Source organism: Cupriavidus necator (assembly GCF_040578825.1).
In the GTDB taxonomy this organism is placed as follows: Bacteria; Pseudomonadota; Gammaproteobacteria; order Burkholderiales; family Burkholderiaceae; genus Cupriavidus; species Cupriavidus necator_E.
Genome location: NZ_JBEFLI010000063.1, coordinates 1 through 43,950 on the forward strand (window position 1 = coordinate 1; position 43,950 = coordinate 43,950).

Here is a 43,950-nt window from a genome sequence, read left to right on the forward strand (position 1 = left end):
ATCCGGACGGGCTCGATCAACCCAGGATGCTGTCGATCGGCATGCACTGCCGGTTGCTGGGCCGCCCCGGCCGCTTCCGCGCGCTGCAGCGCTTCCTTGACTATGTGCAGCAGCACGACAAGGTGTGGATCTGCCGCCGTGTCGATATCGCGCGGCACTGGGCGCAGGTGCATCCGTACCAGGCCGCGGATAGCGGCACAGCCGTTGGCCAACCGCACGAGGCAGCCGCGCCGGCCTGACACGTGCCGTCCGCGTCGCCATATTTGTGTACGATAGAGCCATATTTCGTCGCCAGTTCCGGCGACAGGCTGAATGTCCGTACCCTGATATGGCAACCACATCGAAGAAAGCGGCGCCCGCCGCGGCAGTGAAAACGCCGCGCCGGCCCGCGTCCAAAGCGGCACCAAAGCCGGCACTGAAGCCAGCACCGAAGGCCGCGCCCGAAGAATCCGCCGGGGCTGAATCCGCGGCCAGCGAGGCTTCCGCCACCGAGGCCATCTACCTCGGCCTGCTGACCGCCATCATGGAGCACCGCCTGCTGGCCGGCACCAAGCTGGTGGAAGAACGCCTGTGCGAAGTCACGGGCGCCAGCCGCGCGCGCATCCGGCAGGTATTCGCACGTCTGGCGCACGAGAAGCTGGTCACGCTGGTGCCCAACCGCGGCGCCTTTGTCTCCAGCCCCACCGTCGACGAAGCGCGCGAGGTGTTCCAGGCGCGCCGCGTGGTGGAGCCCGCGCTCGCCGCGGAACTGGCGCAGCGCGCCACGCCGGCCAAGGTGCGCAGCCTGCGCCGCCATGCGATGGAAGAAGACAACGCGCGCGGCCGCGGCGACCGCGCCGCGATGATCCGCCTGTCCGGCGAATTCCATATCGTGCTGGCCGATATGGCCGGCAATGCCATCCTGGAAAAGCTGATCCGCGAAATGGTGTCGCTGACCTGCCTGATCATTACGCTGTACGACCGCCCCGGGGCACCGGCCTGCGCCGAGCACGAGCACCGGCAACTGATCGACGCCATCGAACAGCGCGATGCCGCGCGTGCCAGCGCGCTGATGGCCGAGCACCTGCAACACATCGAAGCCTCGCTGGACCTCAGCATGCCCGACAGCGGCGCGCCGGACTTCTACAGCATCTTCAGCAAGGCCTGATCGGGACTAGACCATCGCCAACCGGAGACGCGCCATGGATGCTGCCGAACCCGCTGCTTCGCCCCGCCCTGCGCCGCAAGTGGTGCCCACCGGCTATCGCCAGGGCATCATCACGGCGATCACCGTGCTGCTGGGTTTCTCGCTGGCGTTCTGGCGCTTCTGGGGCTTCGAAAGCCCCGGCCACTGGAGCCTGCGCGCGCTGTTCGCGGCGGTGTCGCTGCTGGCCGCGGTATCGCTGCAGATCGTCGCGCTGTTCCGCGCGCTGCGCATCGAGGACGATGCGGTGGATGAGTACCGCAAGACGGTGCGGTGGTTTATCGCCTCGGCCGTTGCGCTGCTGATCGGCCTGGCCGTCGCCATGGTCGACGCCGCGCTCAGCCCCTGAGCCTCGGGGCGCCTGTCAGGCGATGCGTCCTGGCAGAGCCCCTGCGCCGGCCTCCGCCTGCCGGTGCAGGTACCGCACCTGCAACACCGCGCCAGCCAGGAACACCAGGAACAGCACGCCGACAATGGCCTTCAGCGCCGGCGCATCGGCATTGGCGAACACCGGATCGCCGATCGGAAACCGCGTGCCGGTCTCGGTCAGGCCCGGAATAAAGTGGAAGAACACCGTCAGCGACAACGCCACCACCTCGATATAGCGCCCTGCGCGCCCGAACGACCCGCGCGCTGCATACGCCGCCACGGCCAGCACCAGCAGCGTGACGATGCCAAGCACATGCGGCTTGCCAACGCCGCCATGCTGGAAGATGCCGAAGCCGGTCAGGCAGCTCAGCGTGGTGCCGATCACGTAGCTGAAGCCCAGCGCACTGCGCACGCGGATCACGCCGGTGCGCCATAGCGACACCAGCCCGCATGCGAGGGCCGCGATGCTGATCAGGGTATGGACGAAGCCAAGCTGCGTGAGTCCGAGCATGATGGTGCCTCCGGCCGGGTGGCGTTGCGATGCGGTGGATCGGGCACGGCGTGGCGGCTCGCGGCGTGAAGAGAAGGCGCCGGTGGGTGGCGGGCCGCTGCAAGAAAGCTTCATGAAAGGCGATGCCGCGCCGAAATGCAAGGACAGCAATGGCGATGTCAGAGGCTGCATGCCACTTGCGCTGCGATGGTGCCGAACCGTGCTTGCCCGAGGAGCGAACGACGGTGGCCGGGCCCGATCTCAGCGCACAGAGGCGCCGGCGCTTGCAGGATGCGCCATGGTTTCGGCTGCGGTCGACGCATCGTATCGCCACGTCGACGCGTACCTCCCGGACTTTCGCGGGCACGCAGCGTGGCGAGCCGTTTTGCAGAGGAATATGCCGCCCTGCGCGGCGGCATCGTGCATCTCAGGTGGGAAGGATCTCGATGCTGTCGACGCGGTCCGGGTAGAAGGCCAGATGCGATGCGATCGCGCCGACCGCGTCGTAAGGCCGTTCGTAGCTCCACACCGCGTTGCGCGCGCGCTCGCCGCCGGCGGGAATCGAGTAGTAGCTGCAGTCGCCCTTGTACGGGCAATACGTCGCATGCGTGGTGCGTTCCAGCTTGTCCATGTCGACGTGCTCGCGCGGGATGTACTGCACCGGCGCATAGTCCGCTTCTTGCAGCGTCAGCGCGGCATCGCTGTTGGCCACGGTGATGCCGGCCACCTTGACCACGACCCTGCCTGCGGTCGGTGTGATGGTGATCGGGTGGTCGGGGCCCGGGATCTTCACTGGCTTGTCTGGCATCGTCGCTCTCCTGCGTGGCGCCGCGGCGATCCGGCGGATGCCGCGACGAGTGGATGCAGACGATTCTAGGCGCGCTGCGGGCTGGCTGCAGGGCCGCGGGCGGGTGGCTCAAAAGATATGCCGGATGCCCATCACCACGCCGGTGTGGTCGTGGTTCTTATGTGGCCGCGCCTGCCGTTCAGCCGATCTTTTGCAGCGCCACCTTGTACTGCGCCGCGCGCCGGACATAGTCCTCGGCATTGGCGCGCAGGTTCTTCACTTCGTCGTCGGTGAGTTCGCGCACGGCCTTGGCCGGCGAGCCCAGGATCAGCGAGCGCGGCGGGAACTGCTTGCCCTCTGTCACCAGTGCGCCGGCGGCCACCAGCGATTCGGCGCCGATCGATGCGTGGTTCAGGATCACCGCCTGGATGCCGATCAATGCGCCGTCGCCGACGGTGCAGCCATGCAGCATGGCCTGGTGACCGACGGTCACGCCAGTGCCCAGCGTCAGCGGGCAGCCGGGATCGGTGTGCAGCACCGCGCCTTCCTGCACGTTGCTGCCGGCACCGATGGTCACCGGCTCGTTGTCGGCACGGATCACCGCGCCGGGCCAGACCGAAACGTGCTCGGCCAGTTCGGCGCGGCCGATGAGGGTGGCTTCGGCGGCGACAAACGCGCTGCCGGCGATGGCGGGCGTCAGTTCGCCAAGCTTGTAGAGAGTCATGGATAGAGGATGGTGTGGGGAGGCGCGCGCGGCGCGCGCGTGGTCCAGACGTGATGCGCGTTATTCGACCTTGACGTTGGCCTTCTTCACCAGCGCGGCGTAGCGCGTGGCCTCGCTGCGGAAGAAGCTGGCCGCGGCTTCGGGCGTGCCGGGATCGATCACCGTGCCCTGCTTCTTCATCGCATCGAGCACTTCCGGCGAGGTAAAAGCCCTGGCAAACGCGTCATGCACGCGCTTCACTTCCGCCGGCGGCATGCCGGCCGGGCCGACCACCGCGAACCAGCCGGCGACGTTGTACTGCGGCAGGCCCTGTTCGGCGATGGTGGGGATATCCGGCGCGGCGGCCGAGCGCTTGTCGCCGCACATGCCGATCGCGCGCAGCGTGCCGGCCTTCAGATGCGGCGCCACGGCGTTGAGCGCGACCACGCCCATCTCGACCTGCCCGGCGAGAAGGTCGTTCAGCATCGGGCCGGTGCCCTTGTATGGCACATGGCGCGCGCTGACGCCCGCCTCGTCCAGGAACATCTCGCCCGCGAGGTGGATGATGGTGCCGTTGCCTGACGAGGCATAGTTGTAGCCGTCCGGCCTCGCCTTGAGCAGCGCCACCAGCTCCTTGACGTTCTTCGCCGGCACCTTCGGGTTGACCACCAGCACCAGCGGCGTCGCGCCGATCACGCTGATCGGCGTGATGTCGCGGATGGCGTCGAACGGCATCGAGCGGAATACGCTGGGGTTGATCACATGGTTGTTCGAGACCAGCCCGAGCGTGCTGCCGTCCGGCTGCGCCTTGACCACCGCCGCGGCACCGGTGATGCCGCCGGCGCCGGGCAGGTTCTCGATCACCACCGGCTGGCCGAACGCCTTGCCCAGCGCCGGGCCGGCCGCGCGGGCAATGGTATCGACGCCCGAGCCGGCGCTGATCGGCAGGATCAGGCGCACCGGCTTGCCTGAAGCCCCCTGGGCGAGGGCATCAAAGGCAGGTACGGCCAGTGTGGCGGCCGCGGCTGTGGCCAGCGCCATGGCCGACTTGAGAAGGGTACGGCGTTGCATGGTGTTGTCTCCGTATCGTTATGGTGGTGTCGTCGCGGGCTGCCGCAGTGGCGCGGCATGTCCCGCTGTCGTTCAGTTCAGCCGGTGCAGTTCAACTGGTGCGCGCCTTGCCAAGCTGCGACAGGATCTCTTCGTTGTGCTCGCCAGCCCCGGGCAGCGCCCGACGCACGCCGGGCCTGCGCCCGCCCATCAGCAGCGGCAGCAGCACCGTGGGCGTGGTCGAGCCGTCGTCGGCCTGCATCGGCACCAGTCCCCCGCTGGCCAGCAGGTGCGGATCGTCGAGTAGCTGGTCCGGGCGTACGATCGGCGCATAGGGGATGCCGGCGGCTTCGAGCTTCGGCCCGAGCTCGGCGGAACGATGGTGGCGCAGGATCGCGGCGAGTTCGTCGAGCAGTTGCGGGCGCACCGACACGCGCGAAGCATTGCTGGCGTATTCCGGCCGTTGCGTGAGTTCAGGATGCTCCAGCACCTTGCACAGCGTGACGAACTGCTTGTCGCTGACCGCGCCGATAAAGAGCTGCTCGTCGCCGGCCAGCGTGAACACGTCATACACGCTCCACGCCGAGACGCGCGACGGCATCGGCGGCGGCGCCTCGCCGGTCATCGCGAACTGCTGCATATGCTGCGAGGCCAGGAACACGCAGTTCTCGAACAGCGCGCTCTGGATCTCCTGCCCGCGGCCGGTGCGGTCGCGTTCGCGCAGCGCGGCCAGCACGCCGATGGCGCCGAACATGCCGCCCATGATGTCGTTGACCGAGGTCCCCGCGCGCAGCGGCCGCCCGCTGGGCCCGGTCATGTAGGACAGGCCGCCCATCATCTGCACCACTTCATCGAGCGCCAGCCGGTTCTCGTACGGGCCGGGCAGGAAGCCCTTGTGCGAGACATAGATCAGGTGCGGGTAGTCGCGCGACAGCGTGGCGTAGTCGAGCCCGAGCTTCTGCATCAGGCCGGGGCGGAAGTTCTCCAGCAGCACGTCGCTCTGGCCGGCGAGCTCGGCGGCAGCGGCACGGCCTTCCTCGGTGGTGATATCGAGCACCACGCTCTTCTTGTTGCGGTTGAAGGCGCGGAAAAAGCCGATGCCGAGGCCCGGCAGGTTGCGGGTCTTGTCGCCGCCGGGCGGCTCGACCTTGATCACTTCGGCGCCGAGGTCGGCCAGGATCATGCCGCAGGTGGGGCCCATCACCATATGCGTGAATTCGACCACGCGGATGCCGGCGAGCGGGAGGGTATTGCTGTCGTGGGTCATGTCGTGTCTCAGATTGCGGCGCCAACGTGGCGGGCCGGGAAAGTCTTGGGCAGGCCGGCGCGCCACAGCGTGCCGTGCAGGGTTTCGTCCTTGAGCCAGCCGGCGACGTCTGCGCGCAGCGCCAGCAGCCGTTCGATATCGACACCGGTGTCGATGCCCAAGCTGCCGAGCATGTAGGCCAGGTCTTCGGTAGCGACATTGCCGCTGGCGCCGGGCGCATGCGGGCACCCGCCGATGCCGGCCAGGCACGCATCGAAACGCGTCACGCCGGCTTGCAGCGCGGCGTAGACATTGGCGAGGCCGAGCCCGCGGGTGTCGTGGAAGTGGCCGCACCAGAAGCGCTCGCCGGCGATCGCGACGGCGCGCGTGAACAGTTCGCGCACCATGCCGGGATCGGCATAGCCAACGGTATCGGCCAGGCTGACGCGGTCGGCCCCGGCATCGAGCAGCGCCTGCATCAGCCGCAGCACTTCATCGGGTTCGACATGGCCCTGCAGCGTGCAGCCAAAGGCGGTGCCGACGCCACCTTCGATCAGCGTCGTCGAGCCACTGGCGTCGCGGGCGGCGCGGATGCGCGCCACTTCGGCCACCACTTCATCGGGGGTCTTGCGCAGGTTGGCGAGGCTGTGCGCATGGCTGGCCGACAGCGGCACGATCATCAGGTCGGCACCACTGGCCAGTGCATCCTGCGCGCCACGCAGGTTGGGCACCAGCACCGAGACGAACAGGCCCGGCAGCGTGCGGGCAAACGCCACCAGTTCCGCGGTATCGGCCAGTTGCGGCAGCAGCCGCGCCGGCACGAACGAGCCGACTTCGAGTTCGCGCAGGCCGGCGGCGTGGGCGCCACGGATCCAGGCCTGCTTGCTGGCGGTAGGCATGGTGGTGCGCAGGCTCTGCAAGCCATCGCGCAGGCCGACTTCGCGGATCACGGCATGCCTCGGAAACTGGGCGGGGAAGGCGGTCATGTTGGGGGCATCTCTCATGCAAACCCCGCGACGGGGGCGACGGCAGAACTCTATGGGTTTCTGTCGGCAAGCTGAAGCGTTGATTTACGGAGGCTATGCTTCCGGAACGGAAAGTCTCGCAGACGCCATTCCCACGCCTCGGAATTCCCGAATGGCGCCATATAGCGCGCATATCGCGGCTACCATTCCATTACGGAAACCCCCACCCTCCCCCATGCGAGACCTCGACCTCACCACGCTACGCCTGTTCGTCGCCGTCTGCGAAACCCGCAATATGGCGCGTGCGGGCGAGCAGGAACACATCGTCGCTTCCGCCATCAGCAAGCGCCTGGCGCAGCTCGAAGAATCCGTTGGCGCCACGCTGCTGGAGCGCCGCCGCCGCGGCGTCATCCCCACGCCCGCCGGTGAGATCGTGCTCGCGCATGCGCGCGCGATGCTGGCCGCGGCGGACCGGGTCACGCGCGATATGGCGGACTACGGCGCCGGCATCCGCGGGCAGGTGCGGCTGCTGGCCACGGTGTCGTCGATGGCGGAATCGCTGCCGGACGATATCGCCGCCTTCCTGCAGCAGCCCGAACACCGCGATGTGCGCGTCACCGTCGAAGAAAGCCTGAGCAGCGACGTGGTGCGTGCGTTGCGCGAGGGCGCGGCGCCGCTGGGCATCTGCTGGGATGCGGCCGACCTGGAAGGCTTCGAGACCCGGCCCTACCGCGCCGACCAGCTTGCCGCGGTGGTGCATGCCGCGCACCCGCTGGCCTGCAAGGACGATTGCCTGTTCGAAGACACGCTGGATTTCGACCATATCGGCATGCCGGCACAGACCGCGGTGCAGACCATGCTGACGCGCTATGCCGCCATCCTGGGGCGGCGCATCGGCTACCGCGCGGTGGTGTCGACCTTCGACGCGGCGCTGCGCTGCGTGCGCGCGGAGCTGGGCATCGCCATCATCCCGGCCGAGATCGCGGCGCCGATCGCGCCGACCTTCGGGCTGCGGGTGATCCCGTTGCGCAATGACTGGGCGCGGCGGCGCTTTGCGATCTGCTTCCGCGACCTGGAGCTGCTGTCGCCGGCGGCGCGGCTGCTGGTGGCGTTCCTCGAACGGACCGCGGCAAGTGAAGCGCCGGTGGCTGCACCATCGGCGCCGCCGCACAAGCGCCCACGGCGGCGCAGGTCGTGAGCGCGCGCAACTTCCTGTGCGTTTCGAGGGTTAGCCCGAGCGATTTTCGCAAGCATATGTTGGCCGGCGTTGCGTAGACTGGCTTGCGATTTTTTGATTCGGACAATGCGCGCCGCCATGGCGCAGGAGAGGGCAAATGAACTTCAACGGCAAGAACGTACTGATCACCGGCGCCGGCGGCAACCTGGGCCGCGCAGTGGCGCAGGCCTTCGCACTGGTGGGCGCACGCGTGGTGTTGCTGGACCGGCATGCGGCCCCGCTGCCGGAGACCGGCAAGGACCACCTCGCGCTGCGGGCGGACCTGCTCGATGCGGACCAGCTCGGCCAGGCCGTGCAGCAGGCCATCCAGGCGTGCGGCCGCATCGACGTGGTCTGCAACCTGGCCGGCGGCTTCGCCATGGGGCCGGCCGTGCATGAGACCGACGCCGACGCGTGGGACCACCTGTTCGACATGAACGTGCGCACCGTACTGAACATGGCGCGTACGGTGGTGCCCCATATGATCGAGAACGGCGGCGGCAGCATCGTCAACGTCGGCGCCAATTCCGCCGCGCGCGGGCTGGCGCAGATGGGCGCCTATTGCGCTTCGAAGGATGCGCTGGCGCGCGTGACCGAGTCGATGTCGGCCGAGCTGCGCGACCGTGGCATCCGCGTCAATGCGGTGCTGCCCAGCATCCTCGACACGCCGGAGAACCGCAAGGCCATGCCGGATGCCGACCACGCGCGCTGGGTCGGGCTGGATGCGCTGGCCGATGTGATCCTCTTCCTCGCCTCCGACGCCGCGCGTGCGGTGCACGGCGCGCTGCTGCCGGTGGTCAACCGCGCCTGACGCGGGGCTTGCGCGCCGTGCCCGTGGCAACGGGCTGCTGCGCGCTGGCCACTTCCTGGAGCTGCTGGCGCAGCCAGCGCCGCAGCCGGTCGGCATCGGTGCGGGCGTGCCAGATCTGCATCATGTCGACCTGTGCGTTCGTCGCTTCATTCGCATGCGCAAGGCCGCGATGCGCAGTGGTTTGACTCACTGCGGCACCAACTCCAACCTCTCCCTGCTCGCCTTCTCCACCGCCTTGCGCGTATAAACCAGCGGGAAATACTCCCCCCTGGCCCACAGCGGCGCCAGATCACGATAATGCGGGCTGGCCGGATTGCCCGACTGCCCCGGCGTATTGACCACGCGCGAAGCATCCCAGTTGCCCACATCCAGCACCATGCGGAACGACGCCCCCGCAGTCAGCCGGAAATCGGTATTGCGATAGCTGGTATTCATCGGCGTAAACGCCGACCCGCCGATCGGCCCGGCATTCACGTTGAACTGCTGCCGCTCGGCATCGCTCAGGATCGGCTCCATCGGATGCGTGAACACCGCGGTGTGCAGCTTGCCCCATTGCCACGCGCGCGGATCGGGACCGAGCTTGCCCTCGACTTCGGCCATCGCCGCCTTCAGCGATTCGAGCATCACGGCATTGCGCCGCTGCACCGGCATCCACGGCCCGGGCTGTTCCAGCACCGCCAGCACGCGCGCGGCATCGCCCGCACCCACCAGCCGGGCCGCTTCGGGCGCCAGCGACGCGCGCACCACCGCAGGCCGCAGGTGCTTGCTGAACCAGACCTCGAACAGCCCCGCCGCCGCGCTGTCGGCGCGCGCGTTGCCATCCCAGCCGCGCAGCAGCGCCAGCCCGCGCGCCAGTTGCGCGTCGTCGCTGCGCACATCGCGCAGCAGCGCCACCACGCGCTGCGCCGGGATCGACACCGTGTCGGTCTGCCACGCGATCGAGTCCTGCACCGAGCTGCGCGCATTGGCGCCCACCACCGCCTTGAGCCGCCGCGCGCGCGAGCTGTCGCTCCACTCGTAGCCTACGCCCAGCTTCGCGGCGGGGTGCTCGGCCGGGATGTTGTTCTCGTTGGCGGTGACGATATAGCCCGGCGCCGGGTTATAGGCCCACGGCAGCTCGTCCATATTGCGGTAGCCCGCCCACTCATAGCGCCCGTCGCCCGGCACCGGCGTCAGGCCGTCCCAGTTGGGCCGCTTGACGGTGAGTCCGCCCGGGATCCAGCCGATATTGCCGCTGGTGTCGGCATAGACCTGGTTCTCGCCCGGCGCGCCCCAGCGGTTCATGGCGCCGCGAAACTGGTCCCAGTTGCGTGCGCGCATATAGTCCATCGAGCCGAAATACGGCGCCATGCCGTAGTCGAGCCACGCGGCGCGCAGCGCCCAAGCTCGCGCGGCATCGGCGAAAAGCACCGGGCCGTGGCGGGTGAAGTCGATATTGACCTTGCGCGGCGCGGGCTCGCCCTTGACCGCGATCTCTTCGGTGACGGTCTCGATCGGTTCCCAGCGGCCCTTGTACTGGTATTCGCGCGGATTGGCCGGATTCAGCTCGTAGCCGTACAAGTCTTCCTGGTCCATGTAGAAGCGCGTCAGGCCGAAGGCAATGGTGCCGTTGTGCCCGATCGAGATGCCCGGCAGGAACGGTTCGCCCGCGCCGATCACCGACATCCCCGGCGCGTTCAGGTGGCTGATATAGCGCAGGCTGGGGGCGCCGTGCGAGCGGTGCGGGTCGTTGGCGAGTATCGGGCGGCCGGTGGTGGTGCGCTTGCCGCCGATAACCCAGTTGTTCGAGCCGAGGCTGCGGCCGGTGTCGCTGTTGGGATCGACCAGCGCGTAGAGCTGCTCGAGCGGGATGCTGTGCGCGCGGGCCGAGGTCCACGCCTCTTTGGGGAAGCGCGCGGCGGCGGTGGCAAGTTCGTAGGCGCGCCGCAGTTCGGCGGCAGGTACCGTACACGGATCGAGCCCCGGGCTGAGCTTCGGCTCGACTGGCGGATCGAGTTCGCGCCGCAGCCAGTCGGCGCGCGCCGCCTCGTTCTTCGCCTGGCAGTAGAGCTGCGCGCGCTCGACCTCGCCGGTGAAGTTGAGCGTCAGGCCGTGGTGGCGGATGCGCACGATATCGTCGGCGCGCCAGCGCGCGGGCTTGTAGTTGAGCTTGCGGAATTCCGGCGGCAGCAGCTCCGGCTTCTGCTCGGTCAGCGCCACGTAGGCGTTGACGCCCGCGACGAAGGCCTCGGCCACGCGCTTGGCGTCGGAGCCATAGGCCAGCCATTCGCGGTACATGTCGCCGCGGAACAGCACCGCGCGCGCCATGCGGTCGCCGTCGGCATAGGCGGGGCCGAAGTCCTTCGCCATCTCGCCCAGCCCGCGCTTGCGCCACAGGTCGATCTGCCACAGCCGGTCGCGGGCGGCCATAAAGCCCTGCACGTAGAAAGCGTCATAGAGCGTACCGGCGTAGATATGCGGCACGCCCCAGCGGTCGACCAGCACGCTGGCGGGTTTTTCCAGTCCGGGCAGGGCCAGGCGTTCGGCGCGGGCGGGTGCCTGCGCGATGGCGGCGGGCATGGCGGCAAGCAGCGCCAGCGCGGCGGCCAGGCGGCGGGGGGTGCGTAACATCAGGTCTCCTCGGTATTGTTGTTGGCTGCGGATGCTGTGCAGTCCACACCGAAGATAGTGCAAGTACGGGCCCGGTGCGAGCCGCGCGGCCGATCTCCGCACGGCGCTTGCTCAAGCTACGAAAGCTAGTAGCCGTCTGCCTGGCGACTCAGTCAGTCAGCCCAGCCATGCACCGGCCGCCCACCCCGCCACGCCGCTGGCAACCACCACCAGCCACGGCGGCAGCTTCCACACCATCAGCGCGAGCAGCGCCAGCGCGACCAGCACGATATCGAGCGGCCCCTGCACCGCGCTGGTCCACACCGGGTCCCACAGCGCCGCCAGCAGCAACCCGACCACGCCGGCATTGACGCCGGCCAGCGCCGCCTGCGCGCGCTGGTTGCGGCGCAGGCTTTCCCAGAACGGCAGCGCGCCGATCACCAGCAGCGCGCCGGGCAGGAAGATGGCCAGCGTGCATAGCAGGCCGCCGGCGAAGCCCGTTGGCGGCATCTGCATGGACGCGCCCAGGAAGGCGGCAAACGTGAACAGCGGGCCCGGCATCGCCTGCGCCGCGCCGTAGCCGGCGAGGAAGGTTTCCTTGCCGACCCAGCCGGGGCCCACCACCTCGGCATCGAGCAGCGGCAGCACGACGTGGCCGCCACCGAACACCAGTGCGCCGGCGCGATAGAAGGCATCGAACACGCGCACGGCGGGATCCGCGACGGCCTGCGCCAGCAGCGGCAGGCCGGCCAGCAGCACGGCGCACACCAGCAACGCCAGCGCGCCGGCACGGTGGGTGACCGGCAGCCCGAGCGGTTCATGCGCGGCGGCGAGCGCCGGCCGCAACAGCGCGATACCGGCCAGCGCCGCGACCGCCATCACCGCCACCTGGGTCCACGGACCCGGCAGCGCCAGCACCGCGACCGCGGCCAGCGCCATGATGCCGATGCGCGCCGGCCCCCTGCACAGGCTGCGCGCCATGCCCCACACCGCCTGCGCCACCACCGCCACCGCCACCAGCTTCAGGCCGTGCAGCAAGCCGGGCGCCGCCGCCATGCCGTAGTGCGACACACCCAACGCGAACAGGATCATGCCGAGCGCGGACGGCAGCGTGAAGCCGATCCACGCCGCCAGCGCGCCCCCATAGCCGGCGCGCGCCAGCCCCAGCGCGATGCCGGTCTGGCTGCTGGCCGGCCCCGGCAGGCACTGGCACAGCGCGATCACGTCGGCGTAGGCGGACTCGCTGAGCCACCGGCGCCGGCGCACCAGCTCCTCGCGGAAATACGCGAGATGCGCCACCGGCCCGCCGAACGAAGTCAGCCCCAGCCGCAGGAAGACCAGGAACACCGCAAGCGGCCCGTCGTGGCGGCGGGTGTCATCGGAGGGGCTGGGCAAGGTGGCCATATCGCCTTTGCGAGAAATAAATCGATTCAAGACAAACACGCGCGATTCTGACCGATGCGCGCGCTGGCGCGAAGCCCGAATCACCTTTGCTTTACATAAAGCGCTGCCAGCAGCACATCTATGGCCAATGTATTAAAGACAATCAACCACACTGCCTCCATGGGCGGTTTTACCCCAATCAAGTTAGTTTGCGCCGCCGCCGTTATGCCGCAGACGCACACCCATATGCCACTGGCCCGGCCTCACCAGCCAGTGTCGCCGACAACCGTCACCAATGAATGACGGCGCGATGAGTGTCAGCCCCGGGTCGCCCTGTATCACCGATAAGCCATGCGCAGAAGCGCCGAAGAAGGAGGAATAGAAGCAATGCTGGACAACCTGAGCCTGAAGAAGAAGCTGCTGTTGCCGCTGGTGCTGAGCTGGGTCTGCCTGCTCGGCATCACGCTGTGGAATGCCTGGCACATACGTGAACTGCGCATGGAAGAGCGCCGGCTCGACCTGGCCCACGTGACCGACACCGCGTATTCCGTAGTGGCCGAGTACGAGGCGCTGGCCAGGGCCGGCAAGCTGTCGCAGGAAGAGGCCAGGCAGCAGGCCATCGAGCGCGTGCGGGCGATGCGCTTTGGCGCCGACGGCTATTTCACGCTGATGCGCTCCGACACCGTAGTGGTCATGCACCCGTTCAAGACCGAGATGAACGGCAAGAACATGTCGGACATGAAAGACCCGAACGGCACCTACCTGTTCCGCGATATCGCCGAGATCGGCAAGGGCGCGGGGAAGGGCTTCGTCCACTACCTGTGGCCCAAGCCGGGCGCGCAGGCGCCGCAGCCCAAGCTCAGCTACGTGGCCAACTTCCGCCCGTGGGACTGGAACTTTATCGCCGGGCTGTACCTGGATGACATCGACGCCGCGTTCCGCGCCGAGCTGATGAAGGCGCTCGGCATCCTGCTGGCCGTCGGCGCGCTGATGACGCTGGTGATGGTGCGCGTCTCCGCCAGCCTGCAGAAGCAGCTTGGCGGCGAGCCCGCCACCACCGCGCATATTGCCGGGCGCATCGCCGAAGGCGACCTCGCCAGCCGCGTCGAAGTCCGCGCCGGCGACGAACGCAGCATCCTCTATGCGATGCAGCGCATGCAGTCGCGCCTGACCGGCGCCATCGGCACCATCCGCGGCTCGGCCGATTCGATCGCGGGTGCGGCCAAGCAGATCGCCGCCGGCAACGCCGACCTGTCGCGCCGCAGCGAGGAACAGGCCGCGTCGCTGCAGGAAACCGCCGCCAGCATGGAGCAGCTCACCAGCACCGTGCGCCAGAGCGCTGAGAACGCGCGCCAGGCCAGCCGGCTTGCAGAAGGCGCCTCCGATATCGCCGTGCGCGGCGGCACCATCGTCAGCCAGGTGGTGGACACCATGGGCGAGATCAAGAACGCCTCGGGCAAGGTGGTCGACATCATCGCCGTGATCGAGGGCATTGCCTTCCAGACCAATATCCTGGCGCTGAACGCCGCGGTGGAAGCCGCGCGCGCCGGCGAGCAGGGCCGCGGCTTCGCGGTGGTGGCCGGCGAGGTGCGCACGCTGGCGCAGCGCAGCGCCACCGCGGCCAAGGAGATCAAGGCGCTGATCGGCAACTCGGCGCAGCGCGTCGAGGACGGCGCGGTGCTGGTGGAAAGCGCGGGCAAGGCGATGGACGAGATCGTCGACGCGGTCAAGCGCGTGACCGACCTGATGGGCGAGATGCGCGCGGCCACCGAGGAGCAGACCGGCGGCATCGAGCAGGTCAACCAGGCGGTGTCGCAGATGGACCAGATGGCGCAGCAGAATGCCGCGCTGGTGGAAGAAGCCGCCGCCGCCGCGGCATCGCTGGAAGACCAGGCCGATGCGCTGCACCGCGCCGTGGGCCAGTTCCGGCTGGCGGGAGCCTGAGCCGCGGCGGCGCTGGTGGACGCGCTGCGGGCGGTGCGGGCCGTGCGGGCGGCCGCGCTTTGTCACATGCCCGTCATCCGCGGCGCGTCGCTGCGTGTATCATGAAGCGCAGCAGGCCGCACCAGTTGCGGCCTGCGCCGATCCAGACCACCACCGGGAGCGCATCATGATGGCATTCATTGGCACCGTTGTCGTTGGCCTTATCGTCGGACTGATCGCGCGCGCGATCAAGCCCGGCCACGACAAGATGGGTTGGATCATGACCATCATCCTGGGGATACTGGGCTCGGTGGTCGCCGGCTATGTCGGCCGCGCGCTGGGCTGGTACCAGCCGGGCGAGCCGGCCGGCTGGGTCGCATCGGTGCTCGGCGCGATCGTGTTGCTGCTGATCTACGGCATGGTGCGCCGCAAGGCCTGACTGGCCTTGCGCACGGCGACCGCGTCGTTGGCGTCAGCCAGGCTCGGCGCCTCGGGCTTGGACGGCGCCGGCGGCGCAGGCTGGACCTGCGCCACTTCGGTGTGGGCCGGCACTTCCAGTCCTTGCGCCAGCGGCGCACCAGGCAGCGCCTCGCTCGGGGCGGCCATGGTCGGCAGGCGCGGCGTGCGCAATCCCGGCGCGGCATCGCGGCAACGCAGCAACGCCCGGTCGCCGCCCGGCGCCATCGCCGACACCTGCGGCGCCACCGCCCGCAGCACCCGTACCGCCAGCGCGCTGGTAAAGCTGTAGCGCGCCGCATAGGGTTCCCTGACGTTGACCACCACCGTGCCGAAGAAGCGCTCGCCCAGCGTGAACACGAAGGTCGCCGAGCGGTTGACCGAGCGCGACGAGATCAGCCGCCCGCCCGGCCCATAGACCTGGAAGCGCTGGTCGCCGGTACCGGTCTTGCCCGCCACCGTCAGCACGGTGCCATCGCGCCCCGGCACCGTGAACGCGCCGCGGATCGACTTGGCGGTGCCGCGTTCCACCACATCCAGCATCGAACGCCGCGCCAGCTCGGCCACTTCGGCCGGCAACACGCGCTTGCCCGGGCCCGGCTGCAGCACGTAGCGCGTCGCGTACGGCGTGCCGTCGGCAAAAGCAAGGCTGCGCACCGCGGCGTTCTGCGTGACCACGCCGCCCGCCAGCAGGATGCCGGCGAACTCCGCCAGCGCGGCGGGACGGTCGCCGGCGGCGCCGATGGCGCTGGCGTATGACGGTGTCAGCGAATCGAACGGATAGCCCAGCCGCTGCCAGCGCCGCGCGATGCGGGTGAAGGCGTCCTGCTCCAGCAGCGTGCGGATGCGGTTGTCCTGGCCGGCCTTGCTGCGCGTGCGGAACAGCCACTTGTACACTTCCTGCCGCTCGGCCGTGCTGGCGCGCAGCACCTCGGTCAGCGTGGCGTTGGGGTGCTGGTCCAGGTACTCCACCATCCACAGTTCCAGCGGATGCACCCGTGACAGGTAGCCGCGGTCGTTCAGGTTGAACTTGCCCTTGCCGTACTTGCGGTACAGCGCCGGCAGGTCTTCCCTGGCCAGCTGCTTGTCGCCCAGGCGCGCGCGCATGATGTGGATATAGCTGGCCTCATCCAGGTACGGCCGTGCGCTCAGCAGCGTCACCGTCATACGCACCGCGTTCAGGTGCGGAATGGTCATGCGCACCCGGCCCAGCAGCGTGTCCAGGCGCTGCGCCGAATCCTTGCCGCGGTAGCGCTGGTAGAAGCTGGCCATGTAGGCGCTGCCTTCCTGGTCGGCAAAGCGCTCCAGGTACTCGCGCCGGCCCGGCGCATAGCGGTCTTCGAACAGGTCGCCGATGTCCGGGTTGGCGTGGAAGGTCTCATAGCGCACGATGTCGCGCATCATGCGGATGAACACCAGGTTGACCGAGTGCTGGAACGCGATCCGCACCGTCATATTGCGCTCGCCCGACTGGCGCTCGAAGTTGGTGAAGCTCTGCAGGCCGCCGCCGGTGTAGAAGCCTTCGCCGGCGCTGCCGGAGTACTTGCGCTCCATCGCGGCCTCGAGCATCGCCATCAGCTCGCGCTCCTCGGGCTTGCGCGCCTTGATCAGGTAGTCCACCGCCCAGCGGCTGAGCGCGTCCTGCCGCGCCAGCGGCACCGCGGCCAGTTCGGCGCGGCCCATGCCGGCATAGCGCGCGTGCAGCTCGCTGATGATCTCCAGGTAGGTCACCAGCGTGCGCAGCTTGGCCGTCGATCCCAGGTTCAGCCGCGCGCCGCTGTTGATATCGAAGGGCTGGTCGATGTTGTCGGCCTGCACCCGCACCACGCTGGCGTTGCCGACGCGCTCGAACAGCGTGAAGCTCGCCATCAGCCTGGACGGATCGTCGTGGTCGCGCAGCAGGTTGTGGCCATACAGCCCCATGGCGCGCGCATCTTCCTTGTTGCGCACACGCAAGAGTGTCTCGGTGACGATGCGCTGCGCCTCGCGGTTGATGGTGCTGTCCACGGTCAGGTCGAGCCGGTCCATGTCGTAGCGGCTCTCGACGCCGGTCAGCCGGGAGATGTCGGCGCGCACGCGGTTCACGGCCTTGCGCGTCACGAACGGTTCCAGCGGCGGGCGCTGCGGCGGGGCGGCCTTCTCCAGCGGCTGCGCCAGCGCCACGTCGCGCAGCTCGTCGGTGATGATGTTGTTGGCCGCCAGCAGCCGCAGGTAGCTGCCGGTCAGCGCATCAAGATTGGTGTCGTCGCGGCGCAGGTGGTAGGACGGACGGCGCTGCGAGATGATCAGCGACAGCGCGCGCTTGAACGCCTGCGCCTGGCGCGGCTCGGGCGCACGCTGGTCCATCTCCTTCAGCAGCCGGTTGATCTCGCCGAAGTCCTCGCCGTACCAGACCCACAGCGCATCGCCGATGCCGTTGATCTCGCCGAAGCCTTCGCGCGCCGACAGCGGCACGGTGTTGAGGTAGTCGACCACGATGCGCTCGCGCGCGCGCTGCGTGTCGGGGCCGTCCAGGTAGGCGCGCAATGACGCCGACGCCATCTGGCGGAACTTCTCCGGGATCGACGCGGTGCGCCCTTCGGGCGAGTGCCGGTATTTCTCGATCTGCGTGGCCAGCGTGCTGCCGCCCGGCGCGTCGTGCGACTTGTCGGCCAGCCGGATCACCTGGTCCAGCACCGCGCGCGACAGCCGGCGCCAGTCCAGCGCCGGGTTCATATTGGGGTATTCGGGATTGAGCAGGCCCTGGTTCTCGACATACAGCAGCGTGCTGATCAGCAGCGGCGGCACCGCGCCGAAATCCGGGTACTGGCGCTGCGGATAGCGCTCGAACGCCAGCGTCAGACCGTTGCAGTCGCGCAGGGCGAGGCCCGCCTGGTTTTTCTCGCGATACGGCGCGAACAAACCCTGGTCCATCAGCCGCACCATGTCGGGCGACATGCGCGCCTGCTCGGCCGGCACATAGCCGCGCTGCTCCAGCCGCTTCGCGAAATGCGGCAGCATGCCGTAGCCCATGCGGGCATCGTATGGACCGGAATGCGGAAAGCGGATGCTGTCGCTGGCGCCCGGCTGGATCTCGAACGTCAGCCGCTGGCCGAGGCTGCCGATCAACCGCGCCTGCAAGTGCGAGTTGCGCACTTCGCTTGCGACAAAGCTATATACGACGTAGGCGCCCCCACCGAGGGCGACCGCCAAGCCAGCGAAAATCCAGCCACGACGCGACACGTTTGGGCTTCCCTGTTGGGCCGGCGCTGGGACCAATGCAGCGCGCAGGCGTGTCCGCGCACCGGCTCGAAGCGCAATATTCTCACGGCGCACGCAGTGCGTGCGCCGCCTGTAATGATATTAGTAGGAGTAAAGCCAGCGTGCAGCAAGCGTGCGAAAGGTCGCCGCGCCGTTGTGAACATGCGTCATGCGGGGCAGCGCTTGCGCCACATCCCGGGCGCGATGGCAGCACTGTCCCGCAGGTGCTATCGACGTCCGCAGAGTGGCTGTCAGGCGCCCTGCGCGCGCTCCACCGGTCGTCCGCGGAACGGATAGCCCGGATCGTTGTAGCCGTGGGTCGACGTGTGCCCCGGCGACACCAGCGCATCCACCATCGACTCTTCGTCGGGCGAAATCGCGACGTTCAGCGCGCCGAAGTAGTCCTCGAACTGCTCCAGCGTGCGCGGACCGGCGATGACCGACGAGATGATCGGGTTGGCCAGCACCCAGGCGGTGGCGAACTGGCCCGGCGTCAGCCCGCGCGACTCGGCATGGGTCTTGAGTTGCTGCGCGATCACCAGCGATTCCTCGCGGAACTCGGTCTCCATCATGCGGCGGTCGGCGCGGCCGGCGCGCGTGCCCTCCGATGGTGCCTGTCCGGGCGCGTACTTGCCCGTCAGCACGCCGCGCGCCACCGGGCTGTAGGGCACCACGCCCAGCCCGTAGTGCTCGCATGCGGGCAGGATCTCCACCTCGGGCATGCGGTTCAGCAGGTTGTAGTACGGCTGGCAGGCCACCGGGCGCGCCACGCCCAGCTCGGCGCACAGCCGCGCGATCTCGGCAATGCGCCAGCCACGGAAGTTCGAAACGGCCCAGTAGCGGATCTTGCCGCTGCGCACGAGGTCGCCCATCGCCCGCACCGGCTCTTCCAGGTTCTCGCCGGGGTAGTCGCGGTGCAGGTAGAGGATGTCGATATAGTCGGTCGCCAGCCGGCGCAGGCTGTCTTCCACCGCGCGCGTGATCCACACCCGCGAGTAGTGCGAATGGTTGGGGGCGGCCTGCATGGCGTTGCCCAGCTTGGTCGCCAGCACCCAGTCATGGCGGTCGGCGGTCAGCAGCCGGCCGACCATCTGCTCGGACCCGCCCTTGCTGTAGACATCCGCGGTGTCGATGAAATTGACGCCGTGGTCGCGCGCGCTGCCGACGATGCGGCCAGCCTCGGCCTCGTCGGTCTGGTCGGCAAACATCATGGTGCCCAGGCACAGCGCCGAAACGCGCAGGTTGCTGGTGCCAAGGCGGCGGTAAGGCATGGTGGTATCTGGCATGGCGGTTCCTTCGGTGGGCGCGGCGCGAGCCAAGGCAGCGCGCCGCGCAATATGACAGCGCAATGAAAACCGGACGGCGGACGGCTGTGACCGCAGTCCCACATTTTGCCGTGACTTTGGCAGGCTTGCCGGCGCTGGCGCAGAACAGCGCGGCAAAACCGGTGGTATTCCGGGCTTTATACTCGGCCATCTGGCGAAAGAATCGCTGGGGATTGCCCGAATATATTGCGGGTGGGGCAATGCACCCGCTTGTGAAGCGGATACTGGTGTCAAGGGGGATAACGCGCTTCGTCTGTCCGGGATATTCCGAAAACGCCACGCCGGAAGCCCCCCATCGGTTGGGGCAGAGGCCGGAAAACCAATACCGGCGCGGCTGTGCCGGCTGCAAGCCGGACCGTTATATCCGGCTGCCCGATAAGCATTTTCGCCACAATCGAACGATTTTTGACATTCGGCCGGGGTCGATTTGAGTAAAATGACGCGCGCAAATTCCCGCCCCCCTGCTCTCCACGCCGCCACTATTTTCCCGCTCGCCTCATGATTCGCCACGCCCTTCCTTTCGCTTTCGGTTGCCATTGCGCCAACCGTCAGCGCGCGTCGTCGGCCCGCCAATGCCCGGCTGGCGCGAAAGGCGGGTGGGCATGAGCGGCAATATCCGCGCAGCGGAGCACGGCGTGGCGCTTGCCTTCGGCATCCGCGCCTGGTCGGCGTGGGCCGGCGGCCTGCATGCGCCGGACGACTGGCGCGCGTGGAGCACCGCGCCGCAATTGCCGGCGGCGCCGGCCGAGCCCCCCGCCCTGCCGCAGATGGCGGCGATGCTGCGCCGGCGCCTGCCCTTGCTGGGACGCGTGGCGCTGGCGTCGGCCTATGCCTGCGCGCCGGGCGGCAGCGTGGCGGCGGCGGGGGCCGGAATCCCCGCAATTTTTGCCTCGCGCCACGGCGATACCGGCCGGCTGGTGACGATGCTGACCGAGCTGGCGGCGGGCGAAGCGCTGTCGCCGACCGCGTTCGGGCTGTCCGTGCACAATGCCATCGGCGCGGTGCGCTCGATCGACCTGGCCGATACGGCCAACCTGCAGGCGCTGTCCGCCGGCCGCGACACCGTGGAAACCGCCGTACTCGAAGCCTGCAGCCTGCTGGCCGACGGCGCGGACGAGGTCATGCTGGTCCACTATGACGAACCCGTGGCGGCGCCCTACGCCCCGTTCGCGGACGAACCCGCCTGCCTGTACAGCTGGTGCTGGCGCCTGGGCGCACCGCGCGCCGGCGAGCCGTACTACACGCTGGCGCTGGCGGACGATGCCGGCGCCACGGACGCCGCGCCACACCTGCAGCACCTGCCGCATGGGCTCGATGTGCTGCGTTTCATGCTGGCCGGCGATGCGCAGCTGCGCTATCGCGGCGAGCATGCGTGCTGGCGGTGGCAGCGCCATGGTTGAGCGGCATGGATGAGCGACATGGTTAGGCAGCTCGATCGCGCCTGGCGCGTCTGCGCCACCGGCCTGTGCTTTTCCGGCTTCGGGCTGGGCGGGCTGGTGCTGCGCGTGCTGGTGTTCCCGGTGCTGGCGCTGGCACCATGGAGCGCGGCGCGGCGCCAGCGCATCTGCAAGAACGTGATCCACTACGCGTTCCGGCTGTTCCTGTGGCTGATGTGCGCGGTGGGCGTGATCCGCTATGAAGTGCGCAACGCAGGGCGGCTGCAGCGCGAGGGACTGCTGATCGTGGCCAACCATCCGTCGCTGATCGACGTGGTGTTCCTGATCGCGCTGACGCGCCGCGCCGACTGCGTGGTCAAGGCGGGGCTGGCGCGCAACCCGTTCACGCGCGGGCCGGTGCTGGCCACCGGCTATGTGCAGAACGATTCGGGCGCGCAGATGGTGCAGGACTGCATCGCCTCGCTGCGCGCGGGCAACAACCTCGTGATCTTTCCCGAGGGTACGCGCACGCCGGCTGACGGCAACCTGCGGCTGCAGCGGGGCGCCGCCAATATCGCGGTGCGCGGCGGCTTTGCGCTGACGCCGGTGGTGATCCGCTGCGCGCCGCCCACGCTGCGCAAGGGCGAGAAGTGGTACCGCGTGCCGGTGCGCCGCCCGCGCTACGTCATCGACGTGCGCGAAGACATCGACACCCGGCTGCTGGCGAAAACCGGCGCCGACGACGCCATGGCCGTACGCGAGGTCACGCTGGCAATGACCGATTATTTTTCCAGGGAGATACGCCGTGCAGGCGCTTGAACAAGAAATCAAAGAACTGATCGTTTCGTCGTTGTCGCTGGAGGAAGTGGCGCCGGCGGACATCGACACCGACGCGCCGCTGTTTGTCGAAGGCCTGGGGCTGGACTCGATCGACGCGCTCGAACTCGGCCTGGCGCTGCAGAAGCGCTTCGGCGTCTCCATGAGCGGCGACAAGGAAGTGGTGCGCGCGCGCTTTGCCAGCGTTGCCACGCTGGCGGCGTTCGTCACCGCGCATCGTGACGGACAGGCCGCGGCCGCGACCTGATCCGACGCCTGCGCGAACCTGGTATCCGAATTTTTCAAGCTGGTAGGTGGCCATGACCCACGACGAAATCTTTGCGCGCGTTTCGGCAGTCCTGCAGGACTCCTTTGAAATCGACGCCGAACGCATCCGGCCGGAGGCCCGGCTTTACGAAGACCTGGACATCGACAGCATCGACGCGGTCGACCTGCTGGTCAAGCTCAAGCCGATGCTCGACAAGCCGCTCAAGCCCGAGCAGTTCAAATCCGTGCGCACCATCCAGGACGTGGTGCAGGCGCTGGCGCTGCTGATCGACTCCGATTCCGCCGCCACTGCTTGATGTCGCTGCGCAACTGGAGTCTGGGTGCGCTGACGCTGTGCTACCCGGTGGCGGTCTATGTCGGGCTGCAGTACTGGCCGCCGCGCGTGGTCGCGCTGCTGCTGGTGGCGCTGATGGTGCTGCGCCTGGCCGCGGTGCGCCACGCGGGCTGGCGTCCGCTGGCGCTGGCCGCGGGGGCGGCCGCGCTGGCGGTGCTGGCCTCCGGCGAAGCGATGCCGCTCAAGCTGTACCCGGCACTGGTCAACGCGGTGCTGCTGGCCGTGTTCGGCTGGAGCCTGTGGCATCCGCCCACCGTGGTGGAGCGGCTGGCGCGGCTGCGCGACCCGGACCTGCCGCCAGCCGGCGTCGCCTACACACGCAAGGTCACCGCCGCGTGGTGCCTGTTCTTCTGCGGCAATGGCGCGATCGCGCTGGCCACGGCGTGGTTTGCCAGCGACCGCGTGTGGGCGCTCTATAACGGCGCCATTGCCTACGTGCTGATCGGCGCGATGTTCGCGGGCGAGTGGCTGGTGCGCAGGCAGGTGATGGCCGGCATGCGCGGGAGCAAGCCATGAACGCGTGGACCGGAGTGCACGGCGCGATGGCCGCGCTTGCCCGCCGCGTGGCACATGGCGACCATGCCGACGCCGCCCGCCTGCTGGCGCGCGCGGCCGCATGGCGCACCGCCTTTGCCGCGGCGCCCGGCGTGCGCTGGGCCATCCATCTTGAATCGACGCAGGAATTCGCCGCCGCGCTGTTCGGCGCCTGGCATGCGGGCAAGCATGTGGTGCTGCCCGGCGATATGCGCCCGGAAACGCTGCTGGCGCTGCGCGCGCACACCGACGGCTGGGCCGGCGCACTGCCGCAGGGGTTGCAGCCGGCGCAAGACATCGATGGCAATGCCGGTGAATGGCCGCTGCTGCCGGCCGACGAGACCGCGGTCACGCTGTTCACCTCGGGCTCGACCGGCGCCCCCGAAGCCATCCACAAGCGCCTGGCGCAGCTCGATGCCGAAACCGGCGCGCTGCAGGCCGCGTTCGGCGCGCGGGTGCCGCGGCATGCCCGGCTGCTGACCACGGTGTCGCACCAGCATATCTACGGCCTGCTGTTCTGCGTGCTGTGGCCGCTGGCGGCGGGACGCGCGCTGCCGCACACGCGGCTGGCCTTCCATGAGGAAGTCGTCGCGGCCTGCGGCGACGCGCCGACCGGGTCCGTGGTGCTGATCAGCAGCCCCGCGCACCTGCGCCGCATGCCCGAATCGCTCGACTGGTCCGCCGCCCGCGCCGCCGTGTGCGCGGTGTTTTCCTCCGGCGGTCCGTTGCCGCCGGCGGCCGCCGACGACGCACTGCGCCATCTCGGCCAGTCGCCGGTCGAAGTGTTCGGCAGCTCCGAAACCGGCGGCATCGCCTGGCGCCAGCGCGCGCACCAGCAGGACCGCTGGACTGCGCTGCCCGGCGTGGCGTGGCGCCTGCAGGACGGCTTCCTGGCGGTGCGCTCGCCGCACCTGCCCACAGGCGACTGGCATCTGTGCGCGGACCGCGCCCTGGCCGACGGCGAGCACGGCTTCGTGCTGGCCGGCCGCGCCGACCGCATCGCCAAGATCGAAGAGAAGCGCGTGTCGCTGACGCGCATCGAACAGGCGCTGGCGGCCTCACCGCTGGTGCAGGACGCGCGCGTGGTGCTGGTCGACCTGGATGTCGGCACGCGCGTGGCCGCGGCCGTGGTGCTGAGCGCCGCGGGCATCGCCATGCTCGCCGACGCCGGCCGCGCCACGCTGGTCGCCGCGCTGCGCGCCAGTGTGGCCGATGCCGTCGACCCGCTCGGCCTGCCGCGCCGCTGGCACCTGGCGGCCGAAGCGCTGCCCTGCAATGCGCAGGGCAAGATCACCGAGGCGATGCTGCGCGACCTGTTCCGCCAGACGCTGCCGCGCGCGGCGTGGATCGAGTGTGGCGAGGCCTCCGCGGCGGCCATGCTCGATGTCGGCGAACACCTGGCGGTCTTCGACGGCCATTTCCCCGGCACGCCGATCGTGCCCGGCGTGGCGCAGATCGACTGGGTCATGGCGCTGGCGCCGCAGCGGCTGCCGGTGCCGCCGCGCGACCGGTTCCTGCGGCTCGACGTGCTGAAGTTCCAGGGCGTGATCCGCCCCGGCAGCCAGGTGCGGCTTGACCTGGAGTGGCTGCCGGAAAAAGCCTCGCTGGCGTTCCGGCTGACCTCGGCCGCGGGCCCGCATGCCAGCGGTCGCATCGTTTTCAGGAGCGCACATGGCTGACGCCGAGTTCCGCCCGGTAGTGCTGGTGCCGGTCTACAACCACGAACGCGCCATCGGCGCGATGGTCGATGCCATCCTGGCCCACCCGGTGCCGTGCCTGCTGGTCGATGACGGCAGCAACGCCGAATGCGCCGCGGTGCTGCGCGAGCTGGCGGCACGCCCGGACCGCCGCGTCACGCTGGTCCGGCTAGAACAGAACCTGGGCAAGGGCGGCGCCGTGATGGCCGGCTTCGAGGCCGCGTGGCGCGCTGGCTACACCCACGCGCTGCAGATCGATGCCGACGGCCAGCACGATGCCGGCTGCATCCCGGCCTTCCTCGACATGGCGCGACGCCATCCGGCGGCGATGGTGTGCGGCAACCCCGTCTACGACGCCTCGGTGCCGCGCGCGCGGCTGATCGGACGCTACCTGACCCATGTGTGGGTCTGGGTCCATACGCTGTCGTTCGCGGTACGCGATGCGATGTGCGGGCTGCGCGTCTATCCGCTGGCTGATGTGGTGCCGCTCACCCGTGCCACGCGCATCGGTCCGCGCATGGAATTCGATATCGAGATCCTGGTACGGCTGGTCTGGCGCGGCGTGCGCATCATCAACATCCCGACGCCGGTGACCTACCCCAGCGACGGCGTGTCGCACTTCCGCGTCTGGCGCGACAACCTGCGCATTACGTGGATGCATACGCGCCTCTTCTTCGGCATGCTGTGGCGCCTGCCCGTACTGGTGGGACGCAAGCTGGCATGAGCATGACCGCACCCGGCGCGGCCCCGTCCGCAAACAGCGCCAGCACCCCCGCGGCGCGCCACTGGAGCCGCATCGGCGAGGCCACCTGCGTGTGGGGCGTCTGGTGCCTGTACACGATCCACCGGCTCTTTGGGCGGCTGGCGTTCCGCGCGGTGCTGTACCCGGTGGTGACCTACTACTGGCTCGCCCACGGCGCCGCGCGCCGGGCCTCGCTCGACTACCTGCGCCGCATGCATCGCGTGACCGGCGCGCACGGGCCGCTGCCGGGCGCGCGCCATACGCTGCGCCACCTGTATGCGTTCGCCGATACGCTGCTCGACAAGCTGCTCGCCATCGGCGGCCGCTACGCGTTCGGCAACGTCACGCGCGAAGGCGCCGACGTGATGCTGCGCCAGATCGAGAGCGGCCAGGGCGGCATCATCGTCACCGCGCATATGGGCTGCCTCGAGCTGTGCCGCGTGCTGGCAAGCCATCGCGCCGGGCTGCGGCTGACGGTGCTGGTGCATACCGCGCATGCGCGGCGCTTCAACCGCATCCTGGCCCGGCTCGATCCGGCCTCGACGCTGCAGCTTTACCAGGTCGACGAGATCTCGCCCGCCACCGCGCAGGAGCTGGCCGACAAGGTCCGCGCCGGCGAGTTCGTCGCCATTGCCGGCGACCGCGCCCCGGCGCATGGCGGCCGCGCCGTCAGCGTGCCGTTCCTGGGCGCGCCGGCGCGCTTCCCGGTGGGCCCCTACGTGCTGGCCGCGCTGATGGACTGCCCGCTGTTCGCGATGGGCTGCATCCGCCACGGCGACGGCCACCTGCTGCGCTTTACCGAGCTGGCGCGCGAAGTGCGCCTGCCGCGCGCCAGCCGCGCCCAAGCCCTGACCGGCTATGCCAGCGCCTATGCCGACTGGCTCGCGCAACTGCTGGTGCTGTCGCCATACGACTGGTTCAACTTCTACGATTTCTGGGCCGACCCCGACGCCAACGCCGGGCGCGCGCGCTGAGCCGGCGATCGAAACCCACAGTGCCATGACCCCAGACCTCAGCCACGAGATCACCCTGACCCCCGCCTTCCACGACCTCGACCCGATGGACGTGGTGTGGCACGGCAACTATGTGCGCTACCTGGAGCAGGCGCGCTGCGCGCTGCTGGCGCGCTTTGACTACGACTATCCGGCCATGCGCGATTCCGGCTATGCCTGGCCGGTGGTCGACCTGCGCCTGCGCTATGTGCGCCCGCTGGTCTATGGCCAGTCAGTGACCGTGCGCGCCACCATCGTCGAGTGGGAGAACCGGCTCAAGATCGATTACCTGCTGCGCGATGCCGCCACCGGCGAGCGGCTGACCAAGGGCTATTCGGTGCAGGTGGCGGTGGACATGGGCACCGGCGAGATGTGCTACGAATGCCCGCCGGTGCTGTGGGAACGGCTGGGAGTGCAGTCATGATGCGCCGTGCCCTGCTTCTTTCGGCGCTTGCGGCTGCCGTTTGTCTGCCGGCGCTGCCGGCCCACGCCGCCGATACCCTGGGCGCCATCGCTGCACGGCTGGCCGATGCGCCGGTGATCCGCGGCCGCTTCGAGCAGAAGCGCCAGCTTGCCGGCTTCACCAATCCGCTGGTGTCGCGCGGCGACTTCGTGCTGGCGCGCGAGCGCGGGCTGGCCTGGACCACGCGCGAGCCGATCGTGTCGAGCCTGCTGGTGACGCCGAAGGAACTGGTGGTGCGCGGCGCCGACGGCCAGGTACAGCAGCGGCTGGGCGCCGACGAGCAGCCGGCCATGCGCGTGGTCGGCGAATCGATGATCGCGGTGCTGCGCGGCGACCTGTCGGCGTTGTCGGCGCGCTTTGCGCTGGATGCGAAGCTGGCCGGCAAGGACGGCTGGGCGCTGACGCTGACGCCGACCGACAGCGGCATCCGCCGCGCCTTTGCGCGCATCGAGCTGAGCGGCGACCGTTTCGTGCGCAATATCCGGCTGGAAGAAGCGGGGGGCGATGCCACCCAGATCCGATTGCTCGAGCCGGTGGCGGCGCCAAAGCTGTCCGCCGGGGAGGCGCAGCGTTTTGACTGATTCCGCCAACCGCGTTGCGCTGCGTGCCCGCGCCGGCCTGGCGGGCATGGCGCCTTGGGCCCGCGTGCTGGCGCTTGGCTGGCTGCTGTTCGTGATCGGGCTGGCGCTGCACCAGGCCAGCTTCTGGCGCAGCGCGCGCATCGATACCGACGTGATGGCGCTGCTGCCCGGCAGCGAGCGCACCGCCACCGCCGACCGCGTGCTGCGCCAGCTCGCCGACGGCGTGTCGCGCGAGATCATCGTGCTGGTCGGCGCGCCCGACTGGCAGCAGGCCAGAACGGCAGCGCAGCGCTTCGGCCAGGCCACCGGCGCGCACCCAGAGCTGCTGCGCCCGGTCGACAAGATCGCTGCCTTCGATTTCGATGCCGCGCTGGCGTTCTACCGGCCGTGGCGCGACCACCTGCTGACCGACGCGCAGCGCGCGATGCTCGGCCGCACCGATGCCGATACGCTCGCGCAGCAGGCGCTGGCGCGGCTGTACCAGTTCTCCGCCGGCACCAGCCTGTCGGGCTGGTCCGCCGATCCGCTCGGGCTGTGGCAGGGCTGGTGGCTGTCGCGTGCCGACCTGACCCGCGTGCGCGAGCGCGACGGGCTGGCCGCGTTCTCGGCCGAAGGCATGCACTGGGTGCTGCTGAGCTACCGCATCAGCAAACCCGCGTTCTCGGTCAGTGGCGACACCGACTACGGCGACCTGCTGGCCCAGGCCAGCGCCGGCGCGCGCCAGGGTCAAGACGCGGTGCGCGTGGTGATGGCCGGCATCCCGCTGCATGCCGAGGCCGCGGCGGCGCAGGCCAGTTTCGAGGTGAACGTGATCGGGCTGGGCTCGCTGGCGGCGGTGCTGCTGCTGGTGTGGCTGGCGTTCCGCTCGCTGCGCCCGATCGTGCTGGTGGCGCTGTCGCTGCTGATCGGCACCGCGGCGGCGATCTCGGTGACCGCCGCCGTGTTCGACCGCGTCCACCTGATCACGCTGGTGTTCGGCGCCAGCCTGGTGGGCGTGGCCGAGGACTACGGCATCCATTACTTCGTGACGCGGCAGGCCGATGGCCGGCGCACGCCGGCGGGCGTGATGCGCCGGCTGCTGCCGGGCATGACGCTGGCGCTGTCGACCAGCGTGGTCGCTTACCTGGCGCTGGGTATCGCGCCATTCCCGGGGCTGAGGCAGATGGCGCTGTTCTCGGCGGTGGGCCTCGTTGCCGCGTTCCTGACCGTGGTGCTGTGGTTCCCGCTGCTGGACCGCGGCCGCTTGCGCCCGACGCGCCTGTCGTCGTGGCTGGCCGACAGCCTGGCGCGCTGGCCGCGCGCCCGCGCCGATCGCCGCACGCTGGTGCTGGCGGCGTTGCTGGCGGCGTTTATCGTGCCGGGCCTGCTGCAAGTGAAAGTGGTCGACGACGTGCGCCAGTTGCAGAGCTCGCCGCCCGCGCTGATCGACGCGCAGCGCACCGCCGGCCGCCTGCTCGGCAGCCCGAGTCCCGCACAGTTCCTGCTGGTGCGCGGCAAATCCGCCGACGAGGTGCTGCAGCGCGAAGAGGCGGCCAAGGCGGCGCTGGCTGGCATTATGGCGGATGGCGGCATCGACGGCTTTGTCGCGCTGTCCGACTGGGTGCCCTCGGCGGCACGCCAGCGCGCCGACGCGGCGCTGGCATCGAAGCTGGAGGCGCAGGTGCGCGAGCGCGTTGCGCAGGTGACCGGCAACGCCGCCAGCCCCGCTGCCGGCGCGGACATGGCGGCACCGGACGATGTGCTGACCTTGCCGGTATGGCTGGCCCACCCGGTCTCGGAAGCGCTGCGCCACCTGTGGGTGGGCCGCGAAGGCAAGGACGGCGATTACGCCAGCGTGATGCTGCTGCGCGGCCTGGACGATCCCAAGACGATGCCGAAGGTGCAGACCGCCGTGGCTGGCGTGGCGGGCGTCGAATGGGTCGACCGGGTGGCAGACCTGTCAGGCTTGCTGCACCATTACCGCGTGCTGATGACCTGGCTGCTGCTGGCCGGTGCCGCCGCCGTCGCGGTGCTGCTGGCGTGGCGCTACGGCCGCGCGTCCTGGCGCGCGCTGGTGCCGACGCTGCTGGCGGCGCTGTTCAGCGTGGCGCTGCTGGGCTGGCTGCACGTGCCGCTGCAACTGTTCCCGGTGCTGGCGCTGGCGCTGTTGCTGGGCGTGGGCGTCGACTACGGCATCTTCCTGCTGGAGCATCCCGGCGACGGTGTCTCGTGGACGGCGATCGTGCTGGGCGCCGCCAGCACGCTGCTGGCCTTCGGCTTGCTGGCGCTGTCGTCAACGCCGGCGCTGCATGCGTTCGGCGTCACCATGCTGGCCGGCGTCGGCGCGGTGTGGGTGTTGTCGCCGTGGTTACGGCCGCTGGCGCCGCAAGGAAATTCGCATGACGGGCAGCGTCACGAGCCTGTTCCCGTCATCTCGCAGTCCCTGAGTATTGAGAGTTGAGCTAATGAAAACGGAAACCACGGATGTCGTCATCATCGGCGCCGGGCCTGCGGGCTCGGTCGCTGCCGGTTTGCTGCGCAAGCACGGGATCCCGGTGCTGGTGATCGAGAAGGAGACGTTCCCGCGCTTTTCGATCGGCGAAAGCCTGCTGCCGCAGAGCATGGCCTATATCGAAGAGGCCGGCATGCTGCGCGCGGTGGTGGAAGCGGGCTTCCAGTACAAGAACGGCGCCGCGTTCTCGCGCGGCACGCAGCAGACCGAGTTCGACTTCCGCGAGAAGTTCTCGCCGGGCTGGGGCACGACCTACCAGGTGCAGCGCGCGCGCTTTGACGACGTGCTGATCCGCGAGGCCGCGCGCCAGGGCGCGGAAGTCCGTTTTTCGCACCTGGTCGAGAACGTCGACGTCAGCGGCGCGCAGCCCGAGGTCACCGCGCGCGCGCCGGATGGCAGCCAGTACACGGTACGCGCGAAGTTCCTGCTCGACGCCTCCGGCTTCGGCCGCATCCTGCCGCGGCTGCTCAAGCTGGAATCGCCCTCCGGCTTCCCGGTGCGCAGCGCGATCTTCACCCACGTGGAAGACCGCATCGCGCCCGGCGCGTTCGACCGCAACAAGATCCTGATCAGCGTGCATCCGGAGCACAAGGACGTCTGGTACTGGACCATCCCGTTCTCCGACGGCCGCTGCTCGCAGGGCGTGGTGGCGGAGAAAGCCTTCCTGGATCGCTACACCGGCACGGAGACCGAGCGCCTGCAGGCGCTGGTGGCCGAGGAGCCGGGCCTGAAGAAGCTGCTCGCCAACGCGCAGTGGGATACCCCGGCGCGCCAGATCGCGGGGTATTCGGCCAACGTGAAATCGCTGTGGGGCAACGGCTATGCGCTGCTCGGCAATGCCGGCGAGTTTCTCGACCCCGTGTTCTCGTCCGGCGTCACCATCGCCTTCAAGTCGGCCAGCCTGGCGGCGCAATGCCTGGTGCGCCAGCTTGCCGGCGAGACCGTGGACTGGGAGAAGGAATTCGCGCAGCCGCTCAAGGCCGGCGTCGATTGCTTCCGTGTCTTTGTCGAGGCCTGGTACGAAGGCCGCTTCCAGAAGCTGATCTTCCACCCCAATGCCACCCCGGAAATCCGCAACATGATCTCCGCGATCCTGGCCGGCTATGCGTGGGACCGCAACAACCCCTTCGTCGCCGAGCCGCGCCGCCGGCTGGCGGTGCTGGAAGAATTCTGCAACGTCTGATGCGCCGTCTTACCTTGTCCGCGCTGGCGTTGTCCGCTGCCCTGGCAGCGGGCTGTGCCGCGCCGGGGGTCGCCCCGGGGGTCGCGCCAGACACCGCCGCGCCGCAAGCCAGCGCGACGGCGCTGCTGCGCCTGCCGCCGGCGTCGCTGCAACGTGACTTGAAGCTGCAGCAGCACATTACCGTCGAGTTCCAGATGCAGGGACGCACCGAGCGCCGCGAGCTGATGGCATTGCTCGAAGCCGATGCCGCGCACACGCGGCTGGCCGCCGTGGCCGGCGGGCAGGTGCTGGCGCGGCTCGACTGGGACGGCACGAAGCTGCAGGTATCGCGCTCGCCGTGGGCGCCGGCGGAACTGCAGCCCGAGCGCATCCTGAGCGACCTGCAGTTGTCGCTGTGGCCCGCCGAGGCGATCCGCGCCGCATTGCCGTCCGGTTGGAGCTTCGACGCGACGCCCGCGCTGCGCCGGTTGCGCCAGGGCAGCGAGACCGTCGCCGAGATCCGCTTTCCGGATGCCGCCACCACGCTGTTCGTGCAGCACCGCGACGGGTATCGGCTGACGATCCGCAACCTTCCCGCGCAAGGCGGTGCGGCATGACGGCATTCCTCAACACGGTGGGAATCCGCTGCGCGCTCGGACGCGGACAGGACGCGGTGCGCGCGGCGATGTGGCAGGCAGACGCCCCGATGGCAGGCGAGGTCACCGACCGCTACAGCCCCGGCCGCGACTTGCTGCTGGGCACGGTCGGCGATCTCGCCGATATCGCAGCGCCGGCACATACCGGTCCACGCCATCGCAGCCGCAACAACGCCATGCTGCTCGATGCGCTGGCGCAGGTACGCGCGGCGGTGGACGGCGCGATCGCGCGCGTCGGCCCCGCGCGCGTGGCGGTGGTGATGGGCACCAGCACTTCCGGCATTCGCGAAGGCGAGCTGGCCATCGAGGCGCGCATGCGCCACGGCGCGTTGCCGCAGGACTACCATTACGGCCAGCAGGAACTGGGCTCGCCCGCGAGCTTTCTGGCCGGCACCCTCGGCACAACCGGCCCGGCCTACACCATCTCCACCGCATGCTCGTCGAGCGCCAAGGCACTGGCCGCCGGCGCACGGCTGCTGCGGCATGGGCTTGCTGACGTGGTGCTCGCGGGCGGTGTCGATACGCTGTGCGCGTTTACCGTCGCCGGTTTCTCCGCACTGGAATCCGTCAGCGCCGCGCGCTGCAATCCGCTGTCTGCCAACCGCAACGGCATCAACCTGGGCGAGGGCGCGGCGCTGTTCCTGATGTCGCGCGGAGCCGGTCCGGTGCGGCTGGCCGGCTGGGGCGAATCGTCGGATGCCTATCACGTGTCCGCGCCCGATCCGCACGGCAAGGGCGCGCGCCTGGCGATGCGGCAGGCGCTGGCGCGTGCCGGCATCGGCGCGGATGCGATCGATTACATCAACCTGCACGGCACCGCGACACCGGCCAACGACGTGATGGAAGCGCTGGCGGTGGCCGACGTGCTCGGGCACGCGGTGCCGGCCAGCTCGACCAAGCCGCTGACCGGCCACACGCTCGGCGCGGCCGGCGCGATCGAAGCCGCACTGATGTGGCTGACGCTCACCGGCAACCCGCACGGCAAGCTGCCGCCGCACTGGTGGGACGGCGCGGCCGATCCCGCGCTGCCGCCGCTGCAGGTCGCCGGCCCCGGCAGCGCGCTGGGCCGCGCGCCGCGCTACGTGATGTCCAATTCGTTCGCCTTTGGCGGCAGCAACTGCGTGCTGGTGCTGGGGGAGGGATAACGACATGCAAGACCTGCAAACCCTGCCCCCCGTCGCCGAAGTGGTGCCCCACGGCGGCGCCATGCTGCTGCTCGATGCACTGCTGCAGGCTGACGACGCGGGCTGCACCGCGCGCGCGACGGTGCGCGCCACGCAGCTCTTTGTCGATGCGGCCGGCATGCCAGGCTGGGTCGGCATCGAATACATGGCGCAGGCCATCGCCGCATGGGCTGGCGTGCGCGAGCGCCGCGCGGGGCGCCCACCCGGCATCGGCTTCCTGCTGGGCTCGCGCCGCTATGAATGCGATGTGCCGGCCTTCCCCATCGGCAGCGAGCTGACCATTGCCGTGCGGGCCGAACTGACCGGCGACAACGGCCTCGGCCAGTTCGCCTGCCGGCTGGCGCTGGATGGCCGCGAGGTCGCCCGCGCCAATGTCTCCGTCTTCCAGCCTGCGGATGCGCAGGCGTTTCTGCAAGGACAACAAGCATGACCAATCCGACCGTGCTGGTCACGGGCTCGTCCCGCGGCATCGGCCGCGCCATCGCCCTGCGGCTGGCCCGCGACGGCTATGACGTAGTGGTGCACTGCCGCGCCAGCCGCGACGAGGCCGACTCCGTCGCCGACGCGGTGCGCGCCTGCGGCCGCAAGTCCCGTGTGCTGTGCTTCGACGTGGCGCGGCGCGAGGAAGCCGCCGCCGTGCTGCTGGCCGACATCGCCGCGCATGGCTGCTACTACGGCGTGGTGTGCAACGCCGGCCTGGCCCGCGACGCGGCCTTCCCCGCCATGAGCGGCGCCGAGTGGGACGAGGTCATCCACACCAACCTGGACGCGTTCTACAACGTGCTCAACCCGGTGGTGATGCCGATGGTGCAGCGGCGCCAGCCTGGCCGCATCGTCACGCTGTCGTCGGTGTCGGGGCTGGTGGGCAACCGCGGCCAGGCCAACTACAGCGCCGCCAAGGCCGGCATCATCGGCGCCACCAAGGCGCTGGCGATCGAGCTGGCCAAGCGCGCCATCACCGTCAACTGCGTGGCGCCCGGCCTGATCGACACCGACATGGTCGACCAGCACGTGCGCGACGAAGCGCTGCGGATGATTCCGGCGCGGCGCCTGGGCACGCCTGATGAGGTCGCGGCCACGGTGGCGTTCCTGATGTCGCCCGATGCGGGCTATATCACGCGGCAGGTGATTTCGGTCAACGGAGGGATGTTCGGGTGAAGCGCGTCGTCGTGACTGGAACCGGCGCGATCTGCGCGCTGGGCAATGACTGGGCCACGGTGCGCAGCACCCTGGCGTCGGGCCGCAGCGCGGTGGTGCGCATGCCTGACTGGGAAGACATCAAGGGCCTGAACACGTTGCTGGGCGCGCCCGTGCCACCGCTGGAGTTGCCGCAGCACTACACGCGCAAGCTGACGCGTTCGATGGGCAAGGTGGCACTGATGTCGGTGCTGGCCAGCGAAGCCGCGTTGCAGGACGCCGGCCTCGCGGGCGACCCGCTGGTGAACAGCGGCAAGCTCGGCGTCGCCTACGGCTCGTCCACCGGCACGCCGGAGGCAGTGGCCGACTTCGGCCGCATGCGCAGCGAGCGCACGACCGAGGACATCAGCGCGACCACCTATATCCGCATGATGCCGCACACCACGGCCGTCAATATCGGCGTGTTCTTCGGCATCACCGGCCGCATCGTCACCACGTCCAGCGCCTGCACCTCCGGCAGCCAGGGCATCGGCTACGCCTACGAGGCGATCCGCAGCGGCCGCCAGGTGGCGATGCTGGCAGGCGGCGCGGAAGAGCTCGATGCCACCGAGGCGGCCGTGTTCGACACGCTTTTTGCCACCAGCACCTGCAACGACACGCCGCAGGCCACGCCACGCCCGTTCGACAGCGCGCGCGACGGCCTGGTGCTGGGCGAAGGCGCGGGCACGCTGGTGCTCGAAGAGCTTGAGCACGCGCAGGCGCGCGGCGCGCGCATCCTGGCCGAGCTGGTCGGCTTCGGCACCAACAGCGACGGTGCGCACGTGACGCAGCCCAAGGCCGAGACCATGGCCGTGGCGATGCGGCTGGCGCTGGAAGATGCGGGCCTTGAGCCGGGGCGCATCGGCTATGTCAACGCGCACGGCACCGCCACCGACCACGGCGACATCGCCGAATCGCATGCCACGCATGCCGTGTTTGGCCCCGCGATGCCGGTCAGCTCGCTCAAGAGCTACATGGGCCATACGCTGGGCGCCTGCGGCGCGCTGGAAGCGTGGATGACCATCGAGATGATGCGCGACGGCTGGTTCGCGCCCACGCTCAACCTCAGCACGCCCGACCCGCGCTGCGCGCCGCTCGACTACATCATGGAAACGCCGCGCCAGCTCGACGTGGAGTACGTGATGAGCAACAACTTCGCTTTTGGCGGGATCAACACCTCGCTGGTGTTCCGTCGCTGGGAAGACTGAAGTCCTTTATAGATTGACAACCAACAACAAAGGAAGGTCTATGAAATCCGCTCTCTCTGTCGTTGCCATGACCCTTTGCGCTGGCGCCCTGCTGTCGGCTCCCGCGCACGCGCGCGATACCAAGTACATGCTGCCGATGCAGGAAGTCCTGAACATGCCGGAGGCCAAGGAAAAGCTGGACGATTCCTTCCGCTTCTACCTGTCCGGCCAGAAGACGCCGAAGGTGCTGCAGCGCATGGAGTCGGGCGTCTCCAACCGCAAGACCAACGGCGTAGGCAAGAGCGATGAAGAAGGCTGCCGCTGGGCCGCGCTGTCGGCGCTGATCGCGCTGCAGGAGACGGCCAAGGCGCAGGGTGCCAATGCGGTGGTCGACATCGTCAGCTACTACAAGAAGAACGAGGTCGCCAGCCCGACCGACTACGAGTGCCACGCCGGCGCCGTGGTGGTGGGCGTTGCGCTCAAGGGCACCTACGCCAAGGTGGCGCAGTAATGACGACCTGGCTGCGCCTTGGGTGCGTGACCGACCTTGCCGCGCACGCACCCGAGGCGCAGTCGTGGATGACCGAGGGCGAGCTGGCACGGCTGGCGGCGATGCAATCGGCGCGGCGGCGCGGACAGTTCGTCGCCGGCCGCTGGCTCGCGCGCACGCTGCTGGCCGAAGCCTTTGGCGGCGTGTGGCAGGCGTGGACGCTGACGGGCGGCGCCGACGGGCCGCCGGTGGCTGCCGGGCCGGTTCCTGCGAGCCTGTCGATTTCGCACAGCGGTGACCTCGTCGCCTGCGCCGTGAGCGCGGCTGCGCTCGGGCTCGATCTCGAACCGTGCCGCGCGCGCAAGGAACTGGACGCCCTCTACGGCGCGATCACGACCGACGCCGAACGCGTCACGCTGGCCAGCCACATCGCCGCTCCCGCGGACACCGTGCACAGGTTTGCGCACGCGTGGACGCTGAAGGAGGCGGCACTGAAGCGGCACGGTGGCGGCCTGTTTGCGACCATGCTGGGCCATGCGCTCGGTATCGAGGCGGCATCCGGCGCGCACGACGCAAACGCCTGCACGTGGCTGCACGATGGCCATGTGCTCGCGCTCTGTGCCGACGACCTGCGCGCAGTGACCGCGCCCGGGATGCCCCTTCCCCGCTACTGGCGGCTCGTGCCATCCGGCACCGCGCCGCAGCCATGACGAATGCCTGAACCGATGTCTGAACATTTTGCCTCCGATGCCGCCCATACCGCCACGTCAGTGGTCTTTGACGGCACGCCCCTGAGCATCGAAGCGGTGACCGCGCTGGCGCACCGCCGCGCCGGCGCCGTGCTGTCCGATGCGCCGGCCTTCCGCGCCCGCATCACGCGCGGCATGGCTTTCCTGGACCGGCTGCTGCAGGAGGACGGCCGCGTCTACGGCGTCACCACGGGCTACGGCGATTCATGCGAGACCACGGTGCCGGTCGCGCGCGCCTACGAGCTGCCGGTGCACCTGTACACCTTCCATGGCTGCGGGCTGGGCCGGCTGCTGGACGCTGACGAAACCCGCGCGGTGCTCGCCGCGCGGCTGGCCTCGCTGTGCCAGGGCTATTCGGCGGTGAGCCCCGCGCTGCTGGAACAACTGGCCGCGTTCCTCGCCCATGACGTGCTGCCGTGCATTCCCGCCGAGGGCTCGGTCGGTGCCAGCGGCGACCTGACGCCGCTGTCGTATGTCGCCGCGGCACTGTGCGGCGAGCGCGAGGTCGTGTACCAGGGCCGCCGCCAGCCCGCCGCCGAAGCGCTGGCCGCGATCGGGCGCGAGCCGCTGCGGCTGCGCCCCAAGGAAGCGCTGGCCATCATGAACGGCACCGCGGTAATGACCGGGCTCGCCTGCCTGGCGTGGCAGCGCGCCGCCAATCTGGCGAAGCAGGCCGCCACGCTGACCGCCGCCGCGGTGGCCGCGGTGGACGGCAACCCCTACCACTACGACGCGGCGCTGTTCGACGCCAAGCCGCATCCCGGCCAGAAGCGCGCCGCGCAGCGCATCCGCCAGCTATTGGGCGACTCGCGCGCGCCGCGCCACGCCAACCGGCTACAGGACCGCTATTCGCTGCGCTGCGCGCCGCATGTGATCGGCGTGCTGGAAGACGCGCTCGACTGGTCGCGCCGCTGGATCGAGACCGAGCTGAACAGCGCCAACGACAACCCGCTGGTCGAACCTGACGAAGAGCGGCTGCTGCACGGCGGCCACTTCTACGGCGGGCATATCGCCTTTGCCATGGACGCGCTCAAGACCGCCGTCGCCAGCGTGGCCGACCTGATGGACCGCCAGCTCGCCACGCTGGTCGACCCGCGCTACAACAACGGGCTGCCGGCCAACCTGTCCGGCGCCACCGGTGCCGATGCGCCGCTGAACCACGGCCTGAAGGCGGTGCAGATCGGCGCCTCGGCATGGACCGCCGAGGCGCTCAAGCACACCATGCCGGCCACCGCGTTCTCGCGCTCGACCGAATGCCATAACCAGGACAAGGTCAGCATGGGCACCATCGCCAGCCGCGACTGCCTGCGTGTGCTGGAACTGAGCGAGCAGGTGGCGGCCGCGATGCTGGTCGCGGTGCGCCAGGGCATCGCGCTGCGTCTGCGCACCGGCTACACGCTGCCGCAGCCGCTGCGGGCGCTGGCCGAGCGGCTGGAAGCGGAAATCCCGCTGATCGTGCAGGACCGCGCGCTCGAACCCGAGCTGCGCCGGCTGGTGCAGGAAGTGCGGCAAGCAAAGTGGTGTGCAAAGTGATGAGCGCCAGGAGAACGGCACGATGAACGCAGTCAATGTCTTTTTCCTGCAGGCGATGCTGGTGGTCGCGCTGCCCTACCTGCTATGGCGCGGCGCCGGGCTGCAATCGGTGTTCCCGCTGGTGGGCATACAGGTCCTCGCCGGCATCTTGCTGGGCCCGTCGGTGTTCGGACAGCTTGCGCCGCAAGGCTGGACCGCGCTGTTCGGCCCCGACCACCTGCCGATGCTGTCCGGGCTGCAGTGGCTGGCGGTGACGCTGTTCTGCTTCCTGACCGGCCTGCACCTGCGCGAGGGCGGCGTGCCGGCACAATGGCGCGCCACCCTGCAGATCTCGCTGGGCAGCATCGCGGTGCCGTTCGCACTCGGGGCCGTGGCGGGGTGGTGGATGTTGAGCGCCGGCTGGCCGGTTGCCGGTGAGCGGGCCGACCCCTACTGGTTTGCCTGTGCCATCGGCATCAGCACCGCCGTCACGGCGCTGCCGGTATTGGGGGCGGTGTTGCGCGAGATGCGGCTGACCGGCACCAACCTCGGCCAGCTGGCGCTGCGCTGCGCGGCGGTGAACGATGGATGGGTGTGGCTGTTTCTGACGCTGTTGCTGCTGCAGCAAGGCGGCCAGGAAGGCGCCGGTGCGCTTGCGGTCGCCGCGCGCGCCGGTGCCTACCTGGCATTGATGTTTGGCGTCGTGCGGCCCGCGCTGGCCTGGCTGCTGCGCCGTCGCGAACCGGAGACCGAGCTGTTGCTGGCGATCGCGCTGTTCCTGGTGCTGGCGTCGGCATTCCTTGGCGAGTTGGCTGGCCTGCACCATGTGATGGGCGGCTTCGTCGCCGGACTGGTGTGGCCTTCGCAAGCGGCGCAGCGCGTGCGCCAGCAACTGGAGCCGATGACGGTGGTGGTGCTGCTGCCGTTCTTCTTCCTCGCCGCCGGGCTGCGCACCGAGATCTCGCTGCAGGAGCCGATGGCGCTGTGGATCGCGGCGCTGTCGCTGGCAGTGGCCATTGCCGGCAAGATGGCCGGCGTCGCGCTTCCCGCGCTGCGCGCGGGCATGGGCTGGCACCAGTCGCTGGCCCTGGGTGCGCTGCTGCAGACCAAGGGGCTGGTCGAGCTGGTGGTGCTGACGGTGTTGCTGGACGCGCGCATCATCAGCACGACCGCTTTCTCCGGGCTGTTGCTGATGGCACTGGCCAGTACGCTGCTGGCGCGGCCGCTGACACTGTTGGTGGCGCGGGGGCGGTTGCACTGATCGCCCGCGCTACGCACCTTATACAGCCGTGAACCCCGGCAAGCGCACGATCTCCGCAGCAAGGAAATCCAGCAACACCCGCACCCGCGCCGGCTGGTAGCGGCGCGACGGGTACACCAGAAAGGCCTCCTGCGCGGGGGCGCTCCAGCGCGGCAGCACGCGCCGCAGCGCGCCGCTGTCGAGCAGGTCCTGCACCAGCCAGGCCGGCGTCAGGCCGAAGCCGGTCCCCGCCAGGAAACTCTCGCGCATCGCCAGCGAGTTGTTGACGCGGTAGCGGCACGGCGCGCTGACCAGCGCCTGGCCGCCGGGGCCGTCGAGCACGATATCGTCGCCGGCGGCCAGCCACGTGAAGCGCAGGATCTGGTGGCGGGCCAGGTCCGCGGGCTGGCGGATGCGCGGGTGTTGTGCGAGGTAGCCGGAAGCGGCCACCAGCATCCGCGGCGACACCGCGATGCGGCGCGCAATCACATTAGGCGGCAGCGTCGCGCCGAGCCGCACCGCGACATCGACGCCCTCCTCCACCAGGTCGACGAAGCGGTCGTCGAACAGCAACTCCACCTCCACCTCCGGATAGCGCTGCTGGAACGCCAGCACCAGCGCATTGAGCCGCAGTACGCCGAAGCTTGCCGGCGCGCTGATACGCACGTGGCCGGCGGGGTGGTCGGACAGGCCGCGTGCGTCGCTGACCGCTTCGCCGTACTCGTCCAGCACACGGCGTGCGCGCTCGTAGAAGCGCCGGCCCGCTTCGGTCGGCGACAGGCTGGTAGTGCTGCGCTCCAGCAGCCTGACGCCCATGTCGTGTTCCAGCGCCGCCACGATCTTGCTGATGGTGGGCTGGGTCGATTGCTGCTCGCGCGCCACGGCCGACAGGCTGCCCAGCTCCACTGCGCGCACGAAGACCTGCATCGCCCTGATGGTGTCCATTCCTCTCTCCGGGCAGCCCATTCGTTATTGGAATGAGCGATATGCCATTGTGCATGCTACCCGGCACAATCGGAATACCCTAACTTTGGCCTGTCCCGGCGCCGATGCCGGCCAATGTCCCGAGGCCAGATCCCATGTTTCCAGTCCGTATCCTGCGCAGCCTGTCTGCCGCTGCCCTTTCCGCTGCCGTGGCTGGCATGGCCATGCCGGCGCTTGCCAATCCTCTGCAAGACCCATCCTGGCTGACCAGCTGGATGGCCAGCCAGCAGCCGGTATGGCAGCCCGGCGAGCAACCGTTGCCGACCGGCGTGCCTGCGCATCTGGCGGGGCAGACGCTGCGGCAAGTGGTGCGGCTCAGTGTTGGCGGTGCGCGCGTGCGCGTGGTGCTGTCAAATGCCTATGGCAAGCAGCCCGTCACGGTAGGCGCGGTGCAGTTGGCGCGCCACACGGGCGGCGGCCGTGTCGATGCATCGCACGGACGCGCCGTAACCTTTGACGGCGGCGCGTCCGTCACCATCCCGGCCGGAGCCACCGTGGCCAGCGACCCGATTGCGTTCGATGCTGCTCCGCTCGGCGAACTGGCCGTCAGCCTCTACCTGCCGCAGCGCACCGGGGTCGAGTCGTTTCATTGGGACGGGCGCCAGACCGCATGGCTTGCAGCCGGCAACGCGACGGCGCAGGCCGCGCTGCCGCGGCCGGAGACCTTCAGCGCCCGCATCCTGCTGAGCGAACTGCAGGTCGATGCGCTACCGCATGCCGCCGCCGTGGTCGCCATCGGCGATTCGATCACCGAAGGCAACGGGTCCACGCCGGACACCAACCGCCGCTGGCCGGACGTGCTGGCACAGCGCCTGGCGGAAGACGGCGTGGCCGTGCTCAACGCCGGCATCTCCGGCGCCCGGCTGCTGCGCGACGGCATGGGCGCGTCCGCGCTGGCGCGGCTCGATCGCGACGTGCTGAGCCAGCCGCATCTGCGCGCTGTGATCGCGGCAATCGGCATCAACGATATTGCCTGGCCCGGCTCGACCTTTGCACCCGCCGATGGCGTGCCGCAAGCCGCCGAGTTGATCGACGGATACCGCCGCCTGATCGCGCGTGCGCATGCGCGCGGCGTGCGTGTGATCGGCGCCACCATCACGCCGTTTGCCGACGCGCTGCGCGATACGCCGATCCGCGGCTATGACGGCCCCGGCAAGGAAGCGGTGCGGCTCGCGGTCAATGACTGGATCCGCCATGGCGGCGAGTTCGATGCGGTGGTGGATTTCGATGCAGCGGTGCGCGATCCTGCGCGGCCGGAGGCGATGCTACCTTTGTTCGACAGCGGCGACCACCTGCATCCCGGCGATGCCGGCTATCGCGCCATGGCGGCGCGGATCGATGCGGCTTTGCTAAACAAGCCGGTGCGCGGCAAGGCGGATGTACGGGCCGATTGAAGGCGCCTGCGCTCAGTCCCGATCGGGGGCGCCAGGCGGGAAGAGCGGCCGGTACGGACGCGCCTCATCCACTGCGCGCGCGAACGCGGGCCGGGCGAGCAGCCGGCTGCGATAGGCGCGTACGTTGGCGCAGTGCTCGGGGATGGGATGTACCCAGTCCGCATAGAACAGCGACGGCGCCGCCGCGCAATCAGCCAGCGTGAAGTCGCTGCCCGCGGCCCATTCGCGGCCAACCAGCGTCTGCTCCAGCCACGCATACGCGCTCTCCAGCAGCTTGCGTGCATCGGCCACGCCAAAGGGGTCGCGCTGCTCCGGTTGGCGGATGTAGTCGAACACGATGCGCTGCATCGGCGTCATCACGTACTGGTCGAAGAAGCGGTCCAGCAGGCGTACCTCCAGCGCTGCGTCGGGGGATTCGGGCAGCCATCGCACCGGGCCGCGATGATGGATGTCCAGGTACTCGATGATGATGCTGGATTCGAGCACGGTCCGATCGCCATCGACCAGCACCGGCATCCGTTTGAGCGGCCATAGCTCGGCATGCTCGGCCTGGTTCTGCGCGTGTTCCGGCGACAGCATGCGGAATTCGAACGGGATTGCGTTCTCGTACAGCGCGAGCAGGACTTTCTGGCAGTAGGAAGAGAACGGGTGGGCGTAAAGGTGCATCGTGGTCTCCTGCTGATCTCAAGCGGATGTCTTATCGAATGAGCAAAGGCTGCACTTCGTCGATGCGCCGGCCCTCACCCCAACCCTCTCCCGCAGGCAGGAGAGGGAGCAAACAGCCAGGCGTCGCAAGCTCTAACGCGCGTCGATATTGCCACCGCCTGCCCTCTACGCCGGCACCTCGCATCCACGCAACGCGTTGTGTTGCTGCCACGCCATCATTCCGCCGCAGCAAAACGATCAGTCGCAGCAATCAACTGATCCAGAATCCCCGGCTCCGTCCACGCATGGCCGGCACCTTCGATCAAATGGAAATCGGCCTTGGGCCACGCCTGGTGCAGCGCATAGGCATAGCGCACCGGGCACGGCATGTCATAGCGGCCGTGCACGATAACGCCGGGGATATCGGCCAGCTTGTGCGCGTCGCGCAGCAGTTGCCCGTCTTCGAGCCAGCAGCGGTGGGTGAAGTAATGATTCTCCAGCCGCGCGAAGGCCAGCGCAAAATGTCCGTCGGCATGCTTGGCGCTATTGTCCGCGTCGGGCAGCAGCGTGATGGTTTCCCCCTCCCACACGCTCCACGCGCGCGCCGCTTCCACCTGCTTGTCCTTGTCCTCACCAGTCAGCAGCTTGCGATACGCGGCCATCATGTTGCCCCGCTCGGCCTCAGGAACCGGCGCCTGGAAGCGCTCCCACTGCTCGGGGAACATCTCCGACACGCCGTACTGGTAGTACCAGTCCAGCTCCGCCTGCGACACCGTGTAGATGCCGCGCAGCACCAGCTCACTGACGCGCTGCGGGTGCTTTTGCGCATACGCCAGCGCCAGCGTCGAACCCCACGAGCCGCCGAACACCAGCCAGCGTTCCACACCTGCCAGTGCACGCAGGCGCTCGATATCGTCCACCAGATGCCAGGTGGTATTGGCTTCCAGCCCGGCATGCGGCGTCGATCGACCGCAGCCGCGCTGGTCGAACAACAGCACGTCATAGCGCGCCGGATCGAACAGCCGCCGATGGTCCGCCGAGATCCCGCCACCCGGCCCGCCGTGCAGGAACACCGCGGGCTTGGCGCCCGGCGTGCCCACGCGTTCGTAGCAGATGACATGGCCGTCGCCGACATCCAGCGTGCCGGTTTGATAGGGCTCGATTTCGGGATAGAGGGTGCGCAGGGCGGACATGAGTGCGGGTTTCCGGAAGTCGGGATGCAACAGTGTACGCCGGTGGCGTGGATCATCGACCCAGCGTTGCAGGTCGGTTGGCGCGGGGATTGGCTTCACCAGACGATATGCATGCAAGCCTTGCTCAAAGTTGCGTAACGCTACACAGCATCGACTGCCGCCGTCCAGGGAGGACTGCGTGACTGCAGCCCGGGCGACAAGCAGGCGCGAAGTTCGAGGCGCAAAAAAAAGGGTTCTTCGCAGAAAACCGTGGCCCGAAAGAGCACATTTTGTATGCTGATGTCTGTTTCTTCAGGTATCAGGGGGATGTGTGCTGGATCGCAAGACG

At 69.2% G+C, this 43,950-nt stretch carries 44 protein-coding genes and 1 pseudogene; 30 read left to right on the plus strand and 15 right to left on the minus strand.

Translation table 11 applies throughout. The features are described from left to right. The 3 genes and pseudogenes from AB1I47_RS25360 to AB1I47_RS25370 form a co-directional block, all read left to right on the plus strand. A pseudogene (locus tag AB1I47_RS25360) lies at nucleotides 1-239 on the plus strand (hypothetical protein); the annotation flags it as partial. Nucleotides 240-328: 89 nt separating this feature from the next. Next, entirely contained in the window at nucleotides 329-1,147 is an 819-nt protein-coding gene (locus AB1I47_RS25365; RefSeq protein ID WP_354686466.1) for a GntR family transcriptional regulator, read from the plus strand. Nucleotides 1,148-1,181: 34 nt separating this feature from the next. Continuing rightward, the gene (locus tag AB1I47_RS25370; protein WP_354686467.1) at nucleotides 1,182-1,532 is read left to right on the plus strand and encodes a hypothetical protein; all 351 of its coding nucleotides are present in this window, start codon (nucleotides 1,182-1,184) and stop codon (nucleotides 1,530-1,532) included. Between the two features lie 15 nt (nucleotides 1,533-1,547). On the opposite strand, the gene AB1I47_RS25375 is transcribed toward AB1I47_RS25370, so the two are convergent. From AB1I47_RS25375 to AB1I47_RS25400, 6 genes are all read right to left on the minus strand, one after another. Then, complete coding sequence (locus tag AB1I47_RS25375; RefSeq protein ID WP_354686468.1) at nucleotides 1,548-2,063, minus strand: hypothetical protein; 516 nt, start codon at nucleotides 2,061-2,063, stop codon at nucleotides 1,548-1,550. A gap of 406 nt (nucleotides 2,064-2,469) precedes the next feature. Then, entirely contained in the window at nucleotides 2,470-2,850 is a 381-nt protein-coding gene (locus AB1I47_RS25380; RefSeq protein ID WP_354686469.1) for a DUF427 domain-containing protein, read from the minus strand. 178 nt (nucleotides 2,851-3,028) lie between these two features. After that, a complete protein-coding gene (locus AB1I47_RS25385; protein ID WP_354686470.1) occupies nucleotides 3,029-3,553 on the minus strand; it encodes a gamma carbonic anhydrase family protein in 525 nt (174 codons plus the stop codon). A gap of 60 nt (nucleotides 3,554-3,613) precedes the next feature. Next, on the minus strand, nucleotides 3,614-4,603 hold the full coding sequence (locus AB1I47_RS25390) for a tripartite tricarboxylate transporter substrate binding protein (RefSeq protein ID WP_354686471.1): 990 nt from the start codon (nucleotides 4,601-4,603) through the stop codon (nucleotides 3,614-3,616). 91 nt (nucleotides 4,604-4,694) lie between these two features. Then, on the minus strand, nucleotides 4,695-5,849 hold the full coding sequence (locus AB1I47_RS25395; protein ID WP_354686472.1) for a CaiB/BaiF CoA transferase family protein: 1,155 nt from the start codon (nucleotides 5,847-5,849) through the stop codon (nucleotides 4,695-4,697). Nucleotides 5,850-5,857: 8 nt separating this feature from the next. Then, complete coding sequence (locus AB1I47_RS25400; protein WP_354686473.1) at nucleotides 5,858-6,814, minus strand: hydroxymethylglutaryl-CoA lyase; 957 nt, start codon at nucleotides 6,812-6,814, stop codon at nucleotides 5,858-5,860. A 214-nt stretch (nucleotides 6,815-7,028) separates the two neighbouring features. On the opposite strand from AB1I47_RS25400, the gene AB1I47_RS25405 reads away from it, so the two are divergent. Together AB1I47_RS25405 and AB1I47_RS25410 are read left to right on the plus strand one after the other, a co-directional pair. Beyond that, nucleotides 7,029-7,991 carry a LysR family transcriptional regulator gene (locus AB1I47_RS25405; RefSeq protein ID WP_354686474.1) on the plus strand — a complete coding sequence of 321 codons (963 nt, stop codon included), beginning with the start codon at nucleotides 7,029-7,031 and terminating at the stop codon, nucleotides 7,989-7,991. 136 nt (nucleotides 7,992-8,127) lie between these two features. Next, nucleotides 8,128-8,820: an SDR family NAD(P)-dependent oxidoreductase gene (locus AB1I47_RS25410; RefSeq protein ID WP_354686475.1), complete on the plus strand. Its 693-nt coding sequence runs from the start codon at nucleotides 8,128-8,130 to the stop codon at nucleotides 8,818-8,820. Here the strand turns inward: AB1I47_RS25410 and AB1I47_RS25415 are convergent. From AB1I47_RS25415 to chrA, 3 genes are all read right to left on the minus strand, one after another. Continuing rightward, a complete protein-coding gene (locus AB1I47_RS25415) occupies nucleotides 8,807-9,010 on the minus strand; it encodes a hypothetical protein (RefSeq protein ID WP_354686476.1) in 204 nt (67 codons plus the stop codon). The genes AB1I47_RS25410 and AB1I47_RS25415 overlap by 14 nt on opposite strands. After that, on the minus strand, nucleotides 9,007-11,430 hold the full coding sequence (locus AB1I47_RS25420) for a penicillin acylase family protein (RefSeq protein ID WP_354686477.1): 2,424 nt from the start codon (nucleotides 11,428-11,430) through the stop codon (nucleotides 9,007-9,009). The genes AB1I47_RS25415 and AB1I47_RS25420 overlap by 4 nt, the downstream gene beginning before the upstream one ends. A gap of 156 nt (nucleotides 11,431-11,586) precedes the next feature. Then, the gene (gene chrA, locus AB1I47_RS25425) at nucleotides 11,587-12,813 is read right to left on the minus strand and encodes a chromate efflux transporter (RefSeq protein ID WP_354686478.1); all 1,227 of its coding nucleotides are present in this window, start codon (nucleotides 12,811-12,813) and stop codon (nucleotides 11,587-11,589) included. Between the two features lie 366 nt (nucleotides 12,814-13,179). Here chrA and AB1I47_RS25430 point away from each other — a divergent pair, with 366 nt between their 5' ends. Next, nucleotides 13,180-14,736: a methyl-accepting chemotaxis protein gene (locus tag AB1I47_RS25430; protein WP_354686479.1), complete on the plus strand. Its 1,557-nt coding sequence runs from the start codon at nucleotides 13,180-13,182 to the stop codon at nucleotides 14,734-14,736. 166 nt (nucleotides 14,737-14,902) lie between these two features. After that, entirely contained in the window at nucleotides 14,903-15,154 is a 252-nt protein-coding gene (locus tag AB1I47_RS25435; protein ID WP_354686480.1) for a GlsB/YeaQ/YmgE family stress response membrane protein, read from the plus strand. Here the strand turns inward: AB1I47_RS25435 and AB1I47_RS25440 are convergent. Together AB1I47_RS25440 and AB1I47_RS25445 are read right to left on the minus strand one after the other, a co-directional pair. Beyond that, complete coding sequence (locus AB1I47_RS25440; protein WP_354686481.1) at nucleotides 15,127-18,393, minus strand: transglycosylase domain-containing protein; 3,267 nt, start codon at nucleotides 18,391-18,393, stop codon at nucleotides 15,127-15,129. The two genes, AB1I47_RS25435 and AB1I47_RS25440, sit on opposite strands and share 28 nt — an antisense overlap. Nucleotides 18,394-18,662: 269 nt before the next feature. After that, the gene (locus tag AB1I47_RS25445; RefSeq protein WP_354686482.1) at nucleotides 18,663-19,697 is read right to left on the minus strand and encodes an aldo/keto reductase; all 1,035 of its coding nucleotides are present in this window, start codon (nucleotides 19,695-19,697) and stop codon (nucleotides 18,663-18,665) included. A 62-nt stretch (nucleotides 19,698-19,759) separates the two neighbouring features. On the opposite strand from AB1I47_RS25445, the gene AB1I47_RS25450 reads away from it, so the two are divergent. From AB1I47_RS25450 to AB1I47_RS25555, 22 genes are all read left to right on the plus strand, one after another. Beyond that, nucleotides 19,760-20,167, plus strand: coding sequence for a hypothetical protein (locus AB1I47_RS25450; RefSeq protein ID WP_354686483.1), 408 nt, complete (start codon nucleotides 19,760-19,762; stop codon nucleotides 20,165-20,167). Nucleotides 20,168-20,338: 171 nt separating this feature from the next. Next, nucleotides 20,339-21,136 (plus strand): beta-ketoacyl synthase chain length factor, encoded by a 798-nt coding sequence (locus tag AB1I47_RS25455; RefSeq protein WP_354686484.1) that lies wholly within the window; start codon nucleotides 20,339-20,341, stop codon nucleotides 21,134-21,136. An 18-nt stretch (nucleotides 21,137-21,154) separates the two neighbouring features. After that, on the plus strand, nucleotides 21,155-21,931 hold the full coding sequence (locus AB1I47_RS25460; protein WP_354686508.1) for a lysophospholipid acyltransferase family protein: 777 nt from the start codon (nucleotides 21,155-21,157) through the stop codon (nucleotides 21,929-21,931). Further along, a complete protein-coding gene (locus AB1I47_RS25465) occupies nucleotides 21,918-22,196 on the plus strand; it encodes a phosphopantetheine-binding protein (protein WP_354686485.1) in 279 nt (92 codons plus the stop codon). The genes AB1I47_RS25460 and AB1I47_RS25465 overlap by 14 nt, the downstream gene beginning before the upstream one ends. Nucleotides 22,197-22,248: 52 nt before the next feature. Next, nucleotides 22,249-22,512 carry an acyl carrier protein gene (locus AB1I47_RS25470; RefSeq protein WP_354686486.1) on the plus strand — a complete coding sequence of 88 codons (264 nt, stop codon included), beginning with the start codon at nucleotides 22,249-22,251 and terminating at the stop codon, nucleotides 22,510-22,512. After that, on the plus strand, nucleotides 22,512-23,066 hold the full coding sequence (locus tag AB1I47_RS25475; RefSeq protein ID WP_354686487.1) for a COG4648 family protein: 555 nt from the start codon (nucleotides 22,512-22,514) through the stop codon (nucleotides 23,064-23,066). Before AB1I47_RS25470 ends, AB1I47_RS25475 begins: the two co-directional genes overlap by 1 nt. Beyond that, nucleotides 23,063-24,763 carry an ApeI family dehydratase gene (locus AB1I47_RS25480; protein WP_354686488.1) on the plus strand — a complete coding sequence of 567 codons (1,701 nt, stop codon included), beginning with the start codon at nucleotides 23,063-23,065 and terminating at the stop codon, nucleotides 24,761-24,763. Before AB1I47_RS25475 ends, AB1I47_RS25480 begins: the two co-directional genes overlap by 4 nt. Beyond that, nucleotides 24,756-25,505: a glycosyltransferase family 2 protein gene (locus AB1I47_RS25485; RefSeq protein ID WP_354686489.1), complete on the plus strand. Its 750-nt coding sequence runs from the start codon at nucleotides 24,756-24,758 to the stop codon at nucleotides 25,503-25,505. The genes AB1I47_RS25480 and AB1I47_RS25485 overlap by 8 nt, the downstream gene beginning before the upstream one ends. Then, the gene (locus AB1I47_RS25490) at nucleotides 25,502-26,497 is read left to right on the plus strand and encodes an LpxL/LpxP family acyltransferase (protein WP_407935911.1); all 996 of its coding nucleotides are present in this window, start codon (nucleotides 25,502-25,504) and stop codon (nucleotides 26,495-26,497) included. Before AB1I47_RS25485 ends, AB1I47_RS25490 begins: the two co-directional genes overlap by 4 nt. A 25-nt stretch (nucleotides 26,498-26,522) precedes the next feature. Further along, nucleotides 26,523-26,939: an acyl-CoA thioesterase gene (locus tag AB1I47_RS25495; RefSeq protein WP_354686490.1), complete on the plus strand. Its 417-nt coding sequence runs from the start codon at nucleotides 26,523-26,525 to the stop codon at nucleotides 26,937-26,939. After that, nucleotides 26,936-27,559, plus strand: coding sequence for an outer membrane lipoprotein carrier protein LolA (locus tag AB1I47_RS25500; RefSeq protein ID WP_354686491.1), 624 nt, complete (start codon nucleotides 26,936-26,938; stop codon nucleotides 27,557-27,559). Before AB1I47_RS25495 ends, AB1I47_RS25500 begins: the two co-directional genes overlap by 4 nt. Beyond that, nucleotides 27,552-29,999: an MMPL family transporter gene (locus AB1I47_RS25505; protein WP_354686492.1), complete on the plus strand. Its 2,448-nt coding sequence runs from the start codon at nucleotides 27,552-27,554 to the stop codon at nucleotides 29,997-29,999. Before AB1I47_RS25500 ends, AB1I47_RS25505 begins: the two co-directional genes overlap by 8 nt. Before the next feature lie 4 nt (nucleotides 30,000-30,003). Then, the gene (locus AB1I47_RS25510; RefSeq protein ID WP_354686493.1) at nucleotides 30,004-31,233 is read left to right on the plus strand and encodes an NAD(P)/FAD-dependent oxidoreductase; all 1,230 of its coding nucleotides are present in this window, start codon (nucleotides 30,004-30,006) and stop codon (nucleotides 31,231-31,233) included. Further along, nucleotides 31,233-31,829: a DUF3261 domain-containing protein gene (locus tag AB1I47_RS25515; protein ID WP_354686494.1), complete on the plus strand. Its 597-nt coding sequence runs from the start codon at nucleotides 31,233-31,235 to the stop codon at nucleotides 31,827-31,829. The genes AB1I47_RS25510 and AB1I47_RS25515 overlap by 1 nt, the downstream gene beginning before the upstream one ends. Continuing rightward, complete coding sequence (locus tag AB1I47_RS25520) at nucleotides 31,826-33,013, plus strand: beta-ketoacyl-ACP synthase (RefSeq protein ID WP_354686495.1); 1,188 nt, start codon at nucleotides 31,826-31,828, stop codon at nucleotides 33,011-33,013. Before AB1I47_RS25515 ends, AB1I47_RS25520 begins: the two co-directional genes overlap by 4 nt. Nucleotides 33,014-33,017: 4 nt before the next feature. Further along, the gene (locus AB1I47_RS25525; RefSeq protein WP_354686496.1) at nucleotides 33,018-33,482 is read left to right on the plus strand and encodes a hotdog family protein; all 465 of its coding nucleotides are present in this window, start codon (nucleotides 33,018-33,020) and stop codon (nucleotides 33,480-33,482) included. After that, entirely contained in the window at nucleotides 33,479-34,210 is a 732-nt protein-coding gene (gene fabG / locus AB1I47_RS25530) for a 3-oxoacyl-ACP reductase FabG (protein ID WP_354686497.1), read from the plus strand. The genes AB1I47_RS25525 and fabG overlap by 4 nt, the downstream gene beginning before the upstream one ends. Continuing rightward, nucleotides 34,207-35,436, plus strand: coding sequence for a beta-ketoacyl-ACP synthase (locus tag AB1I47_RS25535; protein WP_354686498.1), 1,230 nt, complete (start codon nucleotides 34,207-34,209; stop codon nucleotides 35,434-35,436). Before fabG ends, AB1I47_RS25535 begins: the two co-directional genes overlap by 4 nt. Nucleotides 35,437-35,476: 40 nt before the next feature. After that, nucleotides 35,477-35,926 carry an excinuclease ATPase subunit gene (locus AB1I47_RS25540; protein ID WP_354686499.1) on the plus strand — a complete coding sequence of 150 codons (450 nt, stop codon included), beginning with the start codon at nucleotides 35,477-35,479 and terminating at the stop codon, nucleotides 35,924-35,926. Beyond that, nucleotides 35,926-36,615 (plus strand): 4'-phosphopantetheinyl transferase family protein, encoded by a 690-nt coding sequence (locus AB1I47_RS25545; RefSeq protein WP_354686500.1) that lies wholly within the window; start codon nucleotides 35,926-35,928, stop codon nucleotides 36,613-36,615. The genes AB1I47_RS25540 and AB1I47_RS25545 overlap by 1 nt, the downstream gene beginning before the upstream one ends. A 15-nt stretch (nucleotides 36,616-36,630) precedes the next feature. After that, complete coding sequence (locus AB1I47_RS25550) at nucleotides 36,631-38,187, plus strand: HAL/PAL/TAL family ammonia-lyase (RefSeq protein ID WP_354686501.1); 1,557 nt, start codon at nucleotides 36,631-36,633, stop codon at nucleotides 38,185-38,187. 22 nt (nucleotides 38,188-38,209) lie between these two features. Then, nucleotides 38,210-39,427 (plus strand): cation:proton antiporter, encoded by a 1,218-nt coding sequence (locus tag AB1I47_RS25555; RefSeq protein ID WP_354686502.1) that lies wholly within the window; start codon nucleotides 38,210-38,212, stop codon nucleotides 39,425-39,427. A gap of 18 nt (nucleotides 39,428-39,445) precedes the next feature. Here AB1I47_RS25555 and AB1I47_RS25560 read toward each other — a convergent pair whose 3' ends face one another. Next, the gene (locus tag AB1I47_RS25560; RefSeq protein ID WP_354686503.1) at nucleotides 39,446-40,351 is read right to left on the minus strand and encodes a LysR family transcriptional regulator; all 906 of its coding nucleotides are present in this window, start codon (nucleotides 40,349-40,351) and stop codon (nucleotides 39,446-39,448) included. A gap of 134 nt (nucleotides 40,352-40,485) precedes the next feature. Between AB1I47_RS25560 and AB1I47_RS25565 the strand changes: the two genes are divergently transcribed. After that, the gene (locus AB1I47_RS25565) at nucleotides 40,486-41,784 is read left to right on the plus strand and encodes an SGNH/GDSL hydrolase family protein (protein WP_354686504.1); all 1,299 of its coding nucleotides are present in this window, start codon (nucleotides 40,486-40,488) and stop codon (nucleotides 41,782-41,784) included. A 12-nt stretch (nucleotides 41,785-41,796) separates the two neighbouring features. On the opposite strand, the gene AB1I47_RS25570 is transcribed toward AB1I47_RS25565, so the two are convergent. From AB1I47_RS25570 to AB1I47_RS25580, 3 genes are all read right to left on the minus strand, one after another. Beyond that, entirely contained in the window at nucleotides 41,797-42,450 is a 654-nt protein-coding gene (locus tag AB1I47_RS25570; RefSeq protein WP_354686505.1) for a glutathione S-transferase family protein, read from the minus strand. Nucleotides 42,451-42,665: 215 nt separating this feature from the next. After that, nucleotides 42,666-43,622 carry a prolyl aminopeptidase gene (pip, locus tag AB1I47_RS25575; RefSeq protein WP_354686506.1) on the minus strand — a complete coding sequence of 319 codons (957 nt, stop codon included), beginning with the start codon at nucleotides 43,620-43,622 and terminating at the stop codon, nucleotides 42,666-42,668. A gap of 140 nt (nucleotides 43,623-43,762) precedes the next feature. Further along, on the minus strand, nucleotides 43,763-43,950 hold a 188-nt coding region (locus tag AB1I47_RS25580; protein ID WP_354686507.1), incomplete at its 5' end, for a hypothetical protein.

Coding starts and splice junctions, on each gene's coding strand:
- fabG (WP_354686497.1), top strand. CDS start 33,479: ATGACCAATCCGACCGTGCTGGTCACGGGCTCGTCCCGCGGCATCGGC.
- AB1I47_RS25525 (WP_354686496.1), top strand. CDS start 33,018: ATGCAAGACCTGCAAACCCTGCCCCCCGTCGCCGAAGTGGTGCCCCAC.
- AB1I47_RS25405 (WP_354686474.1), top strand. CDS start 7,029: ATGCGAGACCTCGACCTCACCACGCTACGCCTGTTCGTCGCCGTCTGC.
- AB1I47_RS25470 (WP_354686486.1), top strand. CDS start 22,249: ATGACCCACGACGAAATCTTTGCGCGCGTTTCGGCAGTCCTGCAGGAC.
- AB1I47_RS25460 (WP_354686508.1), top strand. CDS start 21,155: ATGGTTAGGCAGCTCGATCGCGCCTGGCGCGTCTGCGCCACCGGCCTG.
- AB1I47_RS25455 (WP_354686484.1), top strand. CDS start 20,339: ATGAGCGGCAATATCCGCGCAGCGGAGCACGGCGTGGCGCTTGCCTTC.
- AB1I47_RS25555 (WP_354686502.1), top strand. CDS start 38,210: ATGAACGCAGTCAATGTCTTTTTCCTGCAGGCGATGCTGGTGGTCGCG.
- AB1I47_RS25375 (WP_354686468.1), bottom strand. CDS start 2,063: ATGCTCGGACTCACGCAGCTTGGCTTCGTCCATACCCTGATCAGCATC.
- AB1I47_RS25485 (WP_354686489.1), top strand. CDS start 24,756: ATGGCTGACGCCGAGTTCCGCCCGGTAGTGCTGGTGCCGGTCTACAAC.
- AB1I47_RS25490 (WP_407935911.1), top strand. CDS start 25,502: ATGAGCATGACCGCACCCGGCGCGGCCCCGTCCGCAAACAGCGCCAGC.
- AB1I47_RS25365 (WP_354686466.1), top strand. CDS start 329: ATGGCAACCACATCGAAGAAAGCGGCGCCCGCCGCGGCAGTGAAAACG.
- chrA (WP_354686478.1), bottom strand. CDS start 12,813: ATGGCCACCTTGCCCAGCCCCTCCGATGACACCCGCCGCCACGACGGG.
- AB1I47_RS25565 (WP_354686504.1), top strand. CDS start 40,486: ATGTTTCCAGTCCGTATCCTGCGCAGCCTGTCTGCCGCTGCCCTTTCC.
- AB1I47_RS25510 (WP_354686493.1), top strand. CDS start 30,004: ATGAAAACGGAAACCACGGATGTCGTCATCATCGGCGCCGGGCCTGCG.
- AB1I47_RS25480 (WP_354686488.1), top strand. CDS start 23,063: ATGAACGCGTGGACCGGAGTGCACGGCGCGATGGCCGCGCTTGCCCGC.
- AB1I47_RS25515 (WP_354686494.1), top strand. CDS start 31,233: ATGCGCCGTCTTACCTTGTCCGCGCTGGCGTTGTCCGCTGCCCTGGCA.
- AB1I47_RS25540 (WP_354686499.1), top strand. CDS start 35,477: ATGAAATCCGCTCTCTCTGTCGTTGCCATGACCCTTTGCGCTGGCGCC.
- AB1I47_RS25550 (WP_354686501.1), top strand. CDS start 36,631: ATGTCTGAACATTTTGCCTCCGATGCCGCCCATACCGCCACGTCAGTG.
- AB1I47_RS25445 (WP_354686482.1), bottom strand. CDS start 19,697: ATGCCAGATACCACCATGCCTTACCGCCGCCTTGGCACCAGCAACCTG.
- AB1I47_RS25430 (WP_354686479.1), top strand. CDS start 13,180: ATGCTGGACAACCTGAGCCTGAAGAAGAAGCTGCTGTTGCCGCTGGTG.
- AB1I47_RS25380 (WP_354686469.1), bottom strand. CDS start 2,850: ATGCCAGACAAGCCAGTGAAGATCCCGGGCCCCGACCACCCGATCACC.
- AB1I47_RS25500 (WP_354686491.1), top strand. CDS start 26,936: ATGATGCGCCGTGCCCTGCTTCTTTCGGCGCTTGCGGCTGCCGTTTGT.
- AB1I47_RS25570 (WP_354686505.1), bottom strand. CDS start 42,450: ATGCACCTTTACGCCCACCCGTTCTCTTCCTACTGCCAGAAAGTCCTG.
- AB1I47_RS25400 (WP_354686473.1), bottom strand. CDS start 6,814: ATGACCGCCTTCCCCGCCCAGTTTCCGAGGCATGCCGTGATCCGCGAA.
- AB1I47_RS25390 (WP_354686471.1), bottom strand. CDS start 4,603: ATGCAACGCCGTACCCTTCTCAAGTCGGCCATGGCGCTGGCCACAGCC.
- AB1I47_RS25395 (WP_354686472.1), bottom strand. CDS start 5,849: ATGACCCACGACAGCAATACCCTCCCGCTCGCCGGCATCCGCGTGGTC.
- AB1I47_RS25370 (WP_354686467.1), top strand. CDS start 1,182: ATGGATGCTGCCGAACCCGCTGCTTCGCCCCGCCCTGCGCCGCAAGTG.
- AB1I47_RS25545 (WP_354686500.1), top strand. CDS start 35,926: ATGACGACCTGGCTGCGCCTTGGGTGCGTGACCGACCTTGCCGCGCAC.
- AB1I47_RS25420 (WP_354686477.1), bottom strand. CDS start 11,430: ATGTTACGCACCCCCCGCCGCCTGGCCGCCGCGCTGGCGCTGCTTGCC.
- AB1I47_RS25495 (WP_354686490.1), top strand. CDS start 26,523: ATGACCCCAGACCTCAGCCACGAGATCACCCTGACCCCCGCCTTCCAC.
- AB1I47_RS25560 (WP_354686503.1), bottom strand. CDS start 40,351: ATGGACACCATCAGGGCGATGCAGGTCTTCGTGCGCGCAGTGGAGCTG.
- AB1I47_RS25450 (WP_354686483.1), top strand. CDS start 19,760: ATGAAAACCGGACGGCGGACGGCTGTGACCGCAGTCCCACATTTTGCC.
- AB1I47_RS25410 (WP_354686475.1), top strand. CDS start 8,128: ATGAACTTCAACGGCAAGAACGTACTGATCACCGGCGCCGGCGGCAAC.
- AB1I47_RS25385 (WP_354686470.1), bottom strand. CDS start 3,553: ATGACTCTCTACAAGCTTGGCGAACTGACGCCCGCCATCGCCGGCAGC.
- AB1I47_RS25435 (WP_354686480.1), top strand. CDS start 14,903: ATGATGGCATTCATTGGCACCGTTGTCGTTGGCCTTATCGTCGGACTG.
- AB1I47_RS25475 (WP_354686487.1), top strand. CDS start 22,512: ATGTCGCTGCGCAACTGGAGTCTGGGTGCGCTGACGCTGTGCTACCCG.
- AB1I47_RS25520 (WP_354686495.1), top strand. CDS start 31,826: ATGACGGCATTCCTCAACACGGTGGGAATCCGCTGCGCGCTCGGACGC.
- pip (WP_354686506.1), bottom strand. CDS start 43,622: ATGTCCGCCCTGCGCACCCTCTATCCCGAAATCGAGCCCTATCAAACC.